51 protein-coding genes and 7 pseudogenes (1 of these 58 only partly in view) are annotated in these 56589 nt (G+C 70.7%); 20 read left to right on the top strand and 38 right to left on the bottom strand.

Going from position 1 to position 56589, the window contains the following annotated elements; translation table 11 throughout:
* Positions 1–164: 164 nt before the first annotated feature.
* The 5 genes and pseudogenes from IF30_RS45860 to IF30_RS0133705 form a co-directional block, all read right to left on the bottom strand.
* Positions 165–533 (bottom strand): annotated as a pseudogene (locus IF30_RS45860) (helix-turn-helix domain-containing protein); the annotation flags it as partial.
* Between the two features lie 442 nt (positions 534–975).
* On the bottom strand, positions 976–1644 hold the full coding sequence (locus IF30_RS44140; RefSeq protein ID WP_158835673.1) for a hypothetical protein: 669 nt from the start codon (positions 1642–1644) through the stop codon (positions 976–978).
* A 584-nt stretch (positions 1645–2228) separates the two neighbouring features.
* The gene (locus tag IF30_RS50870) at positions 2229–2321 is read right to left on the bottom strand and encodes a type IV toxin-antitoxin system AbiEi family antitoxin domain-containing protein (RefSeq protein ID WP_420791182.1); all 93 of its coding nucleotides are present in this window, start codon (positions 2319–2321) and stop codon (positions 2229–2231) included.
* Positions 2318–2689, bottom strand: a complete 372-nt coding sequence (locus tag IF30_RS48845) for a hypothetical protein (RefSeq protein ID WP_030245646.1) — start codon at positions 2687–2689, stop codon at positions 2318–2320. The genes IF30_RS50870 and IF30_RS48845 overlap by 4 nt, the downstream gene beginning before the upstream one ends.
* A gap of 358 nt (positions 2690–3047) precedes the next feature.
* Positions 3048–3512: a hypothetical protein gene (locus IF30_RS0133705; RefSeq protein WP_030245647.1), complete on the bottom strand. Its 465-nt coding sequence runs from the start codon at positions 3510–3512 to the stop codon at positions 3048–3050.
* A gap of 189 nt (positions 3513–3701) precedes the next feature.
* Here IF30_RS0133705 and IF30_RS0133710 point away from each other — a divergent pair, with 189 nt between their 5' ends.
* The gene (locus tag IF30_RS0133710; protein ID WP_030245648.1) at positions 3702–5510 is read left to right on the top strand and encodes an acyl-CoA dehydrogenase; all 1809 of its coding nucleotides are present in this window, start codon (positions 3702–3704) and stop codon (positions 5508–5510) included.
* A gap of 115 nt (positions 5511–5625) precedes the next feature.
* Here the strand turns inward: IF30_RS0133710 and IF30_RS49860 are convergent, their stop codons facing one another.
* The gene (locus IF30_RS49860) at positions 5626–5958 is read right to left on the bottom strand and encodes an RICIN domain-containing protein (protein WP_234322944.1); all 333 of its coding nucleotides are present in this window, start codon (positions 5956–5958) and stop codon (positions 5626–5628) included.
* Positions 5874–6443: pseudogene (locus IF30_RS42360) on the bottom strand (RICIN domain-containing protein); the annotation flags it as partial. The pseudogene IF30_RS42360 and the gene IF30_RS49860, both read right to left, overlap by 85 nt.
* Before the next feature lie 507 nt (positions 6444–6950).
* Between IF30_RS42360 and IF30_RS0133725 the strand changes: the two are divergent.
* Entirely contained in the window at positions 6951–7766 is an 816-nt protein-coding gene (locus tag IF30_RS0133725) for a hypothetical protein (RefSeq protein ID WP_158835676.1), read from the top strand.
* A 242-nt stretch (positions 7767–8008) separates the two neighbouring features.
* Here the strand turns inward: IF30_RS0133725 and IF30_RS0133730 are convergent, their stop codons facing one another.
* A complete protein-coding gene (locus IF30_RS0133730; protein WP_030245654.1) occupies positions 8009–8335 on the bottom strand; it encodes a hypothetical protein in 327 nt (108 codons plus the stop codon).
* 161 nt (positions 8336–8496) lie between these two features.
* Entirely contained in the window at positions 8497–9102 is a 606-nt protein-coding gene (locus IF30_RS0133735; protein ID WP_030245656.1) for a TetR/AcrR family transcriptional regulator, read from the bottom strand.
* Between the two features lie 49 nt (positions 9103–9151).
* Between IF30_RS0133735 and IF30_RS0133740 the strand changes: the two genes are divergently transcribed.
* The gene (locus IF30_RS0133740; protein ID WP_030245659.1) at positions 9152–10024 is read left to right on the top strand and encodes an alpha/beta fold hydrolase; all 873 of its coding nucleotides are present in this window, start codon (positions 9152–9154) and stop codon (positions 10022–10024) included.
* A gap of 66 nt (positions 10025–10090) precedes the next feature.
* On the opposite strand, the pseudogene IF30_RS49865 reads toward IF30_RS0133740, so the two are convergent.
* The 10 genes and pseudogenes from IF30_RS49865 to IF30_RS0133790 all read right to left on the bottom strand — a co-directional run.
* A pseudogene (locus IF30_RS49865) lies at positions 10091–10267 on the bottom strand (IS630 family transposase); the annotation flags it as partial.
* A gap of 306 nt (positions 10268–10573) precedes the next feature.
* Positions 10574–11440, bottom strand: coding sequence for a glycosyltransferase family 2 protein (locus IF30_RS0133750; protein WP_158835679.1), 867 nt, complete (start codon positions 11438–11440; stop codon positions 10574–10576).
* Between the two features lie 19 nt (positions 11441–11459).
* Positions 11460–12251 carry a hypothetical protein gene (locus tag IF30_RS0133755; protein WP_030245664.1) on the bottom strand — a complete coding sequence of 264 codons (792 nt, stop codon included), beginning with the start codon at positions 12249–12251 and terminating at the stop codon, positions 11460–11462.
* Positions 12248–13009, bottom strand: a complete 762-nt coding sequence (locus tag IF30_RS0133760) for a hypothetical protein (protein ID WP_030245667.1) — start codon at positions 13007–13009, stop codon at positions 12248–12250. Before IF30_RS0133760 ends, IF30_RS0133755 begins: the two co-directional genes overlap by 4 nt.
* Entirely contained in the window at positions 13006–13590 is a 585-nt protein-coding gene (locus IF30_RS0133765; protein WP_030245669.1) for a 2OG-Fe(II) oxygenase, read from the bottom strand. Before IF30_RS0133765 ends, IF30_RS0133760 begins: the two co-directional genes overlap by 4 nt.
* A 299-nt stretch (positions 13591–13889) precedes the next feature.
* Complete coding sequence (locus IF30_RS0133770) at positions 13890–14231, bottom strand: hypothetical protein (RefSeq protein ID WP_158835682.1); 342 nt, start codon at positions 14229–14231, stop codon at positions 13890–13892.
* A 204-nt stretch (positions 14232–14435) separates the two neighbouring features.
* Positions 14436–14753 (bottom strand): hypothetical protein, encoded by a 318-nt coding sequence (locus IF30_RS0133775; protein WP_030245673.1) that lies wholly within the window; start codon positions 14751–14753, stop codon positions 14436–14438.
* A 133-nt stretch (positions 14754–14886) separates the two neighbouring features.
* Complete coding sequence (locus IF30_RS0133780) at positions 14887–15750, bottom strand: class II glutamine amidotransferase (protein ID WP_030245675.1); 864 nt, start codon at positions 15748–15750, stop codon at positions 14887–14889.
* Between the two features lie 95 nt (positions 15751–15845).
* Positions 15846–17273, bottom strand: a complete 1428-nt coding sequence (locus IF30_RS0133785) for a glutamate decarboxylase (protein WP_030245678.1) — start codon at positions 17271–17273, stop codon at positions 15846–15848.
* Positions 17274–17408: 135 nt separating this feature from the next.
* Complete coding sequence (locus IF30_RS0133790; protein ID WP_030245680.1) at positions 17409–17990, bottom strand: hemerythrin domain-containing protein; 582 nt, start codon at positions 17988–17990, stop codon at positions 17409–17411.
* A 538-nt stretch (positions 17991–18528) separates the two neighbouring features.
* On the opposite strand from IF30_RS0133790, the gene IF30_RS44730 reads away from it, so the two are divergent.
* Both IF30_RS44730 and IF30_RS49870 read left to right on the top strand, forming a co-directional pair.
* Positions 18529–21009 carry a pectinesterase family protein gene (locus IF30_RS44730; protein ID WP_063752897.1) on the top strand — a complete coding sequence of 827 codons (2481 nt, stop codon included), beginning with the start codon at positions 18529–18531 and terminating at the stop codon, positions 21007–21009.
* A 203-nt stretch (positions 21010–21212) separates the two neighbouring features.
* A pseudogene (locus IF30_RS49870) lies at positions 21213–21320 on the top strand (transposase); the annotation flags it as partial.
* A gap of 58 nt (positions 21321–21378) precedes the next feature.
* Here the strand turns inward: IF30_RS49870 and IF30_RS0133805 are convergent.
* The 4 genes from IF30_RS0133805 to IF30_RS0133825 all read right to left on the bottom strand — a co-directional run bounded on the left by IF30_RS0133805 (position 21379) and on the right by IF30_RS0133825 (position 29363).
* On the bottom strand, positions 21379–23790 hold the full coding sequence (locus tag IF30_RS0133805) for a ricin-type beta-trefoil lectin domain protein (protein WP_051711771.1): 2412 nt from the start codon (positions 23788–23790) through the stop codon (positions 21379–21381).
* A gap of 131 nt (positions 23791–23921) precedes the next feature.
* Positions 23922–25451 (bottom strand): arabinofuranosidase catalytic domain-containing protein, encoded by a 1530-nt coding sequence (locus tag IF30_RS0133810; protein ID WP_051711773.1) that lies wholly within the window; start codon positions 25449–25451, stop codon positions 23922–23924.
* 681 nt (positions 25452–26132) lie between these two features.
* Positions 26133–28442, bottom strand: coding sequence for a chitobiase/beta-hexosaminidase C-terminal domain-containing protein (locus IF30_RS0133815; protein ID WP_267884581.1), 2310 nt, complete (start codon positions 28440–28442; stop codon positions 26133–26135).
* A gap of 498 nt (positions 28443–28940) precedes the next feature.
* The gene (locus IF30_RS0133825) at positions 28941–29363 is read right to left on the bottom strand and encodes a winged helix-turn-helix transcriptional regulator (protein WP_030245688.1); all 423 of its coding nucleotides are present in this window, start codon (positions 29361–29363) and stop codon (positions 28941–28943) included.
* 87 nt (positions 29364–29450) lie between these two features.
* On the opposite strand from IF30_RS0133825, the gene IF30_RS0133830 reads away from it, so the two are divergent.
* Positions 29451–30266: an NAD(P)H-binding protein gene (locus IF30_RS0133830; RefSeq protein ID WP_030245691.1), complete on the top strand. Its 816-nt coding sequence runs from the start codon at positions 29451–29453 to the stop codon at positions 30264–30266.
* A gap of 347 nt (positions 30267–30613) precedes the next feature.
* Here the strand turns inward: IF30_RS0133830 and IF30_RS49875 are convergent, their stop codons facing one another.
* The 3 genes from IF30_RS49875 to IF30_RS0133845 form a co-directional block, all read right to left on the bottom strand.
* On the bottom strand, positions 30614–30790 hold the full coding sequence (locus tag IF30_RS49875; protein WP_234322940.1) for a hypothetical protein: 177 nt from the start codon (positions 30788–30790) through the stop codon (positions 30614–30616).
* 71 nt (positions 30791–30861) lie between these two features.
* Positions 30862–31266: a cupin gene (locus IF30_RS0133840; RefSeq protein WP_030245694.1), complete on the bottom strand. Its 405-nt coding sequence runs from the start codon at positions 31264–31266 to the stop codon at positions 30862–30864.
* Positions 31263–32711 carry an MFS transporter gene (locus tag IF30_RS0133845; protein WP_030245696.1) on the bottom strand — a complete coding sequence of 483 codons (1449 nt, stop codon included), beginning with the start codon at positions 32709–32711 and terminating at the stop codon, positions 31263–31265. Before IF30_RS0133845 ends, IF30_RS0133840 begins: the two co-directional genes overlap by 4 nt.
* A gap of 56 nt (positions 32712–32767) precedes the next feature.
* Here IF30_RS0133845 and IF30_RS0133850 point away from each other — a divergent pair, with 56 nt between their 5' ends.
* Together IF30_RS0133850 and IF30_RS0133855 are read left to right on the top strand one after the other, a co-directional pair.
* Positions 32768–33436: a TetR/AcrR family transcriptional regulator gene (locus IF30_RS0133850; protein ID WP_030245697.1), complete on the top strand. Its 669-nt coding sequence runs from the start codon at positions 32768–32770 to the stop codon at positions 33434–33436.
* Positions 33437–34433: 997 nt separating this feature from the next.
* Positions 34434–34847 carry a peptidase inhibitor family I36 protein gene (locus IF30_RS0133855; RefSeq protein ID WP_107054582.1) on the top strand — a complete coding sequence of 138 codons (414 nt, stop codon included), beginning with the start codon at positions 34434–34436 and terminating at the stop codon, positions 34845–34847.
* A 202-nt stretch (positions 34848–35049) separates the two neighbouring features.
* On the opposite strand, the gene IF30_RS0133860 is transcribed toward IF30_RS0133855, so the two are convergent.
* Entirely contained in the window at positions 35050–35439 is a 390-nt protein-coding gene (locus IF30_RS0133860; RefSeq protein WP_234322941.1) for a peptidase inhibitor family I36 protein, read from the bottom strand.
* Positions 35440–35824: 385 nt separating this feature from the next.
* Positions 35825–36526 (bottom strand): MerR family transcriptional regulator, encoded by a 702-nt coding sequence (locus IF30_RS0133865; protein ID WP_051711775.1) that lies wholly within the window; start codon positions 36524–36526, stop codon positions 35825–35827.
* A gap of 96 nt (positions 36527–36622) precedes the next feature.
* Here IF30_RS0133865 and IF30_RS0133870 point away from each other — a divergent pair, with 96 nt between their 5' ends.
* Entirely contained in the window at positions 36623–37099 is a 477-nt protein-coding gene (locus IF30_RS0133870; RefSeq protein WP_030245705.1) for a DUF6194 family protein, read from the top strand.
* 45 nt (positions 37100–37144) lie between these two features.
* On the opposite strand, the pseudogene IF30_RS0133875 reads toward IF30_RS0133870, so the two are convergent.
* A pseudogene (locus IF30_RS0133875) lies at positions 37145–37408 on the bottom strand (Tn3 family transposase); the annotation flags it as partial.
* 194 nt (positions 37409–37602) lie between these two features.
* Between IF30_RS0133875 and IF30_RS0133880 the strand changes: the two are divergent.
* Complete coding sequence (locus IF30_RS0133880; RefSeq protein ID WP_030245709.1) at positions 37603–38232, top strand: RNA polymerase sigma factor; 630 nt, start codon at positions 37603–37605, stop codon at positions 38230–38232.
* Positions 38229–39290, top strand: coding sequence for a CU044_5270 family protein (locus IF30_RS48225; RefSeq protein ID WP_030245712.1), 1062 nt, complete (start codon positions 38229–38231; stop codon positions 39288–39290). The genes IF30_RS0133880 and IF30_RS48225 overlap by 4 nt, the downstream gene beginning before the upstream one ends.
* A gap of 868 nt (positions 39291–40158) precedes the next feature.
* On the opposite strand, the gene IF30_RS0133890 is transcribed toward IF30_RS48225, so the two are convergent.
* Positions 40159–41115, bottom strand: a complete 957-nt coding sequence (locus IF30_RS0133890; RefSeq protein ID WP_030245714.1) for an aldo/keto reductase — start codon at positions 41113–41115, stop codon at positions 40159–40161.
* Positions 41116–41211: 96 nt separating this feature from the next.
* On the opposite strand from IF30_RS0133890, the pseudogene IF30_RS49880 reads away from it, so the two are divergent.
* Positions 41212–41343: pseudogene (locus IF30_RS49880) on the top strand (IS5/IS1182 family transposase); the annotation flags it as partial.
* Positions 41344–41707: 364 nt separating this feature from the next.
* Here the strand turns inward: IF30_RS49880 and IF30_RS0133900 are convergent.
* Both IF30_RS0133900 and IF30_RS0133905 read right to left on the bottom strand, forming a co-directional pair.
* Complete coding sequence (locus tag IF30_RS0133900; protein WP_030245715.1) at positions 41708–42436, bottom strand: SDR family oxidoreductase; 729 nt, start codon at positions 42434–42436, stop codon at positions 41708–41710.
* A gap of 599 nt (positions 42437–43035) precedes the next feature.
* Positions 43036–43431: a hypothetical protein gene (locus IF30_RS0133905; RefSeq protein WP_030245716.1), complete on the bottom strand. Its 396-nt coding sequence runs from the start codon at positions 43429–43431 to the stop codon at positions 43036–43038.
* A 610-nt stretch (positions 43432–44041) separates the two neighbouring features.
* Between IF30_RS0133905 and IF30_RS0133910 the strand changes: the two genes are divergently transcribed.
* The 4 genes from IF30_RS0133910 to IF30_RS0133925 all read left to right on the top strand — a co-directional run bounded on the left by IF30_RS0133910 (position 44042) and on the right by IF30_RS0133925 (position 46419).
* Positions 44042–44932 (top strand): SDR family NAD(P)-dependent oxidoreductase, encoded by an 891-nt coding sequence (locus IF30_RS0133910; protein ID WP_030245717.1) that lies wholly within the window; start codon positions 44042–44044, stop codon positions 44930–44932.
* A 66-nt stretch (positions 44933–44998) separates the two neighbouring features.
* Positions 44999–45580: a TetR/AcrR family transcriptional regulator gene (locus IF30_RS0133915; protein ID WP_030245718.1), complete on the top strand. Its 582-nt coding sequence runs from the start codon at positions 44999–45001 to the stop codon at positions 45578–45580.
* Between the two features lie 61 nt (positions 45581–45641).
* The gene (locus tag IF30_RS47125) at positions 45642–45854 is read left to right on the top strand and encodes a hypothetical protein (RefSeq protein ID WP_158835688.1); all 213 of its coding nucleotides are present in this window, start codon (positions 45642–45644) and stop codon (positions 45852–45854) included.
* 259 nt (positions 45855–46113) lie between these two features.
* Positions 46114–46419, top strand: a complete 306-nt coding sequence (locus IF30_RS0133925) for a hypothetical protein (RefSeq protein WP_030245720.1) — start codon at positions 46114–46116, stop codon at positions 46417–46419.
* A 489-nt stretch (positions 46420–46908) separates the two neighbouring features.
* Here the strand turns inward: IF30_RS0133925 and IF30_RS44145 are convergent, their stop codons facing one another.
* From IF30_RS44145 to IF30_RS0133950, 5 genes are all read right to left on the bottom strand, one after another.
* Positions 46909–48192 carry a PQQ-binding-like beta-propeller repeat protein gene (locus tag IF30_RS44145; protein ID WP_158835691.1) on the bottom strand — a complete coding sequence of 428 codons (1284 nt, stop codon included), beginning with the start codon at positions 48190–48192 and terminating at the stop codon, positions 46909–46911.
* A gap of 374 nt (positions 48193–48566) precedes the next feature.
* A complete protein-coding gene (locus IF30_RS0133935) occupies positions 48567–49043 on the bottom strand; it encodes a flavin reductase family protein (RefSeq protein WP_030245723.1) in 477 nt (158 codons plus the stop codon).
* Positions 49044–49771: 728 nt separating this feature from the next.
* A complete protein-coding gene (locus IF30_RS0133940) occupies positions 49772–50350 on the bottom strand; it encodes an ester cyclase (RefSeq protein WP_199807975.1) in 579 nt (192 codons plus the stop codon).
* 54 nt (positions 50351–50404) lie between these two features.
* A complete protein-coding gene (locus IF30_RS0133945) occupies positions 50405–51877 on the bottom strand; it encodes an alpha/beta fold hydrolase (RefSeq protein ID WP_030245725.1) in 1473 nt (490 codons plus the stop codon).
* A 113-nt stretch (positions 51878–51990) separates the two neighbouring features.
* Positions 51991–53022 carry a medium chain dehydrogenase/reductase family protein gene (locus IF30_RS0133950; RefSeq protein WP_030245726.1) on the bottom strand — a complete coding sequence of 344 codons (1032 nt, stop codon included), beginning with the start codon at positions 53020–53022 and terminating at the stop codon, positions 51991–51993.
* A gap of 140 nt (positions 53023–53162) precedes the next feature.
* Here IF30_RS0133950 and IF30_RS0133955 point away from each other — a divergent pair, with 140 nt between their 5' ends.
* Positions 53163–53828, top strand: a complete 666-nt coding sequence (locus IF30_RS0133955; RefSeq protein ID WP_030245727.1) for a TetR/AcrR family transcriptional regulator — start codon at positions 53163–53165, stop codon at positions 53826–53828.
* Between the two features lie 543 nt (positions 53829–54371).
* Positions 54372–54728: pseudogene (locus IF30_RS48850) on the top strand (transposase); the annotation flags it as partial.
* Positions 54729–54795: 67 nt separating this feature from the next.
* Here IF30_RS48850 and IF30_RS0133965 read toward each other — a convergent pair.
* On the bottom strand, positions 54796–55650 hold the full coding sequence (locus IF30_RS0133965; RefSeq protein WP_030245729.1) for a patatin-like phospholipase family protein: 855 nt from the start codon (positions 55648–55650) through the stop codon (positions 54796–54798).
* An 82-nt stretch (positions 55651–55732) separates the two neighbouring features.
* Between IF30_RS0133965 and IF30_RS0133970 the strand changes: the two genes are divergently transcribed.
* Entirely contained in the window at positions 55733–56293 is a 561-nt protein-coding gene (locus IF30_RS0133970) for a TetR/AcrR family transcriptional regulator (RefSeq protein WP_030245731.1), read from the top strand.
* 98 nt (positions 56294–56391) lie between these two features.
* Positions 56392–56589 carry the 5' portion of a hypothetical protein gene (locus IF30_RS45895; RefSeq protein ID WP_078891917.1) on the top strand. The gene runs 12 nt beyond the window's last position, so only the first 198 of its 210 coding nucleotides appear in the window; the start codon lies at positions 56392–56394; its stop codon lies beyond the right edge, outside the window.

The following is a 56589-nucleotide window of genomic DNA, read 5'->3' on the forward strand; positions in this document are numbered from 1 at the left end:
AAACCGCGACAACACAGCCCACTCGGCATCCGAAAGCTCATGACGGCGCACCATGACCGACATGATCTCTCATCACTTGATCAGCTTTGAAGACGACCCTAGGCCGTGTCTCATAATTGATCTTGTGGCGGGTCGAGGAGAGATAACGGATGCTGCGTGGGCTCGTCCGCCAGAGTCCGAAGCCGCAGTCCCGGACGGTCGGGCACCGCAAAGCCGCGGGACGCGAGCAAGCCTCTTATCTCGGCAATCGCCCGGCTGACGGTGGAGCGGTCGACCCCGAGGAGCAGGCCGAGGACTGCGTGGGGAGGGTCGTGCCGCAGATGGCTCAGCGTGGCGGCAACGCGGTCGGCGAAGACAAGCTGGTGCCGGGCCCCTGCTCCGGCGGCGCGGCGACGAGCACCTCCACGGGCGGTGTGACGTCGGTCCTCGACCACGGCCTGCCAGGGAGAGGCGAGCTCGACGACCAGATCGGCCAGGTGCCACCGTGAGAGACCCGTCAGCACCCGATGCCCGAGCACCGCACGGCTCACCATGATCGTCACAGCGTCAGATCATGCCGCCTGCAGGCTGCCCGGTCACATCGCCACCGCAATCACGCACCAGGTCGTAACCCCCGCCTGTGCGGGGAGGACAGGTTGGTCGGCGGGTGGATGCGCAGCGCCTCCGGCTGACCCCTGCGGGTGTGGGGAGGACCCGTCCGGTGTAATGCGGCTCAGCATCCACTCGCGGACCAGCCCACCGACCCCCATGGGGCCGAGCGAGCGCGATACAGCGAGCTGAAGCCGACCGCCAGGGCTGATTCCTGCGAGTGAGAAGAGTACAGCGGGCCGCGGGAATTGAGCCCACCGTTCTACGGCCGACTCTCGCAGCTGCGGTGAGGAAGCGTGACTCCGGTCAGGAGTGCGGGAGGGGCGTGTGTCCGGCATGGGGAGTGGAGAACGGATCCCTCCGGTTCCTGATGATCCGACTTGCCGTTCAACACGGCAGCAGAACGCCGCGCTCGCGGATGACCAGTTCTTCGCCCTCGGTAAGGCTCGCGTACGTGATGACCTCATCCAACAAGCGGAACGCGCCGCCGACCTCTTGGCGGGCGGTGACAATTCGTTCGGCCATGTCAGGACGGACATCGAGTACCTGCGAGATCGTCTGAGCGTCGGCGCTGTTCAGATCCAGCAGGCCGCCGTCGTCGTAACCGGTGCCTCGGCCTGGTCGGCCGATACCCAGTTCCCGGGCCATGGCGGGATCATCCTGAACGATACGGCGCGCCTCGGCACGCAGAGTTCGGGCCTGTTGGACGGCGGCCAGAGCGCTGACGGGCTCCGGCGAGAAGGCCGTCACCGGTCGCTGAGTGGCAGTGCCGTAGATCAGGGACCGGTACGGAGAGAGGAGGATCGGGGCGATGATCATCCCGGCGAGCGCGGCGAAACCTGCAGCAGGAGGGAGGAGGAGGCCGCCTGCAAGGATGACGGTGAACACAATGGCCAGTCGGCGAGCCTTCGTCGCGTCCCGCGAATGACCCTGAGACAGACGCGTGGTGGCGTGCCAGAACGGTACGCAGGCGAGCAGGCCGATGCTCAATATCGGCGTAAGAACGTACCAGAGGCCGGGGCGACGTTGGGTGGCTCGGATGGGGTGCTGACTCACGGAGGCAGCGTATCGATGTCTGAGTATCAGATGCCGCCTGACGCAGAAACTGATCGACGAGGGCCTCACGAAGCGTCAGGTCGCGCGGATGCTGGGTCGTGACGCTTCGCCGGTGTCGCAGTTCTTCACGAGGGCAAGGGCGCGGCGTTCGTGAACGCGCTGCGCCAGATCGTGCGGGCGGTGTGCGGCGGTGAACGGGACCCCGAGGCGTTGTCCGGCATCGCGGCAGCGAGCGTGGAACGCCGGCGGACCCGGACCGGCCAGAAGGCGCGGGTGCGGGGGCAAGGACGTCGTCGGGGCGCCCGGCGAGAGCATGGTCGGCCGGGCCGGGAAGCTCGTCCTGCGTCAGCCCCACAGCAACGGCGAGCTCGCGCCGGCTCTCCCCCGGGGCGGCGGTAGGCTGCCGAGGCTCCGAGAAGGCGCAGGAGGCCGCCACCCGCGGGTGGCGGCCTTCCGGCGTCTCAGACAGGGACCGTGACGACCGCGGCGGACGCGGGGACGTCGCCGGTTCGAGATCCGGGCCAGAGGCCGGCTCCCCATGGTGCGGCAGGTCCGCGAACCGGCCGCCGGCTGGCCCCGGCGGGTCAGCCGTTCAGCTTCGCGTACAGGCCGCGGCCCGGGCGCTGTACTCGGCCGGCCTTGGCCAGGCGCTCCAGCATGGTGCGCACCGCGTTCATGTTTTCTTGGCCGGGGTCTTCTTGGCGGTGGCCTTCTTCGCCGTCTTCGCGGCCGTGTCCGTGCGCGTGGTGGCCTTCTCGGCCGGCTCCCCGCCCCGGTCCTGGGCCGCCCCGGGTTCGGCCGCGATCTGCCGCGGCAAGTCCCCGACGATGGCGTCCGCCTCTGCCCGGACGGTGCCCACCGGCATGAGGTCCTGCGAGACCACCAGTCCGGCCAGGGCCCGCAGGCTCTCGATGGCGGCGCGTACGGCGTTCTCGCGCGCCACGGCGGCGGTCAGCTCCTCCTCCAGGCGCCGCCGGCGGGCCTCGATGCCGGGAAGTTCCGCCTCCAACTGGGCGATGGTGTCACTGAAACGGCTTTCTGCCACGGTTCCTCGTCTCCTCCGCCCACGCGATCCTCCGCAGGGACTATGCGATCTTTACCCCACTCACGCGTCCGCCAACAAGAACAGCACCAGACAGCCCGCTCCGCCGTCACGACCACGGAAGGCGACGGTGACGATGGCGGTGGTGCAGCGCCCCAGCGAACCGTCCGAGCCGCGGCCAGCACCACGCCCGACCACGCCCAGCCGCCATGTCGTGGTGAACGACCTCAGCGCGAGGACTTTCTGACGGCCCGCACCGGCGGTCGGCCTGCGATGCGGTCGGCGCCGACGGGCCACCGTGAGCTGCACACCGCCTTGGCCACAGGCAAGCCGCCGGACCGTCCGCCGGCGCGGACGACGGTCAGCCGTGCCGGCGAAGGTGGAAGCCTACGTGCCGTGGCGATGCGCGAGACCGCCCTGGGGCTGCCGGGCCGGTGTGGGTCGGCTCGGCGGCGATGCTCTTGTGCCGATTGTTGCGTTCGGCGGCCTCGGGCGGCATGGTCCGGCACTCACCCGCTGATTCGGGAGACCGGGCACAGAGGAGGTCCTGCTCAAGGAGGGCGTCCGGCTCGGCGTGCACGCGCTTGACGGGCAGCTGCCCGCCGATCGCCTTGACGATGTCGGCTGCGCTCGTCGAGCCGTTGGCCTCGATCAGGCTGAGGGCGGTGAGGTGGAGGCCGACATCCCGGAGGACGAGCCTGTGGCCCTCAGGGTGAGCACTCGGGTCGCCCGGCATGAGGCAGGCCAGGGCCCCGGCATGAGGCAGGCCAGGGCAAGGGATCGACACGCTCCGCGCCGCCGGACACCGCGACATCGCCGCCGGCATCCGGCAGGCTTCCTACGAGCCCTCCACCCGCCCGCTCGACCTGCCGAGCATCATCCGACCAACGTGATCACCAGAGCACAGGGCTTTGCAACGGCCCTGAGCCAGGGAGCGCCCTTTCCATGATCCGCCGCCGCCAATCGTGTTGATCATCACGCTCGGCGAAGTGATCGATTCCGCTAGGTTACCGACGTGACTGGCTCTCAACTCCCCCACTTCCAGGGCATATCCGGCGACCTCACGCGCGTACTGTTCGGACCTCGTGCACAGCAAATCCACGAGCCCTGGAGGCGCCTGTTCGACGACCCCCGGTTCGCCTTCGAGGAGGGACTGACCCCTCAGGAACGGACAGCGCTCTCGTACAAGCGACTGCGGTTCATAAACGATGCCGTGCCGGATCCGATCGCCCTGGCCTCGGACATCGAGAAGCTCGCGGCCATGCACGAGTGGGCTGGAGTGGTGGATGCCGGGATGGCGACGCTCGCGAGCATCCATTGGAACCTGCACATCGGCAGCCTGGCCGACCACGACGAGGGGCGGGACCTGCACCCGTATGCCCGAATGGAACGCATCGGGACATTCCTGTGCACCGAGCTGGACCACGGTAACGACGCCGCCGCGCTGGAGACACGGGCCACATTCGATCCCGAGACGAGCGGATTCATCCTGGATACGCCCACCGCCGGTGCTTGCAAATGGATGCCGAACACCTCCAGTGCCGGTGGCGCCAAGAGCGCCCTCGTTGCTGCCCGCCTGATCGTCGGCGAAGTCGACCACGGAGTTTTCCTCTTCCACACGCCGCTCACCGATCAGGAAGGTCGGCCCTACCCGGGCGTGGAAGTCCGGCCCCTCCCTCAGACCGCCAGCGCACCCGTCGACCACTGCGCCACCTACTTCCACGGCATGCGCCTGCCCTTCGACGCCATGGTGCAGGGCGACCACGGGCGTCTGTCACGCGACGGCAGGTTCACCAGCGTGCTGGGCAATCCACGCAAGCGATTCCTGCGGTCGGTCGGACGCGTCAACGCAGGCAAACTCTGCATGAGCGCCTACAGCCTCGGCGTGACACGCCATGCCCTCGTCGTCGCTGTGCAGCACGCCAGCCGACGGCTCACCTCCGGCATGACGACAGACCGCAAGGTCTCCCTCATCGAGCACCGCAGCCACCACGCCCCGCTCCTTTCCGCGGTCGCCACCACATACGCGGCGACACTGCTGCACCGCGAAGTAGTACAGCGGTGGACTGACAGCACTGCGACTGAGCGCGCCGATGTGGAACGACTGGCCGCCATGGCCAAGGCCTGGATCACTTGGCGGGGTCGGGAGATCATGACGGAATGCCGTGAGCGTTGCGGAGCGCAAGGCCTGCTGCTGTCGAACGGAATTGCCTTCCAGCTGGCTGCGAACGAGGGGACGGTCACCGCCGAGGGAGACAATCTGGTAATTCTCATCAAGGCGGCTGGTGAGATGCTGATGGGCGGATTCACTCCCATGCCGCCTTCTGAGGTACCGGCGAGTGAGCGCTCACTTGATGATTCAGACTATCTACAGGAACTTCTTGCAGACATCGAACGTATCTGGCACAGCAGGGCTCGCACCCGACTCCGGAGCGGGCCGACAGGAAATCCATTGGCTCGGTGGAACGGAACCGTGACACCAGCCTTGCGGCTCGTTGAAGCACATACAGTTCGCCTTGCCGCGCAGTCTCTGCTAAACGCGGCAACGGGAGAGCCCGTCCCTGAAGTCCAGGCAGTTCTCGCGAACCTGCACCGTCTGTTCACCTTGCGGCAGATCAAGGACAACAGTGGGGACTTGCTCGCGGCCGGCCACATGACCTCGGATCACGTTCAGCAACTGCCAGACGTCGAGGAAGCGCTGATCGAGGCGCTCCTGCCGTATGCCCTGACCCTGACAGATGGCTTCGCAGCTCTTGAGGGCGTCCTGGCCGGGCATCCGATGCTTGGCGCTCCGGAGCCGGCGGCCGAACTGGTTCCGGCGTGATTCGGTAGTCGCTCGGGGCGCTGCTGTCCGGCGACAGCAGCGCCCCGACCCTCGCCGGGGATGGGCGCGGGCCGCGACGTCGAGCGGGCCGCAGCGTCACCCGTCGTCGGGATCGTCAGAGGGCGATGATCTGCCCTTGCTGCCGCGTCAGTGACGCGTACGGCTGTTGCTCGACATCGGCTCCGTCGGCGGTGCTGCCCTCGTCGACGGCGAGGCAGGGCCCGCTGTAGCGGTTGATGAGGAAGTAGGAGCCGTCACCGGTGGGGGTGACGGCCCAGTGCTGCTGGGGGGCGCTGGAGCCGACCAGATGCCGACGTCGCCGCCGTCGGCGCGGGAGAGACCCGCGACCTCCATGAGCTTGCCGCTGCCCACCCCCTTGATCTCGTGGTAGCAGTCGTCGGTCCTGGGGAAGGTCCACTTCTGGTTGGCCTTGTTGAGCCAGGGCCATTGAAGGACGTCGGTGTTGGTCGGTGTTGTTGGCGGTGGCCCGCCCTTCACGTCGGCGACCTTGCCGCTGTGCCGGGCGACCAGCCGGTAGACGGGGCCGTCGCCGGGCAGCGTGGTGGACACCAGGGCCGGCTCGTCCGTCCGGCCGCCGATCCTGACGCCGCCGATGGTGACGTAGCCGCCGGTGGCCGCGTTGACCCGGATCCGTACGAAGCCGACGTTCCGGGCCGGCCATCCGGCCGCCTTGGAGGCACGGCCGGAGGCCCAGTTCCCGGCGGTGACCTGGGTGAAGTTCGTAGCGTCGGTGCTGGTGGAGATGGGTGTGGTGTGCTGGTCGATGCGCCAGCGGTTCCCTTCGCGGATGTCGCGCGCGGTGGGGCGGGCCCGGAAGGCGATCCGGTAGGAGTTGTGCGGTGCGAGCAGGCGCAGCGAGGCGTTGACCGGCAGGGACTTGCCGTTGCCGGCCGCGCCGGAGATGCACGTCATCGCGCGGGCTTCGAGGGTGGCGGCGATGTTGTCACAGGCGGTGCGCAGCGCCTCGGTGGCGACGGTTCGGGCGTCGGCCAGGTTCGGGCAGTGATCGGCGCGCTCACAAGATGCCGTGGTTGGCGGCCCTGTCCGGGCTCGTGCTGGTGCTCACCGCGCTCCCTCCTCGACCAGCCGGGCCGCTACGCGCCGTGCCAGCCAGGACGGGCGCCATGCCACTTCGCTGTGGCGGGGGCCTGGTACGCATGGCGTCCTGCGGCACGCGCAACAGGCCGCCGCCGGCGCTGCGGCTGCCCGGGCGAAGGACACTGGTGCCCGGTGAAGCCGGTGCTGACCCGGCCTCACCCTGGCGCAGGCCGCCGACCGCCTCTGAGGAGTTCGCTCATCTCGTCGGTCTGCCGTGGTCGGATGGTGCCCGAAGACGTGAGGAGGCCGAGTGTGCGTTGGAGACGTGGCAAGAAGGCAGGCCGTCGCCGGAACGGGGACGGGGACGGGCCGTATGAGATCGTGTCCTCTTCGCAGGCGCTCTCGCATCCGCCCCGGATCCGCGAGGAGCGCTGGGGGGAGTGGTTGCGGCGTTCGCGGATCGGGACCGACCTGGCCGCGTGGTGGGACGGCGGTGACAGTGACGTACGCACGCGTATTGGCGAAATCCCATATCGGGAGCGCCTCGTCGACCTCCTGTCCCGGGCCTCGCCCCGGGACTGCGCCGCGATGGGCCTGGGCTGCAGCCGCCGTGTCGACCGGCCGTGCTGGGAGCCGCAGATCTGCGGCCAGGACCGCGTCGGTGTTTGTGCCGGCGGCACGGCCGGTGCTGGCGCGTCTCGTACGGGTCCGGTGCCGGGTGCCTGCGGGTCCTTCGTGGACTGCTGGAGCGATCTGGAACTGCGTGTGGAGTTCTCCGCCGACGACCGCCACCGGGCGGTGCACATGACGGACCGGGACCGCTGGGGCGAGGTCGGCGTGTGGGTGGACGGCGTTCGGCTGATGGTGGATGCCTGGCTGGATCGGTCCGGGTACTGGGTGGGCGATCGGTTCTATGTGCTGCGGGCGGCGGGCCCGGAAGACCATCCCGATCAGCAGATCGCCCTCGGTCTGCTCGGTTACAGGATTCTCTCGCTCGTGATCCATGACGCCCGGCGCGGGACGACACGCGTGTTCGTCCCGAATGCCTCGCAGAGCTGGACCGATCCGTTCGTGCGGCTGGACGGCGATCAGTTGCATCTGTACGCGGACGAAGCCGCCGTCACGGCTGACCGGCCCGACCGGTCGGTACCTGCCGAATCGCCACCTTCTCGCCCTGGGGGCCCATACTGGTGGTGAGCTCCATGACAACGCCGAACAGAACGTCGCGGCGCAGCGCGTTGTTGAAGTCGAACACCGTCTGACCGGGGTGAGGTTGATGGTGCGGGCGGGGGCGGTGATGAAGTGGACGGTGCCCGTGGCGCGGGCCGCGGTGATCCAGCCCTGGGGTGCCTGGGTCTGCCGGCTCGGGGAGGAACTAATCAACAGCATCCCCCGGGGCCGGGGGCCGTCGTTGCTGGATCCAAGGGATGTCAGCCGCCTCAGTCTCCAGCGATGTAGACGTAGGTGCCGGGCGCCTCACCGCACTTGCTCAGCAGCGCCTCCAGGAGTACCAACTGCGGGTTGCTCCTCCAATCCGGGATTGTTTGGACCTCCGCACGCGCGGTCGCACACTGGCCGGAGTCCAGCACGGTGTCCCCGTAGGGGTCGATGCGGGAAAGGACGGGGAAGTCCGCGGGGCGGAGTCCCCCGAAGATGTCCATCAGCACGTCGTCCTCGTCTCCGAAGGATTCGGTGACCGTCCTCTGAAGGGCCTCCCAGCTTGTCAGGTCAGGGAGTTCGGAATGCCGGAAGACATCCAGTCCCACGTTGAGCTCCAGCTTCCTGTCAGAACGGATACTCAGGTTGAACTCGCCTTGTCGGCGAGCTGCATCAGTGCAACGCGGCCATCGCGACCCCGATGGTTCGTTGGCCGTCCTGGCTCATGGATTCCGGCGTCATGCAGCGCCCGAGGCGGGTCCTCGCCGCCTCAAGGGGCTCGGAATAGCTCATCCAGGTGGCAGGTAAGGATTGTCAGCGCGACGTCGCCAGTGCGCTGGCCGCCCAACACGCTCGAGCCCAGGCCGTTGACCATGGCCAGCAGTCCGGCGGCGGTGATCTCGGGATCTTTGCCGGAGTCGATCTCCCCGGCTTGCTGGGCCGCGCGGAGCTGCTTAGCGAGGAAGCCCTCCAGCAGCTCTGGCTGACGCGTGCCGTGCTTCTCCAGCGTGCTGGGGTCGTTGAGCACCAGCGTGTAGTAGGCGGCGTAGGTTCTTGTGATCCGACGGCTTTCCGGATCGGTCGGCAGGATGCACGACAAGACCGCGGTCGCGATGCCGCGCGGCGTGGGTGGGGAGTCCGCCGCGCTGATCCACTTCTCCATGCGGGCCTGAAGTTGGGCGCCGAGCCTGGCCAGCGCGTCCAGTAGCAGCCCTTGCTTGGTCTCGAAGTAGTACTGCACCAGCCGCAGGGAAACGCCGGCTTCGGCAGCGACCGCCCGCATGCTGGCCGACTGAAGACCCTGGGTGTCGGCGATCCGCAGCAGCGCCTCGGCGATCTGCCGCCGGCGCTCCTCGTGGTCAACCTGTGCTCTCATGATCCCACCTCCCTGGTACACCCGTATCATGCCGTGATACAGATGTACCATGCGAATCAGCCAGTTCAAGAACGACCAGGCCAGAGACCGATTCCGCGCCGCCTACGAGCGGACCCTGGAGCAACTGTGGCCTGGACCGCGAACGACGCTGGACCTGCCGACCACGTTCGGAACCACCCGCGTCTACCGAACCGGCCCGTCGAACGGCGAGCCGATCGTGCTGCTGCCCGGCTCGGGCGGAAACGCCCTGATGTGGCACCGGTACATCGACGTGCTGAGCCGGCACCGTCCGGTCATCGCCGTCGACACGATCGGCGAGCCCGGCGCAAGCGTGCAGACCGCCCCCATCGGCGACGGCCGGGACGGTGCCGCCTGGCTGGACGAACTACTGGCCGCGCTGAAGACGCCCCCCGCTCATGTCGTCGGCTGTTCCTACGGCGGCTGGCTGGCGCTCCACCACCAGATCCACCACCCAGGCCGTACCGTCTCCCTCACCCTGCTGGATCCTGCAGGCTTCGCCGACTTCGGCCCCCGGTTCTACGCCTGGCTGATCGCCGGCGGACTCGCCTCAGCCGCTCCGCGCCCGCTCCGCCCCCGCCTGGCACGCCTAGTCGGCAACAGCGCCATCCTGGAGACCGAGCTGATGAGCCTGATGCGCGCGTCAATGGGGTTCCGCCGCGCACTCCCGGTGCCGCCGGTCTTCTCCGACGAAGAACTGCACCGTCTGCAAGTCCCCGCACTGTTCCTGCTCGGTGCGCGCAGTGCCATGCACAACTCGCGCGAGGTCGCAGACCGCCTCGGCAGGCTCGCGCCCTCGACCCGGGTGGAGATCGTGCCCGGCGCTGGCCATGCGCTGCCGACTGACCAGCCGGACCTGGTGATCGACCGCGTCCTCCACATCACGGGCAGTGGGGCCGGGTAGCCTCCTGGTTCCTCGTCGTTCAGCTGGAAGCCATGGTGATGTCGGCGCTGAGGCCAGGGCGGTAATCAGCCCGGTTCCGGTCAGGCAGCCGTCGCTGAGCTGGGGCCGGTACTGGATCTCTCGTAGGCCGCGTCGGACTGTCCGCACGAGGTGGTCAGGGTCGGTGAAGGCGACGTTGGACAGGAAACCGCGTCTCAGCAGTGACCAGATGCCCTCGACCGGGTTGAGCCCTACGCAACCTGGCGATCAACGCCCTCCGGACTGCCGGGCACCGCAACATCGCCGCCGGCCTCCCGCACGCCTCCTACGAGCCCTCCACCCGCCCGCTCGACCTCCTCGGCATCACCTGACCAGGCGCCCGCACGGACGACCCGGTGCCGCCGGGCGTCGCCTCCCCGGGGCAGCACCAACGGGCCCAGCTCCTCCGCCTCCCGGTCGCTGACGCACTGCGGGCACTCCAGCCGGTCGGGGCCGGCCTGCTCGGTCAGTTCCACCTTCGCGCCGATCGAGCCCCCGACACGTCCGGCACGCAGCGAGGTGGATGCGGCCTCAGGGGCCGAAGGCCCGGGGTGCCCACTGGTCGAGGTAGTCGGCGATCGGCCGCAGCTCAGTGGTGAAGAGCCGTTGCTGCGTCGCCACCCACGGCTCGGCAAGGACGGTGGCCATCGCGCTGGGGAAGGTGGAAAAGCGTGCGCAGGCCAGAACGGAAGCCCGCAGCTGCGGGCTGGGCAGGTGCAAAAGCCCGGTGCGCAGGATGTTCTGGAGCCACGGCTGCTGCTCCGGCCGGTACGGCGGAAGTGTCCGGAAGCGGTGAGTGACGACGGCCCCGGGGATGCCGAGCGAGGGACGCCCCGCGCGCCACCATCGCAGGGCCAGCTCCACGTCCTCCAGCCCGAATCCGCTGAAGGCCGCGAAGCCTCCCTCCGTGAGGAAGCGGTCGCGGACGACGGCCAGGCAGCCGCCCGGGAGGAGACCGACCTCGATGGGTTCGGGCCCGGCCACCGGGCGCCAGCGGTAGGTCAGCAGGGCGTCCACGAGTTCAGCCCCGCAGCCCACGAACCGGCTGTCGGAGGCGTCCCGCACCGCGGGTCCGACCAGCGCGTCCGGCACGCGGTCGAGCGCGGCCACGAGCGGTGTCAGCCACCGGTCGTCCACCACGCAGTGGGCGTCGAGGAAGACGAGGACCGGTTGGTCCGCGGCCCGCGCGCCGCGGTTGCGGGCCGCGGCCACGCCGACATGGTCCCCGCGCAGGGTCCGCACCCACGGCGGCCAGTCCCGCTCGCAGCCGCCGTCCGTGCTGCCGTCGTCGACGAGGACGAGCTGCCGCGGCCGCACGCACGCGCTCGCCACCGACCGGATGGTCTCGGCAACCCGGTCGCCCTCCTGGTAGGCGGAGACGACGACGGAAACGGGCACCGAGGAGCGCATGCCGGCGTCACCGCTCCGGTGGAGCGGCGGGTTGCGGAGCGGCGGGTTGCGGAGCGGCGGGTTGCGGAGCGGCGGCAGTGAGCTCCGGCGGCAGGTCGGCGGCCACCGAGGCGGGCGTGCGGGCCCGGCTCCAGAAGCTTCGGCACTCCGGCAGCAGACGGCCGTGCCGGGCGGTGTCCACCCAGGTGTACCGCTCCGGTTCCCGGGTCAGGGCGAAGCCGCGCAGCAGCGCGAACTCGCAGAACCCGCCGAATCCGGCGGCGTGCGCGTAGCTGCCGATCGACTGGCCGTGTGCGTCCCGGCAGTGGGCGCGGAGCCCGGCATACACATGTCGGGGGACGACCAGGGGCGGCGGCTCGGTCACGTCCGGCCGCACTGGTTCGCCGAAGAAGGCGGTCGGGCAGCGCCGCCAGCCGTCCGACTCCGGCCGTGCGCCGCCCGAGTCGAAGGCCATCCGTGGCCGACCGCCGTCGAACAGACGGCCCGTCAGCTCGCACGGTGCCGTGAAGACCTGGTCCGAGTCGAGGTGCAGGATCATGTCCGCGTCCGTGTAGTGGTCCGCGTTGAGCTTGGTGATCTGCTGGCCGAGGTAGTCGTCGGCGTAGTCGCGGCACGTGGACAGACGGACGCCCGTCGACTCGATCGCCGACGGCTCCATACGTTCCAGACTCGACTGCGGCACGACCACGACGACCTGGCGGTGGCCCGACGCGAACAGGGCGATGGACCGCAGCGCCAGGGCCAGCCAGTGCCGGTCCCGGTGGTACGACCGGATGAAGACGTCGATGACGGGGGTCACTCGACGGGCTCGTCTCCGATGTCGATCGCGGGTCCCGGAGTGCCCGTGATGCCGCCGGGCGGCGACGTCATCAGGAGTTCGTCGAACCCGGGGAACACCTCGGCCCACCGCGTGTCGCCGGCCCAGTGCGGCGCGATCCCCGCCGCGAGTGCGAGGTGGAACCCCGTGAGCCGGGAGATCCGGGCCCGGTCGAGGTTGAGGGCCAACGCATCGCCGAGACGGGCGGCGTCCAGGCCGAGTTCCTTCAGCACTGCGGGCGGGCTCGCCGAATACGCCGTGAACTCGGTCCCGTCGGTCAGGATCCGGGCCTGCCGGGGTACGAAGCCGACGTCGGCGAGCTCGCCGGAAACGATCGCCGACTGCTCATTGACGAACAGGGACACCCAGTCCATGCCCGCGCCCGCCAGGTCCTCGAAGAGGACCTTCGTCATCGCCGCCGCCAGGCCCACATTGGTGGTGTCCCGCACGGAGAGGAACGCCGGGGTGAGCAGCGACTGCCCGTTGTCGCTGACCACCGCCACCGCCATGCCGCGCAGGATCCTCGCACCGATGCCGGACGGCGGCCACGGACGCTCTTCGAAGGCCACGGCGGTCCTGGTGCGGGCTCTCGCCGCGAGCAGGACGAGGACCTCGTCGAGCAGGTGCCCGAGGCCGAGCCATCTGAGGAACCGGGCCAGCTCCGGCCGGTACTCGCCGAGGAGATCGGTGGTGATCCGCAGTTCCAGACGGTCGTTCAGCTCGTCGTGAAGGTTGTTCATCGCTTCCCCTCGCTGGTATTGCTGTCGTCCACGTCGTAGAGCCACGCCACCGCCGAATACCGCACACCGGTACGCACCGGGCGCACCTCGTGCAGCACATCGGAGCGGAAGGTGACGATGGAGCCGGCTTCCAACCGGATGTTCTCGGGCACCACGGTGCCATCGGGCCGCGGAACGTAGAGGACCAGCGCTCCACCATCGAAGGACGGGAGGCCGTCGTGCGGTGTGGCGTCGTTCAGCAGGCAGACGATCGACAGCCGTCGATGGCGGACGACGGCCGGATCCAGCGGGTCGTCGGAGCTGTCCCGGTGGGCGCGGAAGAGTCCGCGCTCGGCGTAGCTGCAGAACTTCGGGCCGTCCAGCGCGGCCCGTCGCCATCCCTCGTCCTCGATCGTCTTCCGTGCCACCTCCCGCATCGCGGTGACAACGGGCTTCGACCGCTCGGGCGCCAGCAGGTGCTCCGAGCAGCTGCGCATGCTCAGGTCGACCACGTCCTCGCTGCGGCGCAGCACCGGGCCGGTGATGGCGGCGGACCGGGCCATGGCCTCGACGGCGGCGCGGCAGTCCTGCGGTGACAGCACGTTGTGCCAGATTCTCGGCTGCGCCTCGTTACGCTCTGCACGGCTGGGAGTTCCGGTCCGCATCCTTCTCCCACTCTCGGTCGGTCGTGCGACGGCAACGAGAAACCCGCCCACAAGTTAACCAACAGCGCTGTCGCAGTTGCGGAAGGTGATCGCCCGGGAGGGTGCCGTGTCTCCGTCGCCGGCTCACGCATCCCCCTCCGGGACTCGCCGGCCCCCCGACTGCTACCGGAGGCGCGCGCCGTTCGGCCATGGCCCCCACCACACCGGAGGTCTTCCCATGATCAAGACGACCACCGTCACGCGCAGCGCGGCATCGAGACCTGGTCGATCGCGGTGACCGCGTACGAGCGGATCGCCGAAGTCGTCAACGCCACCCGGCCCACCAGCGGATCGCAGGACGGCCCGGACAACCGGCCCCGCGTCGTCCTGGACGACCGCAGCGCGAACCAGGCCAACTGACAGGCGAAGCCGGGCACGTAAGCTGACAGCAGGGCCCTCACGTCGACGAGCGTGAGGGCCTGCCGCGGGTTGCTGTCCAGCAGGTACAGGGCGCCGGCCGCGTTCCGCCGGCGGGGGCCGGCCTCGTTGTGCGCGGTCCCCGCCCAGCCCGGTCCGTGCCGGTGGCGCGGGCCGTCCACCGCCACCTCGACTTCGCCCAGACCGGCCCAGTGACTTCGACAGCAGTCGGCACGCCCTGCGTGGTGCGCAAGCCCCGCAGCCCCGCGCCTCTTCTCCTTCCTCTGACCGCCCCAGCGATCGGGTCTCGCCGGAGGCTTTCAATCGGCCGGCTGGCAGGGGATGCTGCGCCTGGCCCGGCCCCGCGCCAGACGTAGGCGGATCGGTCAGGGACCGAATGTGGACGAGCCGGCCCGGCGGGAGACGGGAAGCGGGGAACCCTCCACAGGCTGTCGTAGTGCTCTCGCCGGGGCGGCGACGTCCTCGATCTGTTCGTCCTGCTTCACCTCGACGCGCGCGGCCTGCCAGCTGGAGAAGTGGCCGACGAAGTTCGCCCACACCGACATGAGGGCGATCCACAGGATGGAGGTCTTGAGCCCGGTGCACACGGTGACGGGGATGAGGACGAACCATACGAGGGTGCACCAGCCGTGGAAGGCCCGGAGGAAGGCTGGGCGGCCGAACAACGCCGAGAATCTGCCCACGAGTCGGGTCCTTTCGAAGGGCCGGGGAATGCCGTCCGGCTTGACGGCGTGCCCGCACCACAGCAGCTCGGTCCGCCGCTGACGCGACGTACCCGGCCGTGGCGGGCGCATCCGTGCGGGGGTTGCCCGCGGTTCAGCTCTGGGAGGCGACGGCCGCTGGTCGCAGGTCGGCCAGGGACAGGCGGTGGTCGGGCTCGTCGGTCAGGATGACGCGGTGCGTGGTGGTGTGGCCGGGTCCGACATGGAGGAGTTCGCCGGGCTCCATCAGCCGCCAGTGGGGGTTGTCGTCCATGCGTTCGCTGGCGACCACGGTCGCCCGGGTGCGGGCGAGGTCGCCGGAGTGGACGCGCAGGCGGCCCGCGGTGCCGGTGTGGTCCAGGTGCCGGGTTCCGTGGTGGCCGCCGGGCCGTCGCTGGAGGACGTACAGCTCGTGGGTGTCCGGGTAACGCAGGGCCCAGAGCTGGTCGGCGGTGGTGAGGACGATGTTCATCGCGTAGACGGGCAGGTGCCGGGCCACCCAGCGGGCTGCGGCCTCGATGCCGGCGCCGACGTCCCCGCCGCGTGCGGCGGTCTCGCGGGTGATCAGCGCGAAGAAGCGTTCGGAGTCGGTGTCGCCCTTGACCAGCGCGCGGTCAGGCCCGAGGTGGGCATCGAGCAGGTCCAGGCCCTCGATCACCCCGTTGTGGGCGAACAGTCGGCCGTCCTGCTCGAACGGGTGGGTGTTGGCGTTGGTCAGATCGCCGGTCGAGGCGAAGCGGATGTGGGCCAGGAAGGTCGTCGACTCGACCACCGCGGCGTCCTGGGCGAACGCGCGGTCCTGGAACGCGGCGATCGGCGCCTTGTGGACCTGCGGGGTCCCGTCGGCGGTGAAGTACCCCAGGCCGGTGCCGTCGGGCTCCCGTCGGCTCTGCTCGCTCAGGTTGTCGGGTGCCTCCAGCAGCCAGAACGTCGCCCGGCTGCGCTGGGGTCCACTGCTCATGCCGAACAAGCGACACATGGGGTCCTGCCTCTCTGGGACGCTTGGGGTGACGTCGGTCAGCCGGCGGATGGTGCGCCACGGGCCGCAGCGGCCTCGCGGCGTGGACGGCGGTGTCAGTCCCGTCCCGGGCGCCGGGGGTTCTTGGTCTCGGCGCCGTGCGCGAAGCCGCCCGCGTCCTCGGCGCTGCGCCGCGGGCCGTCCTGGCGCTCCAGGCGGTCGAGTACACGCTTGAGATCGGTCAGCAGCAGGTCGGCGAGGTCGTGGCTGAATCCGTTGCGTGCGACGATCCGCAGGACGGCCAGGTCGGTCCGGTTCTTCGGGAAGGTGTAGGCGGGTACCAGCCAGCCACGCTCGCGCAGTGCGGCGGAGACGTCGAAGACGCTGAACGCGTCGATCCCTTCACGGACCCGGAAGGCGAAGACGGGGGTCTCGCTGCCGTCGGTGATCAGCTCGAACGGGCCGAGCTTGGCGATCTCGGCAGACAGACGGGTGGCGACATCGCGGCAGGTCTGCTGGACGCGCCGGTAGCCGTCGAAGCCAAGGCGCAGGAAGTTGTAGTACTGGGCGACGACCTGGGCGCCGGGGCGGGAGAAGTTGAGCGCGAAGGTCGGCATGTCGCCGCCCAGGTAGTTCACGTGGAAGACCAGGTCGTCGGGCAGCGCCTGCTCGTCGCGCCACAGCGCCCAGCCGACGCCGGGCATCACCAGGCCGAACTTGTGGCCGGAGGTGTTGATGGAGGCGACGCGCGGCAGCCGGAAGTCCCAGACGAGTTCCGGGTCCAGGAACGGGGCGATCATCGCGCCGGAGGCGCCGTCCACGTGGATCGGGATGTCCAGACCCGTGCGCTCCTGCAGGGCGTCCAGCGCGGCGGCGAGTTCGGCCACCGGTTCGTAGCTGCCGTCGAAGGTCGAGCCGAGCACCGCGACGACGCCGATGGTGTTCTCGTCGCACAGTTCGACCGCCGCCTCGGGGGAAAGGTGGTAGCGATCGCCCTCCATCGGGACGTAGCGGGCTTCGACGTCGAAGTAGTCCGCGAACTTCTCCCAGCAGATCTGGACGTTGATGCCCATGACCAGGTTCGGCTTCGCCGCCTTCGCGTCCGCACCGCGGCGGTGCTGCCAGCGGCGCTTGAGTGCCAGGCCGCCGAGCATCGCCGCCTCGCTGGAGCCGGTGGTCGAGCAGCCGACCGCCCGGTGGGCGTCGGGGGCGTTCCACAGCCGGGCGAGCATGTGCACGCACCGCGTCTCCAGCTCGGCCGTCTGCGGGTACTCGTCCTTGTCGATCATGTTCTTCTCGGCGCACTCGGCCATCAGCCGCAGCGCCTGCGGTTCGGCCCAGGTCGACACGAACGTCGCCAGGTTCAACCGGGCGTTGCCGTCCAGCATGAGCTCGTCGTGCACCAGCTGGTAGGCGGTTTCCGGCTCCATCTCGCCCTTCGGCAGGGCGTGACGGGGCACCTTGACGGGCTCCCGGCTGAACACGGGGTTGAGTTCCAGGTCGCGGCTGGGTCGATCGTGTTGCTGGCCTCGCTTGAGCGGCATACTCGGGGTCCCTTCGTCGACTCGTCGGGGGGGCGATCGCTGTGCGGGCACGGGTGGTACGGCGGCCGTCGCGGTCACCGGTGCGGGCCCACCACGCGGGCACCGCCGGCGGGCTCGGGTGCGGTCAGGGTGTGGCTACCCCTCGGCCTCCAGCGCGTCGGCCAGTTCCTGCTTGGCCATCCGCGAGCGTCCGGGGATGTCGGCCTCCTGGGCCTGGCGGTACAGCTCGTCCTTGGTCGGCTCGTCATCCCCGTGGCGCTCCGCCGCCTGCCGTTCGGCGACGGCGAGCGCCTCCTCGCGCCGCTCCTGGAACTTCACGCCGAGTTCCCGCAGCCGCTCCTCGTCCATCGCCTGCCGCAGCGCGGGCAGGATCTCGGACTCCTCCGTCTCGACGTGGTGCCTGACCGCCTCGACGAGTTCGGCGACCAGGGTGTCGAAATGCTTCGACTGCGGGTCGGTGGCCTGCAGACGCCTGATCAGGTGCTCGGCCTGCGCGTGCTCGTCCTCGCTGTGAGCCATCTGGTCCTTCTCCCCGGGCGCGTCCGTCGCGACGACCGGGTACACCCGCTCTTCCTCGGCGCGTGAGTGGGCGATCAACAGGGCCCCGACACGATCGAGCACGGCGACCCGGTCCCCACCTCCCGCCTGCAGATGCTGGAACAGCTTCTCCACCTCGCGGTGGTCCGCGGTGATCAGCTCGACGACATCCTTCGTCATTCCGTCTCCCAACGATCCGGTGGCGGCCAGGAGCACCGCCTACCCCGAAAACGTGCCGGCACGCCGCCGTCACTCTCCGAGCCCGCCGCCGCCCGCGCGGGATCCCGGTCGCGCAACACGGGAGCCGCCTCATGAGCTGCTGGAGGTGGTAGCTGCGGAAGCGCAGAAGGAGAGGGAAGTGCCCGCTCCTGCTGTTGAGGAGCAGCAAGCCGTCGGGTGCGCAACGAGTGGGCCGGAGTCGAGCAGAGCCGAGCACCGGCCAGAACCGGGACCGCGCCGGGCAGTCATGTCCTCGCTGGGCAGGACAACCACGCCTCGGGCGGCCGCGACGCCGGCTGGGACAGCTATCAAGCAGTGGCTTCCGGGCCGGGCGGCCAGGTGGAGGTCAACGGGGACTTCTACCCGACGCACTGATCCTGCAGGCGGACAGGCGAAAGTTCTTCCAGAGACCGGGCAACCTTTCCGCGGGAACGGACCACTAAAGGCCAAGAGGGCACTGCCCCGAGCAGCGCCGCCCCTATCGGAGGAGACCGACCCCTTGTCAGATCAGAACCGCCGCAGGCACCACCGCCGTCGCTGGAGGCACCGCCGCGCGCTCACCATCGCCGGGGCCCTGGCGGTCGTCGGCACCGCCGTCCCGTTGGTCGCCAACGCGGCCCTGGACCACACCGGCAAGACGCTCACCGTGGCCACCGACGGCAGCGGCCGCTATCGGACGGTGCAGGCCGCGGTCGACGCCGCCTTGCCCAGGGACGTCATCAGCATCGCCAAGGGCACATACCACGAGGTGGTTTCGGTGCCCTCGAGCAAGACCGGGCTGACCCTCAAGGGCGCCACCGGCAACCCGGAGGACGTCGTCATCACCTACGGCAACGCAGCCGGGAGCACGAGGGCCGGCGGCACCAAGCTCGGCACCATGGGCAGCGCCACCGCCACCTTCGCCGCCGCCAGGATGACCGTGGAGGACCTCACTGTCGTCAACACCTTCGACAAGGCAGCGAATCCGAACGTCACCGACACCCAGGCTGTCGCCGTGAACGCCGAGGGCGACCGCCAGGTGTTCCGCAACGATCGCATCATCGGCCACCAGGACACCCTGCTCACCTGGTCTCCCCAGGCCATGGCCCAGACCCGGCAGTACTTCACCGACGACTTCATCGAAGGCGACGTCGACTTCATCTTCGGCAACGCCACCGCCGTTCTCGACCACGCCACGATCCAGGCCGTCGACGACGGTGCGCCCGCCGACGGCCTGAACGGCTTCCTCACTGCGGCCAACACCGAGACCTCGCACAAGTACGGGCTGCTCATCACCGACAGCACCGTCCGCAGCATCGCCAAGGACGGTACGTACTACCTCGGCCGCCCCTGGCATCCCTACGGCTCCTCGGTCGCCCAGGTGGTGGTCCGCAACACCCAGCTTCCCGCCGCGCTCAAGACAGCGCCCTGGACGGACATGTCCGGCTTCGCCTGGCAGTCGGCTCGATTCGCCTCCTACCACAACACCCGGGCGGGCGTCGCCATCACGGACGGGCCCCAGCTGACGGACACCCAGGCGGCCGACTACACCGCGCGGACGTACCTGGCGGGCACCGACGGCTGGGACCCGGTCCGCACCAGGCCGTCCGGCACTCCTACGCCTGGCAGCACTACGCCCGGCAGCACCGCGACCGGCGACACCCGTCACGTCACCGAACCCGCCGTGCCGACCGCCGTCTGCGCGACTGTCACCTCCGGCCTCGCGATGACCGGCCGGACCACCGACCAGACCAGCGAAGCCACGCCGCCGGACACGGCACGGGTCCAGAAGGCCCTGGACGGCTGCACCCGGAGCGGATCCGCCCCGGTCGCCGTCCGACTCAAGGCCGCCGACGCCACCCGAACAGCCTTCCTCACCGGCCCACTGACGGTCCATCAGGGGGAGGTCCTGCTGCTCGACGACAACGTCACCCTCTACGGCTCCCGCAACCCCGCCGACTACCAGGTCAACGGCAAGCCCACCTGCGGCACTCTCGCCTCGAGCAGCGGCGGTTGCAAGCCGCTGATCTCCGTGGCCGGGGCGAACGCGGGCATCGAGGCGGTGCGGGCCGGCGACGGCAGCCAGGGTCGGATAGACGGCCGGGGCGACCAGACGATCCTCGGCACCAACACCACCTGGTGGCAGCTGGCCACCGAGGCGCAGAAGGCCAACCAGAACCAGAACAACCCCCGCCTGATGCAGATCGACAACTCCGACAACTTCACGCTGTACCACATCGACCTGCTGAGCTCCGCCAACTTCCACGTGGTCTACAACGGCGGCAACGGCTTCACCGCGTGGGGCGTGCGGATCAAGACCCCGGCGACGGCCCGCAACACCGACGGCATCGACCCGGCGGGCGCCACCAACGTCACCATCACCGACTCGTACCTCATGGACGGCGACGACGGCATCGCGATCAAGGGCGGCAGCAAGGCCAGCAGCAACATCACCGTGTCGGGCAACCACTTCTACGGCACCCACGGCATCTCCATCGGCAGCGAGACCACCAGCGGCGTCAGCAACGTCCTGTTCCGCGACAACACCCTCACCGGCACCGACAGCCTGGGCAACACCAGCGGCAGCAGCACCGGCATCCGGATCAAGAGCTCCCCGGCCAACGGCGGCAAGGTCACCGACGTCAGCTACCTCGACACCTGCCTGGACGCGGTCCGCGCCCCGCTCGTCTTCGACACCCACTACTCTGCGGGCAGCGGCTCCGGCGTCCCCGTCTTCACCGACATCGTCGTCGACGGCGTCACAGCGACGCACTCGCCCAGCAGCGCGAAGTCCACCTTCGTCGGCCTGGACGCGGCCCACCCGCTGGGTCTGACCCTGCGCAACGCCAACCTGGACGTCACCACCAACACCGCCGCCTACGCCACTGTCAAGGCCGCCAACACCGACCTGCGCTTCTCCGGCACCGACGTGAACGTCACCACGGCCGCCAGCTCGGGCTCGGCGCCCAGCTGCACCTTCCCCCCCTACCCGGCCCTCTGAGGTCCGGTAGGGCCAGCAGGCACCGGCCAATCACGGGACGACCCACCCGCATCACCCGCTTCGAGGACCTGCTCGCCCTCGAGCCGCTCCTCGCCACCCTGCCGGAGCGCGACCGAACGATCGTCTCCCTGCGTTTCGGGGAGGAACAGACCGGCCTTCCCCTCGTAGCGTGGAGGCCGTGACTGGCCGAGAAGTTGGGAGTCATGGCGGAGAAGAGGCGGAAGTTCGACGCGGAGTTCCGTGAGGGGGCCGTGCGGATCGTGGCCGAGACCGGGAGGCCGACGGCGGAGGTCGCGCGAGAGCTCGGGATCCACCTTGTGCCCCGGTGCCTGGAGGCACCGGGGCACCCGGGAGCACCCGGGAGTAGCTTCAGGACAGCGACCACCGCTGGTTGGGCTGCCCGTTGCACGCCCACAGCTGGACCGGCGCGCCGTTGGCGGTGGAAGCGCCGGACACGTCCAGGCACAGCCCGGACCCGACGCCGGTGACGGTGCCGTCGGCGTTGAAGGCCCACTGCTGGTTGCTCTGGCCGTTGCACGTCCAGACCGCGGCCTTGGTGCCGTTGGTGGTGCCCTTGCCGTAGGCGTCCAGGCAGAGCCTGCTCGTACCGCTGTAGACCGTCAGCTCGCCGGCGGACGTCCGGGTGAAGAGCTGGTTGGCCGCACCGCTGCAGTCCCAGATCTGGGTCTGGGTGCCGGGGGAGGTCGACGCGTTCGGCACGTCCAGGCATCTGCCCGCCCCCACCGCGTGCACCGCCCCGCTGACGTCACTGCCGCTGCCGCCCGTCACGCCCGACTGGGCGATCACCTGCTGCGCACCGGACGGCCAGTTGACTCCGCTGACCTGGACGTTTCCGGTGAGGACGTTGTTGTGCGGGGCCCCGGTGGCGACCTGGGTGGCGCCCCCGTTGTACCAGTTGCCGGAGAAGGTGCTGTCGTTGGTGTTGTTGCCGCCGCTGGCGTTGGTGAAGGCCCACACGCCCGAGTCCTGGACCACGTTGCTGCTGAGGGTCTCGCTGCGGGAGCCCTCGTCCAGGTAGAGCCCGACGGTGTTCCTGTTGTCGTAGACGTAGTTGTGGTCGATGCTCGTGCCCGGGTTGGCGGACAGGGTGTAGATGCTGCCGCCGTCGTGGAACACCTGCTTGGTGCCGTGCACCTTGTTGTAGCTGACGACGGTGTTCTTCAGGGTCGTCGGCGTGCTGTAGACGGGCTGGTAGTCGTAGAGGCCGCGGTCGCGGTAGTCCTGGCTGCCGCCGGCGTCGTTGGCCCCCCAGCCCCATCCGACGTCGATGCCGTCGTAGGCGAGGTCGGAGACCTCGTTGCGGGTGATGACGGCGTGGGTGACGTAGGTCGAGAGGATCCCGGCCATGTCCTTGTAGTCCTTGGCGACGTCACTGATCCGGTTGTTGCTGATGGTGATGTTCTGGTTGGTCATCGCGGCGTCGGACGGGTGGTGGGCGTCGGGCCGCACGCCGCCGACCACGATGCCCGCCCCGGAGTCGTCGGTGAACGTGTTGCCGGAGACCGTGACGTCCGAAGCGCCCAGGCCGACGCCGGAGGCATGGGCGTCGGCGTCGTTGCCGATGCCCAGGCCGACCTGGCCCAGGTGGGCGAAGGAGTTCCCGGAGAAGGTGACGGAGGAGGCCGCCGAGACCTGCACCGCCGCCGGCACCTGGTTCCAGCTGTTGCGGGCGGCCTCGAACAGCCGGCATCCCGACTGGCAGGAGGTCATGAAGTCCGGGGGCTGGGTGAAGGTGCTCGCCAGGAACGCCCCGCTCTGCTGGTCGGCGTAGCCGACGTTGGTGCTGGGCTGCAGCCAGGTGGTGTGGTTGAACGCGATGCCCTGGAAGGTGAGGTCGTGCGCGGGGCTGGTGTGGCTGCTGCCGCCGATCTGCAGCAGGGACGTCAACCGCGGCAGCTCGATGTCGTGGGCCGAGGCCTGCCAGCCCGCGGGGGCCTTGTAGTACAGCCGGCCCGCCTGCGGGTCCAGGAACCACTGTCCGGCGGACTTCAGGAACGCGTACGAGTTCTCCAACTGCAGCGACCCGCCGGCGAAGGGCTTGGCCAGGGTGTCGTAGCCCCAGTTGTTGTTGTTCCACGCGGGCTGCTGCATGGTGACGGTCGTCCCGCTGATGGACTGCACCGGCGCGAAGCGGTCGGTGAAGGAGTTCCGGCTCTCCAACTCGATCCGGTTCTGCTGGGGCAGCGAGGCCAGGTAGTCCAGCGCCGGATTGACGATCGTCATCCCGCCGGCGGTGATGCTCACGTCGCCGCGGGAGATCGGGATCGCCGCCCGCGGCGCCAGCGTCCCGTCGACGTACAGCTGCCGCGAGTCGGTGCCCGCCGGCACCGGCGCCGCGTAGATGTTGTTCGCGGAGTCCTTCAGGCTCCAGCCCGTCACCTGCTGCCCGCCCGACAGCACCGGGCTCGCGCCGGGGGCCGCCTGCCAGATCACCCGGTGCCCGTTGCCGCCCGAGTCCGCGGCGCCGAGCGTCAGCGGAGCGGTCAACCGGTAGGTCCCGCCGGCCAGTTGCACCACGATGTCGCCGGTCATACCAGCGTTGACGGCCTCCACGGAGGCCTTCGCCTGGGTCAGGGAGCAGGGCGCCGCGGCCGAGCACGCGCTCCCGCTGCCGGTCGGCGCGACGTACAGGGTGGTCGTCGTCGCCGCGGGCGCGGCCACGGCGGGCGCGGCCACGACGGCGCCGGCGGCCAGGGCCGCGACGGTGAGGGCCGCTCTCGTACGGCCGGGCGCCGCAAGGGCGCGTCGGGTGGGCTTCATCGGTTCGCTGTCTCCTCGCGTGGGTGGGAGCCGGGGACGGCAGGTGCGGGATGGTGCGGGCCGGGCCGTGGTGGGACGGCCCGGCCCGGCCCGGCCCGGGGTGCGGACGGGAACGGGCGCCGCCGGTCAGCTCAGCTGCGCGTCCACTTCTGGTTGCCGGCACCGGTGCACTGCCACAACTGGATCAGGGTGCCGTTGGCGGTGCCGTAGGCGCTGACGTCCAGGCACAGGCCGGACTGCACGCTCGTGACGGTGCCGTCGGCGTTGAGGTTCCACTGCTGGTTGGACTGGCCGTTGCAGTCCCAGACGATCGCCTTGGTGCCGTTCGCCGTGCCCCTGGCCTCGGCGTCCAGGCACTTGCCGCCGTAGACCCGCAACTCCTTGGCGCCGGTGGGCGTCCACTGCTGGTTCGTGCCGCCGCTGCAGTCCCACAGCTGCGTCTGGGTGCCGTTGGCCTGGCTGGAGTTCGGGACGTCCAGGCACCGGTTGGCGCTGGTGCTGCGCAGCGGACCGGCCGTGCCGCCGGTGCCCGAACCGCCGTAGCCGGCGGCGGTGATGCTCGCCTGCACCCCGTTCTCGGCGGCGTCCGAGGGGAAGCCCGCGGTGATGGCGCCCTCGAAGAACTCGCCCTGGCCGGAGACGCTGTTGTCGCCCCCGGTCCCGAGCAGCAGGGAACTGTCGGTCTTCATCGGCGAGTAGCCGTTGGGCAGGGGGCCGGAGTAGGGGGTGGTGAGCCCGCCGCTCGCCGCGTTCCCGTACTTCAGCGTGAAGTTGCTGGTGCCGTTGTTCTTCTCCATGGCGCTGACGAACGGGTAGTGCACACCCTGGTTGCCCGGGTCCTTGTTGGAGCCGGTGTTGGTGTGGAACATCCCGTTCTCCAGGTCGGCCTCGACCCAGGGGCCGGTGCCGGTGCACCCCTTGAACCAGCAGGCGTTGCCCCAGTAGATGGCGTTCATCGTGGCGTCGCCGGTGTCGGTGTGGCTGTTCTCGCCGCTGCCGTAGTCGAAGCAGCACCACTGGTTGGTGAACTCGGACGAGGTCACCATGTAGATGCCCTCGGGCTGGGAGCCGGTGGGAGCCCCGACGGCGTGGTCGATGCGGTAGCCCACGCCCTGCGTGACCTTGACGCCGAAGACCTGGTGCCCGCCCGCCGTCACGGGCAGCGCCGAGGCGTCCGCGCCGACGTCGGCGCCGTTGGCGCCCGGCCCCTTCCAGTAGCCGCCCCACGAGACGGCCAGGTCGTTGTGGTGGCTGCTCTGGTCGTAGATCTTGGTGATGGTGCACGAGGTCCCGGCACAGAAGGACGTCTGGGCCGACGCGTCGGCGTAGCCGCCCGCGGAGAGCAGACCCACGTCGCGGTACGCGTGGTCGGAACCGCGCTGGACCTGGTACAGCGGGCCGTTGTAGCCCGCGAACAGCGCCCGGGTGGTCGCATGGGCCGCGATGCAGGGCGCACCGCCGGCCGCGTAGACGTCGCAGGGCAGTGCTGCCGCCGCCGCGGCGACGGGACGGGCCGCGGCGGGGTCCGCCCCCGCGGCGGGACCGCTCGCGGCGGCCGGACCGCCGAGCACGGCCATCGCCACCGCGAGGACCAGCAGCAACACGGCGCCCGGCCCCGCCGGGCGTAAGAGACCGGACCGGGTGGTTGTGCGATGGTGCATCGGAGCCTCCTACGGACGAGGACACGAGGGCGGGGCACGCGGGGACGCGGGCACGCGAGGACACGGGGACGCGGGCACGCGGGCACGCGGGGACGGAACGGCGACTGCGGACCACCGGCGGGACGTGCTGCGCCCCGCCGTCGCTCCGCGATGGGTACGACGCATTCCCGGTGCGATGGATCAGGCTCATGGGCGGGGCGGCGGCCGGGAAGAACACCCGGCGGCAGTGCGCGCGGGCGGCGACCGGCCGCGCCGGGCCCGGTCCCGGGTTCGGATTCGAATCCGGACCCGGCAGGACGGAGCGGTCGTTCTACCAGCCCGGGGCCGTTCCTGGGTTCGCCGGGCGGCCCCGGGAGGGGAGATGAGGCAGCTCATTCATGTGAGCGCTCACAATCGAGGGGGACGATCACCGGCGTGCACCGCCTGCCCCAGGGGCCCGCGGTGAGCCGAAATGAGACTGACACAGGTGTCGGCCGTATTACAAGGCATGTGCAGCACAAGCCTTTTCCCGAACGCACGGCCGGACGGCAGGCGCTGTCCGGCCCCCAGGAGGCGGGCTGATCCGGCCCCCAGGGAGGCGGGCTGATCCAGCCGCGGAGCCCGCGGTGCGGCGGACGACGCAGCGCGCCGGCCGGTCCCGGGATCGTGGACCGGCCGGCGCGTCGGGCGCTGGGCGCCGGGTCAGGGGAAGGCGACCACGTTGCTGGGCACGGTGCTGCCCGTGGGCGTGCTCGCCCCCGTGTCGTTGATGACGTGGGTGATCGTGCCCTTGCCCCCGAGGGAGACGGTGAACGTGTCGTGGAACCGCACACCCGGGGCGGCCGGCACCTCGAACGCGTGGTAACTGCTCACCGACGGGTCGACGTTGAAGTAGCAGTAGCTGCCCAGGCCCCACGCCTCGTGCGAGGTGACGTTGTCGCCCACCTTGTACGCGGCGTAGCCGTTGACCCCAGCCGGGCCCATCCAGGCGCCCTGGTTCGGCACGTCGTACGGCATCTCGTTCTGGAAGAAGATCGTCCTGCCGTTCTGGCCGTTCCAGGTGACGTCGTACTTCTGGTAGTGCTCGACGAACAGGCCCGTCGCCTCGACGCTGTCGCCGTTGACGACCAGTCCGTTGTCGGCCGTGTTGACGCCCCAGCCGACCGTGCCCGCGTTGCCGTGGTCGGCGCGCCAGGCCCAGATGTCGTCGATGATCACGTCGCTGCTGTCGACGACCAGGCTCGCGGTCGCCCTGCCCGCGATCTCGCCGCCGATCCGGAAGAACACGTCCTGGACGGTCGTCGGGTCGGCCGCGTGACGCGCGCCCGCCCCCGGCGCCCCGACCGTCAGCAGCGCGGCCGAGTTGGTGGTGCCCGCATCGAACAGCAGGCCCTTGAGCCGGACACCGTCGACGTCCGCCACCCGCATCGCGTCGACCCCGTTGTCCGGCACGAACGTCGGGTAGCCGATGCCCAGGACCACCGTGTCGGCCCTGGTCACGTCGAGCGTCCGGTCCAGGTGGTACACGCCCGGGGTGACGAACAGGTCGCAGCCCTGGGCCAGCGCCGCGTTGATGGTCGAGGCGGTGTCGCCGGCCTTGACGACGTAGAACCGGTCCATCGCCAGCGAACTGCCCGCGGTGCTGCCGCCCGCCCAGCTGGGGCCCGAGGCGTCGGTGCGCAGCGCGGGCAGGAACACCCGGTAGCGGCCGGCGCCGTCGACGTAGAGGTAGGGCACGTCACGCGAGACGGGGGTGGTGCCCAGCGTGGTCTCCGGGGGGTTCGGGAAGGTGTTCGCCGGCGCGCCGCCGGTGCCGGAGAAGACCATGTTCCACACGCCGCCGCTCCAACTGCCCAGGCTGCTGTCCCGGGTGTACCACTGCTGCTGCGAGGAGGAGGACGCCTGGCCCGTCACCTTGCTGTCGGCGAGGTAGCCGCCGCTCGCCCACCCGTAGCCGGCCGGGTACAGCTGAAGGTCACCCCGAACGTCGACGCGCCGCAGCGGCGCCGCCTGCGCCACCGCCCAGCGGTTGCCGCCGGCCGGGTTGATGGCCAGGTTCTCCGCCGAGCGCCAGAAGTTCTGCGTCGCGTTGCCCGCGTCCGAGGCGTTGAACGCGTCGACCGTGACATGGCCGTTGATGGTCACGTCGTCCGGGTTGAGCCCCAGGCCCGCGACCGAGGTGTAGAACCCGACGTTGTCCTCCACGTTGTACACGCCGGGCTTGAACAGGTCGGCCACCCGGTCCTCGGAGAACTGCGCGGTGTTGGTGTCCTTCATCCGGGCGAACTGGGCGTCGAGCTGCGCCTGGATGGCGGCGCTGGACATGCCCGGGTCGAAGACGTGCACGGAGGGGCCGAAGTCCGGGGTGTCGGACTGGGTCGGACACCCACCCGTCGAGCCGCCGATGGTGAAGGCGGCCGCCGCCGTCGCCGAGTCGGTCAGGCCGGAGGCGAACGCGACGGCCCGTACGGTCGTCGTGGCGGCGACGGTGATCGGCCCGGTGTAGCGGGCCGACGAGGCCGTCGGGACGGAGCCGTCGACGGTGTAGCGGATCGTCGAGCCCGCCGTCGCGTCCGTGATGGTGACCGACTGCGCACTCGGGAACGAGCCGCCGGCCGGATTGAACACCGGTGTGGCGACCCGGCCCGGGCCGCCGCCACCGCCCTGCGCGTAGCTGAAGTGGGGGGTGTCGTACTGCGGGCCGTTCTTCTCGTAGGTGAACCAGTACTCGACCACCGTGCCGGTGGAGAGCGAGCCGACGGTCCGGGTCCAGGTGCCCGCCTCGTTCGTCATCCGGAAGTTCTGCTGGCCGGCGCCGTTGACCAGGTAGTGGACGTCGACGTAGAGCGCCGGCGTCGTCGGTGTGAACGCGATCCGCACCTGGGAGGCGCCGAGCGCGGTGGCGCTCTGGGTGTAGTCGCCGGACGCCGCGGCCCCGGACGCGGACGCGGACGCGGACGTGAGGCCGAACAGCCCGGCGAACGCCAGGGCGAGAACGGCGAACAGCGCCACGGCCCGTGACGGCCTGCGCCCCGGACCCGAGCGAGGAAGGACTGAGCGATGCATGCGGTGGATTCCTCTCGTCCGCGTTCGCGCGAATGAACACCGGATCGGCCCTGCGGAAGCGCCGGCATCACTTCAGGGCATGACCCTGGGCCACCGCGGGGCAGACGCCTTCGAACCGGCCCACAAGGGCCGTCGCCCAACGGCCGATCGAGTGTGGGCATGTCAGAAGGGGAGTGTCCTGCCGGCCCGAACCACCGTCAAGAGCCGGCACAGAGGACGTGGGCGGGTACCGAAAGCCGCCCCGTCCAGCAGGCGCCGGTCTCCCCGCCGTAGAAGGGCCCGGGGACGTTGAGCCACAGCCGGTCTTCCCAACGGCCCCGAAAGGCACCACGGTCGTCGCCGAGGACGGCCACCGGGTCGAAGTAGAGCGTCACCCGAGAGACCAAGCGTCATCCGCAGAGACCAGGTGTCGCGGGTCAGGAGAGGTCGATGACGTCTCGCTGATCAGCGGATCCCGTTGGCGGGGTGCTCGCTGTCGTAGGCCTCACGGGAGCGGGCGATGTGGGCCCGGTGTTCGAGTGACCAGTCGGCGAGCGCCTTGACGAGGTGGGTCAGGCTCGCTCCCGTCTGGGTGAGCCGGTAGTCGACCTGGGCCGGCACGGTCGGATACACGGTCCGAAGGACCAGGCCGTCTCGCTCCAGCCGGCGCACCGTAAGGGTCAGCATGCGCTGGGAGATCCCATGGATGGCGCGCTGAAGTTGCCGGAAGCGCCGCGGGCCGTTGGCGAGCTCGACGATGACGAGGACCGACCACTTGTCACCGACCCGGTCGAGGACGTCGCGGATCCCGCAGTCGGGGTGATCCTGCTGTCCGCAGGGTTCGAGTTCGGCGGCACCAGCGGTTACCCCGGTGTGCGTCACTGACACGAAACTGCCTCCTTGTGGGTCGACCTGGACCGGTTGAAGATCTCACCGTAGTTACTGAAGAGAACCACGGCAGGAGACGGAACCACAATGATCATGGTGACCGGCGCGAACGGACAGCTCGCCTCTCTCACGCTCCAGGAGTTGGCTGAGCGCCACGTGCCAGCCCTGGGCGGCACTCGATCGCCCGCAGCAGGGCAGCGGCGACTTGATTTCGACGACCCCACGAGCCTCGACCTCACCGGCGTTTCCACGCTGGTCCTCGTCTCGGCGGGGTACGCCGAGGACGACCAGGTCATCACCCGACACCAGGCAGCCCTGGACGCTGCGGTGCGCGACGGCGTGAGCCACGTGGTGTACACCAGCCTGACCGGCGACGGTGATCACCTCGGCTTCGCCCTCGCTCATCGGGCCACCGAGCAACTGATCAAGGCCAGTGGACTTGGGTGGACGGTCCTGCGCAACGGGCTCTACGCCGAACTCTTCGGGGCGCTCCTGACCTGGACCGCTGACGGCGTGGAGTCGGCGTTCGGCGACGGCGCACTCGCCGCTGTGGCACGGGCGGACCTGGCCGCGGCCGCAGCCGTCGTGGCCGGCAACCCGACCGCGCACACCGGCAAGACCTACGACCTCGTCGGCGAACCGATCACCGCCGTCGGCATCGCCGAATCCCTCGGAGTCGCGCACCGGACCATCGGGCTCGGGGAGTACCGGGCCCAACTCCTCGCTGACGACACGCTACTGCCGTTCCAGCCGCCGATGCTCGCCTCGATCGCGACCAGCGTCCGCCACGGGTTCCTCAGCACCACCGGCCCCGACCTCGCCCGACTACTCGACCGACCGCTCACCGACCCGCTCGTCGTCGCCACGGACACCGCGGCCGCGATGCGCCCCGACGCCGGCTGACACCGATGGTTCACCGCAATGCGCCACTGTCCATCGAAGGCCGCCGTCGCCTGATCGAACGCTGCCGCACCCGGCCGATCGCGCACGTCGCCGCCGAGACGGGTATCTTCCGGGCGGGGCCGGGCTGGGCGTCTCGCGTGCGGGCCGGGGGCAATGGCCACCACGGTGGTGGCGTTCGGGTTGCCGGGGCCCCACCACCGGTCGGTGTTCTGGGAGCTCACGGCGGTGGGCAGCCCGGCGGTGCTCCGGGCCGCCGTGCTCGCCGTTCAGTGCCCGCGTCATCTCGAACCTGGCCCAGCCGTGGTGCGCCTGCCACCAGAGGTCGGGCAGCACGAGCAGCGAGGCGATCACCGCACCCGCGAGCAGTCGGCCACGGTCCGGCGGGCCGGGCCGAGCAGCACCGCGGCCAGCAGGACCGCTGCGAAGGTCGCCGCGAGCTGGTTGAACTCCGCGCCGAGGCCGACCAGCACCCCTGCGGCGAGCCACCACCGGGTGTCGCCGGTGCGGCCGATCCGCACGACCACGAACGCGACCGCCGTCCCCCGGACAGTCGCCGCAGGGGCCCGGCGACCGGGTCGGCCGGGCCCCACCGTAGTCAGCGGGTGTCGGTGCGCTTTTCGAGGCGGGTGCCGTGGCGAAGGGTGATCGACATCAGGTCGCTGGGGGCGTCCAGCTCCAGGCGGTGCCAGCGGCCGCGGGGGACGATCACGGCGGTGCCGGCCTGCAACTGCACCATGTCCTCGGCTCCTCCGGCCCCGGCGGGACGGAAGTAGAGGCGGACGCCGCCGGTCAGGCAGCACACCGCCTCCTCGGCCTCCGGGTGCATCTCCCAGTGATCAGCGTGAACGTCGGCGTCGGTCTCCACGTGGAACGTCGCGATCTGCCAGGCGCCGGAGTCACTGCCCGTCATCCGCCGTTCGGCGACTCGGACGTCGCCGTCGGAGTGGATGTGCAGCGCTGAGGCGAACAGGTCGATGGATGAGATGGGTGTCGTCGTCATGACGGCGTTCCTTCCAGTCGGTTCTCTGCGGGGGCGGCGGGTCGCGGGACGGGTGTTCCGGTGCGGCGGCGGGGCAGCACGCCGATCGCCACGGCCGCCGCGAGAAGGAAGAGGGCGGCGGCGACGGCCAGGCCCAGGGCGTAGCCGTCGTCGAGCGCGGCGGGGTCGGTGGCTGTGCCGGTGCGGTGTGCGGCGAGGGTGGCCAGGGCGGCCAGGCCGATGCAGCCGCCGAGTTGGCGGGAGCTGTTCATGAGGCCGGAGGCCATGCCGGCCTCGCGGAGGACGATGCCGGTGGTCGCGGCGGCGGCGACCGGGGCCAGGACCAGTCCGGTGCCGACGCTGGTGATGACGGACGGGCCGAGCACGTCGGTGAGGAAGCCGCCGTCAGGGCTGATGAAGGCGAACCAAGCTAGGCCGGCAGCGGCCAGCAGGGCGCCGGGCACCAGGGACATGCGGGGGGTGCGGGTGGCGGTGACGCGGGTCGCGACGATGGTGCCCGCTACCAGGCCCGCCGAGAAGGGCAGGAACGCGGCGCCGGTAGCCGCGGCACTCATGCCCAGGACCTGCTGCAGGTGCAGGGACACGAAGTAGAACGCCGCGAACTGCCCGGCTGCAGCCAGGAACACCAGCACGTTGGCGCCGGCGATCCAGCGGCTGCGCAGCAGGCCGAGGCGCAACAGCGGTGCGGGGGTCCTCGTTTCGGCGAAGGCGAAGGCGACCAACAGCGTGGCCGCGGTGGCGAGGGTCGCCACCGTGGCCGGGGATCCCCACCCGAGGGTGTCGGTGCGTACGACACCGAACACGAGCAGCCCGACTCCGCCGGTCGCCAGGACGGCGCCGAGCACGTCCAGCCTCTCGCGCCGAACGGGCTGTGGTCCGGCGGGCACGCCCGCGCAAGCCAGCGCGAGAGCCGCCGCCACGACAGGCAGGTTGACCAGCATCACCCAGCGCCAGCCCGCGTACTCGGTCAGCAGTCCACCCGCCAGCACGCCAAGCGCTCCCCCTGCGGCGTTCACGGCGCTCCACACCCCGAGCGCGCGGACACGCCGGGGGCCCTCGGCGAAGGTGGTGGTGAGCATCGCCAGCGCGGCCGGGGCAGCCGCGGCGGCGCCCAAGCCCTGCCCGGCGCGGGCGGTGATCAGTTGCCAGGAGGTCTGGGCCAGCCCGCCTGCCAGCGAGCACAGCCCGAAGACGGCCAGGCCCAGCAGGAAGAGCCGACGCCGGCCGTACAGGTCGCAAGCGCGGCCGCCCAGCAGCAGGAATCCGCCGAAGGTGAGCGCGTAGACGTGCACGACCCACGACAGGTCGAGCGGCGCGAATCCCAGCGCGGTGCGGATCGCGGGTAGTGCGACGTTGACCACCGACATGTCCAGGGCGAAGACGAACTGGGCGGCGGCAGCAGCCGCCAGCACTGCTCCGGGACGCCCTCGTAAGTTTTTATACATGTAAGGAAAGTAGCTTCAGGGATCGCCGCTGTCGAGGCCTGGGGGAAGATGAGGGCATGCCGCAACCGTCCGCACCGCGCAAAGCCCTCGGCCGACCTCCACGCATCTCCCGCGAGGAGGTCGTCGAGACGGCTCGCCGGATCGTGGACACGGAAGGCGTGGACCGGCTGACCATGCGGCGGCTGGCCACAGAGATCGGCAGTACGCCGATGGCGCTCTACCACCACGTCCGCAACAAGGACGAACTGCTCGTCCTGCTGCTGGACGACTACGCCGCGCGGACGCTGCACCGGCCAGAACTGCCCGCCCAGCCTCGCGAGCGGATCGTCGTCACCGCCGCCGCGATCCACCAGGCGCTCGCCGCCTGCCCCTGGATCGTGGAGGTGCTGACCGCCGACGACCTGATGTCCACATCCGCCCTGTGGTTCGTCGAGCAGATCGTCGACGGCCTCGTCGAGTGCGGCCTGCCTCCCGAGCGGGCCGTACACGCGTACCGCGCGATCTGGTACTACACCGCCGGAGAGATCGTGGTCCGGACGACAGCGGCCCGGCGGCACACGGACGATGACCGTCCCACCTACCGGGCGCGAGTCTTCGCCGATCTCGACCCGAGCGAGCTACCCCGCTTGGCCCAGGTCGCGGACCAATGGGCGCCGCTGACCGCCGAGGACACCTACCTGGACGGGCTCCGTGCGCTGGTGGACGGCCTCCTGACTCCCCGCTGACCTGCTCATTCCACTGACGGGAGGGGGTTGTTCCGATGCGCTGTCCCCCTTCCTCCCCCGCTGGTTCGGCCTCGTCCTCAGCTCGGGCAGCGAGTTACTCGGCCCGGTCGCGTCGGGGGTAGGCGAGCTCCATCCCGACGATCCCAGGACTGCCGACCATGCCCGGGCCTGGGCCGCGCGGACCGGACTCTACGCATCCGCACAGCTTGCCGAACGCGCCTACAGCCGACCGTGCGACCAGTCCGCCACCTGGGCCTACCCCGCCGCGAAAGCACCCACCGGTCCGGGTGGTCGAGCAGCAGGCCGCTCGGTGCGGGCCACGAGTTCCCTGACGCTCTCGTGATCTGCCGGAATTGCTGTGAAAGCGTCGGCCTCGTGGTGCCCGCACGGCTGCTCGGTGCCGGTGGTGCGGGCAGTCATGAGACACGCTCGGATGTGCATTGCAGGGCCACCCACTGACCATCCCATCTGCAAACGCACGGTCGACTGGAAACTGGACCCCAAGCAACTCGACGGGTTCAAAGACGGCGGCAAGTACTTCTCGGGCGACTATCCACGCAAGGAAGCCGGGTCCCTGATCTACGAAGTCAGGCGAAGCTGGTTGAGCAACCCGCCTGGCAACGGGTTGGAGCCGGGGCCGGGTTCGGGTCTTGGTGATCGGCTCCGTAGACCCGACCCCGAAGAAGTGGCTCGTCATCCACGCCGCCCAGGCCTCCAGCCCCACCGACAACGCACACGCATGCCGAACAGCTGGTGCCCGCGACGATGGGCGGTGTCGTGTTCGGGAACGGCCCCGTCGTGCTCTCGCGGCCCGTCGTCGTCGTGGCCGCGGACCATCCTGCACCACTGACCGCGCCAGCACTCGGCGCTGGCGGGAAATGCGAACAGGCGGCGGGGAGCGATGTGAGTATGTGACTCTGGTCGGGGTTCAGGTGACACCGGTCCGAAGGACCAGCCACCCCGACCATCAGGCACAGCTGGCCAAGAGGGGGACGGAATGCGCATAAGGATGGGGCGACACGCGGCGGCCAAGGCCGCGGCGGTCGCGGCGTTGACTGCCGGCGCGATGGGCCTGGCGACGGGAAACGCCTTTGCCGCCGGGCCGGGCGGGGCGGAGGCGTGCCCGAGTGGCAACGTCTGCCTGTACTACAACTCGCCCGGGTACAACTGGGGTTCGTGGGAGGACTGGTCGCCCAACCAGATCGTCTACCTGGGTGGCGCCACGTTCAGCCACTGGGGGAACGGTTCCGGTTATGGCCAGGTCGTCCTGGGCAACGCCGCCTCCATCGTGAACAACACCGGTCACACCGTGTGGGTCACGGACGACAACAACCACAAGTACGACTATCTCAACGGCTATGCGGGCAGTCTCAACTCGACGGCAAACCACGATGTGTGGCTGCAGTCCTGAGGCTCCGTAGATATGGGCTGCAGGACCCGCCCCCTGCACCAGCCGGTGCAGGGGGCCTTCGCGATACTTGCCGCTCGTCGGCCGCACATCGCCGGCGACTCACCGAAGGTGGCCACACCTCTCGGTCCACCACGGCGGGTGACCAACCGGGGATCCGGGCCCGCGCGGGCCCACAACCCAGGAATACTGCCGGTCTAACGCCTCAGTCGCCGGACGCAGTGCCGCAGCTCGGGCCGCCCGGACCGTCGAACTGCACCGAGCTGAAGAAGTTCTGGTAGTCCGGGAAGAAGTTCCCCCTGCCAGTCGGCCCGCTGGAGGTGACCGCCGTGCAGCCGGTGTAGTTCGCGTCGGACCACAGGTGGACGGTCGAAGCGGTCCGGTTCCAATCCGACTTCGCCCGGTCGTTCATTCCGAGCGCCGCGAGGTCCGGCGTGCTCCCCGTCAGCCTGATCATGTCGCCGGTGCCGTCCAGGCCCGAGAACATGCAGTAGTAGCCGGCCGGGCATCGGTCATACCCGCTGGCCGCATGGGCCGTGGTGACCGGCAGCGTCATGGCAGCCCCGGCGACCACTGGAACCAGCAGCGCACGCAACGTTTCCCTCATCAACCTGGTGCTCCAAAGCATCGCCGACTCACGCGCGGAAAAGTGATCGACATCATCAACGAACCCCTCGTGCAGCCGTAACGGCAGCAGAGCACGGTCAGCTGATAGGCCAAGCCATCACGGATCACCCGGTCACCGCGGTCCAAGGCGGCTTGGGCGAAGCTGCGGCCGAGGCCGAGCGTGCCGCATCAGCGCCCCAAGTGGCCGCCCGATCAAGCCGAACGGCTGCCCCTCGCGCCAGCGTCTCCAGATCTCGTCCTGCTGAGCCGGCGAAACCCGTAGGCACGCACCTGTGCCTCCACGATCACATGATCATCCGGCGGCGGTGCGTTGATCACTTGAGGGTGCCATCGTTTGACGACAGGGCTTCGGATCAGTCCGTTCGCCCCCGCAGGGAGAGCACGGCGTGGAGTGCCGAGGCGCTGTCGAGAAGGGCTGCGGATCGCGTGGTGATACCGGCGTCCCTGGCGGCCAGCACCGATTCGACGTCCCGCGATCGGCGGGCGTTCCAGAGCTGCGGCATGAGGGCCCGGAGCGGTGTGATGCGGTATCCGGCCTTGCGCAACTGGTGCACGATCCGTGCGTCGCGCACCTGGGCCGGTGTGTAGCGACGCGTTCCGCGCACGGGGTCGCGGTCAGGGACGACGAGACCCTCCGCATGCCAGTGCCGCAACGTCGAGGGGCGTACACCGAGGGCGGCGGCGAGTTCGGAGATGCTCATCGCGTCCGAGGCGCGTACGTCGTCGATCGACTCGCGGGAGATCGCGCGGGCGGCGTCCTTGGCCTGCCTCAGTTCGGCGCGCTCCCGGTCGAGTCGGGCGTGCGCCGCGTCGAGAAGGGCCAGGGCCTGCGAGACGGGGCACCGGTGGAAGGCCCGGACGATCTTCTTGGCCTCGATCGGCCCCACCGCCGCGGCGAGGTTCCGGTAGGCCAGGGCGGACTGCAGATGCACCTCGCCGTAGGTCCGGTATCCCGTGGCCGTGCGCGCCGCCGCCGGGAGCACGCCGTCGCGTTCGAGGTTGCGGACCTGTTGTACGGAGTATCCGACGCTGCGTGCGACATCAGCAGTCCGCATACCCGCTGATTTGAGACTTGGCATGCGGAAACCCTATGCCAGAGGCGATCCAGGACCAGAAGTCTCCACAAGCACTTCAATGGAACGCTGGAGCACATGACGAGTGAAGAGATCATCAGCTTCGTGGATGCCCTCGACGGCGTCCTGACCCTCAAGCCCGCACCCGGCGACGGCACGCCGGAGATCAGCTGGGGCGACACGTTCTTCTACTACGCCCCCGACGGCGTCACGCCGACCGCGTCCCAGCCCTTCGCGACCATCGTGACCAAGGACTACCCCGGTGACGAGTCGTCCCGCCTGGACCGGCCGGGCGCCTTCCGTGTGAACATCGCCGCCGGCAAGGACGCGTTCATCCGGTGGACCGGGCACGCGCCGCGCGAACCGGCCTCCGCCGAGGTCGACCCCGGCGCCGCCGACATCGTGATCGCGCACCCCGTGTACGGCAGCCTGGGCTGGCTGGCCGTGGTGAACCCGGGCGAGCGCACGCAGGCCGCAACACGTGAGCTGCTGCGAGACGCCCACCACCTTGCACGATCACGCCACGAGCGACGCACCGAACCGACAGCATGGTGAAGGAGCTACGGTCCGCAGCGGGAGCGGATCGAGAGCCCCTGGCACTCACTCCTGTCCGTAGTCGTCCTCGTCCAGCGCAGACGCATCCGGGTCGCGCAGCGGCCGCAGGTCGCCGGCGGCCGGAGTCGAGGCGGCCCGAGTCGAGCCGGCCCGAGTCGAGGCGGTGAAGCTGTAGCGGCCGAGCAGATTCAGGTTGCGGTGCTCGAGCGGGGACAGCCGGGCGATGTCCTCGCCCGGTATCTCGTGGCCCTCGGCCTCCAACTGGGCGATGGCGGCGTCGATGTACTTGGTCGTCCAGAGCACGATGGCGCCGCCTGCCCGGTGGTGGTCGACATGCTGTCGTTCACGACATCGGTAACCGCCGCCGTCGAGGCAGGGACCCAGGTCGGGCGACCTCCACCGGTCCGTCCGCCGGGCCTGACGGCTCGCCGAGTGCACGCGTGCGCCACCAGGCGTGACGCGGATCACAGGGAACTCCGTGGGGCCAGCGGACAGGGAAGGGCATGGAACTGTCACAACGGGCGCGACTGCGCGCCGGGGAACAGAGCGCGCTCGGCGAACTCTTCGACGCGCACGCCCAGGCGGTGTACGGCTACGCGCTGCGCACCCTGGGCGACTGGTCGGCGGCCGAGGACGTGGTGTCGCTGACCTTCCTGGAAGCCTGGCGGCTGCGCGGCAAGCTCCACGAGGGCGACGACGACCTGCGCCCCTGGGTGTTCGGGATCGCCACCAACGTGCTGCGCAACACCGCGCGGGCGGCCCGCCGGCACCGGGCGGCGATGGCGCGCCTGGGCGAGCGGGAGGCCGTGGCGGACTTCGCCGACGAACTGGTCTCCCGGATCGACGACGGCGCCCAACTGGCCGCAGTGCGCCGCGCGCTGCCCGGCCTGCGCCGTTGTGAGCGCGAGGTGTTCCGGCTCTGTGTCTGGGTGGGGCTGGACTACGCGTCGGCGGCCGAGGCGCTCGGCGTCCCGGTCGGCACCGTGCGCTCGCGCCTGTCCCGGGCCCGGGCCCGGTTGCGTGCGCTCGTCGAACACGAACTGACGGAACGCCGGGAACCCGTTCTCACCAACGGACAGGTACGGGGTGGCGGTCTCGATGCCGCCCGGTCGCTGCAGGAGGAGATCCGATGAACAACATGCCCGAGATGCTCTCCGCCGGCCGCCAACGATTCCTGAAGGAGCATCTGATGAGTGAGATCGCCGCAGAGGCGAAGGCGCCGCGGCCGCGGCGCAGGCTGGTGTGGCTGGTCGCCTCCCCGCTGGCGGTCGGCGCGCTGGCGGCCGTCACCCTGGTCGTCCCGGGCCGGGACCACGGGGGTTCCGCCCCGGCCGCCCCGGCCCCGGCGGCACCGGCCACGTCGGCCTCGCCGGCCCCCACGGCGTCGGCCACGGCCACACCCCTGCCGCCCCGGCCCGAGCCGACCGACCCCGCGGGCCTGCTCAGCCGGGCCGCGAAGGCCGCCGCGAGCCGTCCGGATCCCAGGGCCGCGAACACCCGGTTCGTCTACCGGCGGGAGATCCAGGACGGCGCCCGCGAGGCCAGGCACGAGCGGAAGTCGTGGTTCCCAGCCGACGGCAGGTCCGAGGGCCTGATCCTGGACCCGACGATGGGCGACGGACGGAATCCGTGGCCCGCCCCGCTGTCGGACCGTCCCGGAGCCCCGCGGACGGCGGGCTTCGACGCCCTGACCTACGAGTTCGTCGCCGGCCTGCCCACCGATCCGCAGCAGCTCCTGCAGCAACTGCTGTCCGCCGACCGCTCCAAGCGGGTGGCGGGAGTGCCGTTGACACAGAAGCTGAGCAACCAGTTCGCCTTCGCGGACGTCCAGACGATCTTCCAGAACATCTCGGCGCCGCCGGCCGTCGCGGGCGCGCTCATGGAGGCGGCCGCGAGGATCCCGGGCACGTCGGTGGTCGCCGACGAGGCGGACGCGGCCGGACGCCACGGAGTCGCGGTGGTCGGCACCAACGGCACCATGCGCGTGTCCCTGATCTTCGACAAGGACACCGGCGCCTTCCTCGGCGTGCGCGAGGTACTGCTCTCCGACCTCTCCCCCGCCGGCCCCGACGGCCTCCCGCCCGCGGGCAACCCGTCCCCGGGCGCCGGCAACGGCAAGGGCTACGACTATGCCACGGCCGTCCTCGCCTCCGCCGTCGTCGACCACACCGAGGCCGAACCGGGGAGCTGACCTCCACAGCACGGGCGGACGCCCCACGAGGGGAGGGCGCCCGCCCGTTCCCTGGTCGGGCCTGTGGAACCGATCGCGTCCCGGTCACGGGAGCGGGCGCTCACACGGCACGTCGTGGTCCGGCGGCTGCTCGCGGTGGACGAGGCCGGGACGCTGTCACCGGTACGCGTGCGGATCGCCGCCGAGTCGGCCGCGGTGTCGGCGCGCAAGGTGGGAAACCGGTTGGCCGTCGCCCAGCGAGCGGGCCGTCCGGAAGACGTCCACATCGACGGCGGCGCCGTCACGATCACATGCGGCAGCCAGGCCCGATGGGCGGCACTCCCAAGCCCACCGGATCGCCTATCTGCTTGATCACGGCCTTACTGCTGACGATCTCGATCCCGAGACCAAGATCCGTCACAAGTGCCCCGGGGGAAGCAACCCGGCATGCTGCAACCCTGCACACCTCGAGCCTGGGACGCAGCGAGAGAACATCGCAGACAGGATGGCAGAGGGCAAATACGCCCGCGGTGATGCCCACTTCAGCACCAAGGTCCCGGACGCCGTGATACGGGCGCTCCGAGAGGACTACTGGCCCACGCCCAGGAAGGCGCGGCCAAAACTCCGGGCTCTCGCTGAACGGCACGGCGTCGAGGACCGGGGGACTGTGCGGCGGTGGCTGCATGGCAAGAGCCGCCGCGAGGCAGGTGGCCCGATGGGCGAGATCGCAACAACCGCAGACGTGCCTGACGCCCTCTTCTGACGAGCACCTTCGGCCACCCGCGGCGCCCCTGGTCGAGCGGCACGTCGGGGCACCACCGGCTCTTCCGGGAGCCGGAACCTGGGCCACCAACGTGCCTTGCAGAGCGCCCCCCGTTCACCGGGCTCCTCAGGCCAGGGCGGGTCCCGCGTTGAGGACCGCATCGATCTCGGCCAGTTCCTCGGGAGTTGGCACCCACTGCCCGGCGGCGGCGTTGGCGCGCACCTGCTCGGGGGTGCTCGCCCCGGCGATGACCGAGCCGCAGCCAGGCTGTGCGGCGAGCGCACCCACCCCGATTTCGAGAATGCTTCGCCCGTGCTCGTCGCCCCAGGCCGCGAGGCGTTCGACCGCGTCGAGGCCGGCCTCGGTCACTCGCTCGGGCCTCGACGCCAGGCGCGAGTTCGCGGGCACGCCCGTGGCCCGACGCACCTTCCCCGTCAGCATGCCGTTGGCGAGCGGGTAGAACGGCAGCACCCCCAGGCCATAGTGCAGTGCCGCAGGCACCACCTCACGCTCCGCACCGCGCTCGAGCAGCGACCATTCGTTCTGGGCCGACACGAACGGAACGGCTCCGATCTCCCTCGCGACGTGCGCGGCCTCGGCGATCTGCCACCCGGCGAAGTTGGAGTGGCCGATGTAGCGCACCTTGCCTTCGCGTACGAGCTCGCTGAGCGCGGCCAGCGTCTCGGCCACCGGCGTGTGCGGGTCAGGGCTGTGCAGTTGGTAGAGGTCGATGTGGTCGGTCTGCAGACGTCGCAGCGACTCCTCCACCGCGCGCCGGATGTAGGCCCGGCCGCCCTTCGATCCCGCCGCGGGACCGTACCCCATGTCCGCTGACTGATAGCCGAACTTGGTCGCCAGCACGATCTCGTCCCGTCGCCCCTTCAACGCCTGGCCGAGCAGTGTCTCGGAGCCGCCCCCGCCACCGTACGTATCGGCGGTATCAAAGAGCGTCACCCCCGCGTCGAGGGCCGCGCCGACCACCACGCGTGTCTGCGCTGCGTCGAGACGTCCACCGAAGTTGTTGCAGCCGAGTCCCACCACGGAGACGAGAAGTCCGCTCTTGCCGAGCGTTCGATATTCCATGGGGCCACTCTAAGCAACAAGATCACTTACTGATCGTTCCAAAATGAGTTGAACTGCGCTCCCGTGCTCATCGGTCTTGGTCGGCAGGCGGCCCGAGTGCGTGTTGGTCTTGTTCCGGATGGCGTGTGGGAGCGGGTCGCACCGCTACCGCCGCCTGCTCCCGAGCGACGCCACCGCTACCCCGGGCGGCTGCGGTCCCCGGACCGGCCGTCCCTGTCCGGCATCATCTAGGTGCTGCGGACCGACATGTCGGTCCCTCGCCCGTCGCCCGCCCCCAACCCGGCCTCGGGCCGTGATCAGACCGCTTCCAGAGCGTCGGCCCGCTCTACCAAGCCAGCTGCGATGTCGTCCCAGTCCGGGCCGTGCATCCACAGGTTCTCGGCAGCCAGGTCAGCCTCTCAACGAAGAGGAACTCCTGGTGGTCGCGATCGCACTCCGGCGTGGGACCGTACTCGTCGCCGTAGAGGCATCGCGCATACTCCGTCAGGGTGCTGTGCATGATCTGGAGCCTACGACGCCCGATCCGCCGGACAGAACCTAGACCTCGGTCCACCCGCACGCTCGCCCGCCCTGTTCGGTTCGGGTGGGTTTTCTACAACTGCTCGAAGTGGAAAGAGCGAATGAAGCAGTCCCGCGGCTGGTTGCTCGCGAACAGGACGCAGTCGAGGACGGATTGCGCGGTCAACGGGTCACTTGCGGTCCGCGAAGCGTGGTCCCAGGCGGAGTCGAGCGGGTCGCCGTCCGTGAAGTCCGGTGGGTAGAGCGAGATGACGCGGACACCCTCGGGGCGCAGCCGGTGGGAGAGGACGTCGGCGAAGCCGGCCTGGGCGGCTTTGGCAGCGTAGAACGCGGGGTGTGCCTGGGAACGGTGCCCCCGGGGTTCCGCGGCCGAGGAGACCAGGTTGACGACGTCCGCTCCGGCGGAAGCGCGCAACAGCGGCAGGAGGTGCTTGACCGTCAGCAGCGTGCCGGTGGCTCCGGAGGCGATGGTGTCGGTGATCGCGTCGTCGTCGGCGTCCCAGAGATTGGGACCCTCCAGGTAGCGGGCACCGTTGTTGATCAGCACATCCACCCGGCCGGTGCGGGCGGCTATTCCACCAGTGAAGGCCCGGATGGAAGCCGGATCGGCCAGATCGCAGGCGAACGCGTCAGCCTGCGCGCCGCTGTCGACCACTACCTCATCAGCCACCTTCTGAGCCGCTGCCAGAGAACGCGCGGACAAGAACACGCGCGCACCCAACCGGCCAGCCCCAAGGGCCAACGCTCGCCCGAACCCGCGCCCGGCCCCGGTCACTGCCACCGTGCGTCCTGCGAGATCCACGGGAACACCTCCCCCTGTTTAGCGTGATGATCACCGTGGCCCTATCCAGCGCCGGCCAATGCGCTGCATGTTCACGTAGAGGCCCGGCCCAGACCCGGCCCTGCACCGGTCGACCGGGAGATTTGTCCGGCCGTTTCTGGTGTGGCGGCGGCGGGTCTTCCGGTGGTGTCGTGCGGGTGGGCGTTGCGCCTCGGTGGCCGCCGTCCTGCTGGGGGCCGCGGGGTGCGCGCCACGGGCAATGGTGTGTGGCGCGCACCCGGGGCTGATCCTTCCAGAGCGGTATGGGCGCCGGTCCACCACCCTGGCGCCCTCCTGAGTCGCTTGGGTCGCTGGGGGCCGGGCCGCCTGCTGCCGCGCCCGGGCGGCCGAACTCGGTGTGGTGCCGGCCAAGGTGGGTAGTTCTGGAATTAGGGAACGGGCCCACGTCGCCTGCTGCGCCCTGGCCGCTGTCCGTGTCGCGCTGGTCGGGGCCGGGGGTGGCCGGGGTGGGCGCCTCTGCTGTCCGCTGGCTCGGCTCGGGCTGGGTGGTGGTGTCAGCGTCCGTCGAGGGAGATCACGGTCCGGTCGATGGATGTGGGGTGCCGTTGGAGGCTCCGGTCCTACAGGTAGGCGTCCCAGCGGATTCGCGCGGTCGGTGGCAGGACCAGAGGCACGGCGTGCGAACTCGCGCTGCGGTCCGGCAGGAAGAGTCCCACGAATACGTGGCCGTAGGAGGCGGCCTCGGCGTACCCCGATGGGGGCTCTGCGGAGGTGCCGTAGGGCGTCAGTTCGGCGACGGGCAGCCAGGTGGCGCCAGCGTCCTGCACCTGGAGGCTCACGGTCAGCCTCGGGCCGTCGTGATTCAGCTCTCTGGGCGGGTCGCCGACGACGGTGGAGAGAAAGACTGTCCCCACCTCGGTCAGGTCGATGGGATCCGAGTAGCCGGTGCCGTAGAGCGTGACACCCTCCGGGTTGTGGCGGTTGTTGGCCCAGATCAGTCGTGCGGGCTGGGGCACGGTCCCTCCAAGCGTGACAGGGCCGCGCGGTCGCGCCACCCCCGACACCATGCTCGGCGGGCCGCCCGGCCAGGGAAGGACACCGCCACGGCCGGATGCTGCCACAGTGTCCGGTCCGGTCCGGGGCAGGTCCGGCCGGGGGCGCCGCCCGACTCCGTCTGGTCAAACTTCGCTGAAACTCGTCAAACTCCGTTGAGACGGACACTCGGGTCGCTGTGTCCTGGCCGCCGGTGCGCGGTCCTGGTCGGCCGTCCGGGCCGTCCCCCTGCGCCCCGGTGGCCGGCCCGGGAGGCCTCGGCGGCCTCCCCCGGCCTTCAAATGCAGGTTTCCAGTCGGAGTGCCTGTTTCTGAACTGAAGGCGCCGATCAGTCGGGTCGACCGTCGGCGGACCGTCCGCTTCGCAGCCGCTCCCTGGTGCCGAGCCGGCCGTACGAGCTGCCGTTGCGGCCCCGCGCGCCCCGGGGTGCCGGTCTTGCGATGGCTGCGGCTTCATGGGCGCCTGGGATCGCATGGCAGGCCGCCGCTCACCAAAGCGGATGGGTCATCCACATGTGTGCTACCGTCTCGATAAGCGGATTATCTATCCGTATGCTGCTGGAGTGGAGGGCACATGACGAAGACAGCCGTAGTCACGGCTGGAACGGCGGGCATCGGGTTGGAAACGGCCCTGGGGCTGGCTGCCAGAGGGTTCTCGGTCACGGTGGTCGGGCGCGATGTCGACCGGGGCGCCCAGGCGGTGGAGCGGATCAACGCGATGAACCCGGCCAGCCCCGGCCGGTTCCTGCCCGCCGACCTCGCCTCGCTCCACGACGTGCGTGCGCTCGCCGACCAACTCGCCCGCGACCACGCCGCGACGGGAGAACCGCTGACCGTCCTTGTCAACAATGTCGGGGCGATGTTCCCCGACCGGCGCGACCTGGCCGGCGTCGAGGCGTCGTTCGTCGTCAACCACCTCTCGCCGTACCTGCTGACCGAACTGCTGCTGCCCACGCTGACCGCCGGCGCACCGAGCAGGATCGTAAACGTGACCTCCGGTGCGGTCGGGGTCGCCAAGCGGGTGTTCGACGCCGTCGAGCCGCCCGGCGGCTACTACGGCTTCCACTGGTACGGCCGCGCCAAGCTTGCCAACCTCGCCTACACCCTCGACCTGGCCGCCCGATTGGACGGCACCGGCGTGTCGGTCTTCGCCGCCGACCCCGGAGGCGCAGCGACAGACATGACCAACGGCACCCTGGACGACCCGAAGATCGTCTCGCCCGCCCTGCGGCTGCTGTGGCCACTGGTGCGCCGCAAGTTCGAACACTCGACCTCTGGCCCGGCATCCGTGGCGGCCAGGCCCTCGATCGTCGCCGCCACCGACGACGCGCTGACCGGTCGGACCGGCCTGGTCATCGGCGCCCAGGCGAGCCCGGTGGCACCGTTGCGCTCGGCGACAGACCCGCGCATCGCCCAGGCCGTGCGCCTGCTCAGCGAACGGCACGCACCGCTCGCGGCCACCTGACCCGGAGCGCACTGCGGTCGCGGGCGGCGGACCCATCCGGATGGGCCATCCGATTAACCTATCCCCATGACGACGACCCCCCGACGCAAGGACGCGGCCCGCAACTGGGACCGGATCGTTGCCGTCGCCCGCGACCTGGTCGACCAGGGCACGCCGTTGCAGCTCAACGACGTCGCCCGGCGCGCCGAACTCGGAGTCGGCACCGTCTACCGCCACTTCGCCACCCCCGAGGCGCTGTTGGAGACCATCGCCACCCCGTGCCTGGAAAACCTGGCCGCCCACGGCCGGCAGGCGCTGGCCGACACCGACCCCTGGCGCGCACTGGAGGGCTTCCTGACGCGAACCGTCGAAGCGCAGGTCACCGACGCTTCCTTGGCCCCGGTCACCGCCGCACCCACCGATGCCCTCCCGCGCACCACGGAACTCAAGACCGCGCTGTGGTCGACCGGCGACACGCTCCTCGCCAGCGCCCGCGAAGCCGGGGCAGTGCGCCCCGACCTGGCATCGGCCGACCTGGTCCCGCTCATGTGCGGCATCGCCCACGCCGTCAACGTCCACGGCGGCACCCCCGCCGAAAGGATCGACACCGCGCATCGCTACCTGTCGGCCCTACTCGGGGGCCTGCGAGCCGCACCACCTCACGCGTGACACGCCTCCCACTTCACCGCCCGTCGACGCGCGGAGCTAGTCCAGGCGGGGCAGGGTGATCGTGGACTGGCTGACGACGACCGATCACAAGAAGATCGGGAGTCTCAGCGGCTGGAGGAAGTTCCGGGTAACCGTCACCGTTGAGGCCGCCGCCGTCGGCATCGTCCCCAGCGCCTCCCCGGCCCGCCAAGCCGCCTCCCTCGCCAGCCCGACGCCCGCGGCCGGCTCCGGCCAGTCGGCATCAGCCTTCCCCTGGCCGGGCGCAGCGCTCTGAACGCGCCTCGCTGCTGCGCCTGGCGAGCGGTGACCTGGCCGAGCGGTCCGGCACCGTGAGCGGCCTGCCTGGCAGCCCGCCCGTCGCCCACCTGCCGTGCATCCCGGGGTCGAGACCGACGAGCGAGCCGAATCCGCCCGCTACCGTCACCGGCCGAAGGTCAGGCGCGTCTGGGCCGGCCTTGCCCCGCACCAGGTGTTCATACCCTAAGTACTCCAGCCGTAGATCGTGATCTTGTCGGTCCTTCATGATGGTGCTCATGACTGGTGAGCCCTTGTACGTGTCCCTCGCTGAGCTGCGCAGGTCGTTCGACGTGCTGATGCGCCATGTGGAAGCCGCCGAGGCGGGCGATGCTGTCGCCCTGGACAAGGACTACTTCTGGTCTATCCCCTCGGACGAGCTGTACGACGTCACCAGGGAGCCGGACGACCTGACGATCGGCCAGCTCTCGGAGTCCTGGCAGCATCTGCGGGATCTGCTTGCCGATCAGGATCGTGCCCTGGGATACCACCTGGTGTGGCTCGCCGACGTCCTGAGGGCGATAGGCCAGAACTTTCCGGCGTAGTCGCCTCCAGCCGCAGGTCGTGATCCTCATGGTTGTCGAGCTGACGGTGCCGTGGCGGGTGGTGGCCACGACTTGGAAGACGACGGCCTGCTCCACTCCTGGCGCCGCCCCTGCTGTAGCCGTAACCGGCATCCGCGGTCACCCAACGCAGACGACGCCAGGGCCACGCTGTCTGCACGCCGTCCTGAAGCCCCGCGCAGTCCCAGGCAGTCCCTGGTTCCGGGGTGCAGCGCCGACTCCATGCCACACCTGAGGGATCCGGCGACGGGGTCGGCCAGGCGCACCAGGCGACGGGGTGTCCCCAGCGACCCGAGCGACCCAGCAGGGCCGCCAGGACGGCGGACAGGCAGGGGCTCAGCGAACCGGCGCTCAGACCGCCCCGGCAGGATCAACCCCGGTGCCCGCCACACGCCGCCGACCGGCGCAGCGGGGGCCAGAACGGCGGCGGACGGCCAGGCCCAGCGGAGGCCACAACGGCGAGGTGAGGGGTCAGACGACTGTGCAGTCCAGGATTCGGCCGTCGGACGTGCCGATCAGCAGATGTCCCGGTTCGGTCGCGGTGAGCGCGGTCGGAACGGCCGGGATGCCGGCGGCGGTCACTTGGTGGCGCCAGCGGAGGGTGCCGTCGTAGAGGTCGAGGGCCAGAAGCTCGCCGTTGCGGTAGGTCACGAAGGCGGTGTCCGCTGCGGTGTCGAGGTCGGTTGCGACGTGGTCGGTCCAGAAGATCCAGCGGGGCGCGCCGTCGGCGGCCGCGCGGCGAACGACGAAGGAGCCGCCGGGCTGCAGGCCCCGGCCGTCGTAGACGGTGCCGACGTACACCAAGTCGCCGTCGCTGGTCTCCGCGCCCGGGCCGGGGAAGTGAGTCTGCCCGGGCTCCCAGGAGAGCGGGAAGAGGAGTTGGGTACCCGGCCCCTTGGAGGAGCGTGCCGCGAGCCAGTCCTGGTTGGGCCTCCGGCGGGCTCGTGCGGCCTGGCGGACGTAGTCCCGGCTGCCGCGCCGGATCCGCAGGCGGTCCTGCCGCTCGACGTACGCGGTCGTCCGGTACCGAATCAGCAGACCGTCCTCACGGTCGCCGGGCACAGGCCGATCTGGCGCGTCCTCCTCCTTGTGGAGGGTGGCCAGCAGGCCGCCGTCAGGCAGTTCCTCGATCGCGCGGACCTGATGCCGGGGCTCCCAGTCCGGGCTCAGCGCCGAGAGCGCCGACCGGGCCTCGTCGCGTCCGTCGGGCCGCGGGGCGGGCACGCGGGGGCCCGCCAGGTCTGAGGGGGTGAGCGAGTGGGGGGTGACGGTGTGCCAGTCGGGCCGCCGCACGACGGCGACGTGGCCCTCGACGTGAGCCGTCCGCTCGTCCTTGTAGTCGTCGTACGGCGCCATCAGCACTTGCAGGGCCTGCCCGTCCAGCCACGTCAGCCCGAGGACCTGGCGGCCGAGGTCGCCCTCGATAAGGGAGCGCGCGGCTCCCGTCTCCCAGTCCAGCAGGAGCAGCTCGCCCTCGAAGAAGTAGCCGCCGTCGTACTCCCCCGTCCCGACCGCGAGCAGCGGCTCCGTCGGATGGAAGGCCAGGGCCTGCACCGGGAACCGGGTCCGGAGCACGGCCAGGCAGCCGAGGTCCCCCGTGTCGTACACCGCCACCGTCGCATTTTGGGCGAACCCGGGCTCACCCGCCACGGCGAGCAAGCCACACTCCTCGTCGGACACGGCCAGGGCAGGCTCACCAGCCTCGGCGAACGGGCGCTCACCGAGGACACGCAGAACACGGAGCGGAGAAGTCATACCCAAGATCCTCCCAGCCGCTACTGGCGAGCCTCCGAGCAGGCCGTGGCCGAGACCGCGCGGCATCGGCACACACCGCCGGCGGTGCTGTCGCACCGGCCAGTCGCGCCCGGACCGCACAGGGGATCCCGGGCATCCGCCCACGTCACAGGGCGTGACAGCACCCCACGCGACAAGGGGACGCGACAGCCCCGGACCGCGGCCCCGGCCCCGGCCCCGCGGGGACGGCCACGGGAGGCCGCCGAGGCCTCGCCCCAGCCGGGGAGCCGGATTGTGAAGCGGCTCGGGCCCGGCGCGGACTGAGTCGACACCGTCCCGCCATCGCCTGGAGCCGATCATTCGTGCCGGCGCGGGGCACCCCCGGTGGCCTCCCATCATGCGGGGTGGCCGGCGTCGATGTCCGCCACCTTCCGGTAGGACAGCACGGGCACGGCCGAGGACGGGACCTGGACGTGGATCGGGTCCAGAAGGAAGCCGGTGTGGTCGCCCCATTCGGCCCGGTCGAGCACCCGGCCGACGAACCAGGCCGGCGCCCGGTCGAGGATCGGTACGTCGTTCGGTCCGCGATGCCAGCGGACGCGGGCGAACTTGTCGCTGGTGTCGCCGGTCAGGCCGCCGAACACCTCGGCCAGCTCGTGGTCCGGAGGCAGGAGGTGCACTCCTAGCTCCTGCGCCGCGGAGGCCGCCGCGTAGGTGTGGTTCGCCTTCGAGAGCCACACAGTGAAGCGCGCGGGGTCGATCGAGCACTGCCCGGCGAATCCGACCAGGCAGCCGGCCGGACGCGGCCCGTTCACCGTCACCACGTACACGGGGTAGTCCAGCAGGGCCGCGAAGGCGTCGAAACCGCTCATAAGTCCTACCTCCACCGAACGTGCGCCCCACGGCGCGCTCGTCATGGTGCCGCCGGTCAGCCGCGCGGCGGGGTGGCCAGGGCGGGGCCACGTCCCGGCTCAGCCCGGGTGGCGGCGGGCCCGGGGCCGCGCTGCGCGCCGTCCGGGCGGGTGTGCCTCGTCTCCGGGCTCGGGAGCCTGTCGTCCGGCGGATGCGGCCGGTGCCTGGCCGGTCCCGACGGAGAAGGGGGACCGGTCCATCGAAGGCGGGCTTTCCCCCTGCGGTTGGTCCGCCGCGGCGTCGGGGTGGGAGGGCTGGGACAGTCGGCCCAGCACCGGACGGATGGGTTGATCACTCATGCTGGGAGTCTGTCACTGTCACCGTTGTCCAAACCGTGGATGCGGATACCGTGCCGCTCGAAAAGGGGCCGGACCGGCTTGACCGCCAGACCTGATCCCACGCACCGTCCCCGAGATCCGCAGATTGATCACCGGACTCGCCCGGCCGGTTCCGCCGTAGCATCGCCCACGTCCTGCACTGGTCCCGCTGGCGCCGACGAGGCCGGCACCAGGCCCGGCCCAGTCACCACAAGAGCCGAGGCCACGGCCCGAGGGCTGACCCGCCGTCACCGTAAGCACCGTTGCGGCGGTCGCGCGGGCGCGCGGGCGCGTGGCGCGCGCGAAGGCCCCGCCGCCCCCACCGAGGTCGGTTGGGGGCGGCAGGGTCGGGCGGGGCCGCGGGAACGGCCCTACAGGACCTGGAGCTGGGTGAGGAGTTGGAAGGTGTCCGAGTTGAGCCAGTACTCGGCGAACTTGCCGTTCTCCATGCGCAGGGTGTCGGTGCCGGTGAACGTGATGGTCGTGCCGGGCTCGGCCTTGGCGCCGGGGAAGCCGCCGGTGTAGGTGCCGGTGGCGGTCCAGCGCAGCGAGGCGTGGTGTCCGGAGACGAGGGAGTCGAGCTGCGGGGTGAAGCGCAGGTCGGGGAAGGCGGCCCGGGTCTGCGCGATCCAGGCGACCAGGCCGTCGGCGCCGCGGATGGCGCTGCCGTCGCCGCCGTCCAGCATGGCGGCGTGCACGGTGAAGTCGGGCGAGATGATCCTCGGGGCCTGGGTGTAGTCGCCGTTCCACAGCCGTAGCCAGGCGTCGAGCATGGCCTTCGGGTTCTTCGCCGCCTGGTGGTCGTGCGCCGAGGCGGCGGAGGCGGAGGTCGCCGCGGAGGCGGACGGTACGGCGGAGGAGGCGGCGGCGGCCGTGGTGGCGCCGAGGGCCAGGGCGGCCGCGGCGGCGGGGGCGAGCAGGCGGCCGCGGCGGCGGGCGGTGGTGGTCATGGTGGTTCCTCGCGTATCGGTGGGAAGAGCAGGCTGTCGGACTGGAGACGAGCGTCAGTCGGTGCAGGTGGTGCCGGGCGCGGGCAGGGCGCGGGTGGTGAGGTAGCGGTTGGTGGCGTCGCGCACGCACTGGGAGAGCAGGAACATGCTGTAGTCGTCGCCTTCGCGGCTGAGGACGACGCTGCCGGGCAGCTGGGCGGCCATGGCGGGGCCCGCGCTGTGCGGGGCAAGTGCCTGGTGGGTGGACTGCACGACGAGTGCGGGCGGCGCGCCGTGCACGGGCGCGCCGGCCCTGACGGGGTGGGCGGGCAGGGGCCAGCCGAGGCAGCCGGTGAGCGCGGTCCAGGAGCGGACGGCGCCGCCCAGGTGCGGGGAGATCCGCGTCAGCTCTTCGTGCAGCCTGGTGAGCTGGTCGAAGGTGGTCACCGGGCCGGCGTTGTCCAGGCAGGCGGGGACCTGCACCTGGACGGCGTCGAGGGTGTCGTCGGGCTCGTAGGCGAAGTCGCCCGCGTCGCCGGCCTGTGCCTTGACCACGGCCTGGGCGAGGGCGGGCCAGGTGACGCCCGAGAGCGTGAGGTGGTCCTGGGTGGCGGTGCGGATGTCCTCGCCGGTCAGGGGGCGGCCACCGCCGGCGACCGGGACCGGGCTGCGGTCCGCGCGGGCGACGAGCGCGTCGTACTCGGCCGCGACGTCCTTGCCGTGCAGGGCGCAGTCCGTGGAGGCTGCGCACCAGGCGGTGAAGCGGTTGAAGGCGTCCTCGGCGGTGGCCGCTTCGCGGCGGATGCGCTCGGTGGGCGAGGTCGTGTCGTCCAGTGCCGTGTCGAGGACCATGGTGCGCAGCCGGCCCGGGTACAGGTCGGCGTAGGTGCGTCCGAGCAGGGTGCTGTAGTGGATGCCGTACCAGTTGAGCTGTTTCTCGCCGAGGCCGGTGCGTACGGCTTCGAAGTCGCGTGCGGTGCTGGTCAGGTCGGTGTGGGCGACGAGGGGGCCGTTGGCGCGCAGGCAGTCCTGGGCGAAGGCCCGGTTGTGGGCGACGAGTGCGTCGAACTGCGCGTGGTCCTGCGGGACGTGGGTGATGCCGGCGGGCTTTTGGAGTGTGGAGCAGCGAATCGGCGTGCTGCGGCCCACGCCGCGCGGGTCGACGGCGACCAGGTCGAAGTTGCGGCTCATGGCGCCGGCGAACGAGGGGAAGCCGATGCGCATCGCCAGGCGCAGCTGTTCGATCGACGAGCCGCCGGCTCCGTCGTTGAGCAGGAGGGTGCCCTGGCGGTGGGTTGGGTCCTCGGCGGGGCGGCGGACCAGTGCGAGGGTGAGGCGGTCGGCACGGGGGTGGGCGTGGTCGACGGGGACCTGCAGCGTGCCGCACTGCATGCCCGCGAACTCCGCGTCCGTGCAGGCCGTCCAGCTGATCCGGGCTGACGGGGGCTGCGCGGGAGCGGCGACGGCAGGGGTCGCGAGCGCGGCGGTGGCTGCGAGGGCGGCGGTGAGGACACGCCGGAAGTGCGTGTGCGGGCTGGTCCGGAGCATGACGGGCTCTCTCCTCGGCTGTTTCGGGAAGCAGGGGCGTTGAGGGCGAGGGATGCCGGCGGGGCGGCAGGCGGGTCCGCGGGCCGCCGGCGGGTCCGCGGGCCGTCGGCGGGTCAGGCGCGCAGGACGACCTTTCCGGCGACGGTGCCGGACTCGGCCAGGCGCATGGCCTCGGCGGCCCGGGTGAGGGGGAGTTCGGCGGCGATCTGCGCGGTGACCTCGCCGCTGCGCAGCGCCTCGAACACCGCGGTGAGGTCGGTGCGCAGCCGGGCCCGGAAGCGGCTGCGGTTCAGTGCCCGGCCGGCCCAGACGTTGTAGAAGTGGGCGTGGCGGCCGTTGGGCAGGGCGTTCCACAGCCATACGCGGCCGAGCAGTTTGAGGACGGGCCACTGCTTGGAGCCGTCGTCGTCGCGGGTGGAGGCGCTGCCGTAGGAGACGAGGGTGCCGCCGGGTGCGAGCAGGTGCCAGGAGTCGGTCAGGCTGCGGCCGCCGACGTGGTCGAAGACGGCGTCCACGCCTGCCGGGGCGAGTTCCCGGACGCGGGCGGCGACGTCCTCGGTGCGGTAGTCGACCGGGATCACTGCCCGCTCGCGCAGGGCCGCGTGGTGGCGTGCGGATGCGGTGCCGATCACCTTCGCGCCGGCGGCCTGGGCGAGTTGGACCAGGACCGAGCCGACACCGCCGTTGGCGCCGTGCACGAGGACGGTCTGCCCGGCCCGGACGCGTGCCTTGCGGTGCAGCATCTGCCATGCGGTGATGCCGTTGACCACCACCGTCTCGGCCTGTGCGGGCCCGATGCCGTCGGGCACCGGGACCAGGTCGGCGGCGTCGGCGAGCACGTGGCTGGCCCAGCCGCCGACCTTCAGCAGTGCCGCGACCCGCGTGCCGACCAGGCCCGGGTCGACTCCGTCACCGACCGCGGCGACTGTTCCGACCAGGTCGTAGCCCGGGACGAAGGGGAAGGGCGGCTGGTCGTAGTAGCGGCCGCGGCGCATCTGCTGTTCGGCGAAGGAGACTCCGGTCGCCTCCATGCGGACGACGGCCTGCCCCGGGCCGGCGGCCGGAACGGACCCGTACCGCACCTCGAGGCCCTCCGGCTCGACCTTGCCCGGCAGCACGACCTCGATCAGTTCCCCGGCGTTCACGACGACCTCCTCGACTGCCCACCCACACCGTTAGTGGGTGGCGCTTCTGTTAGAAGTTATAACGCCACCGCTGAGTGACAGTCAAGAGCGGCCGTAATACCCTCTAACAAGCAAGTGACCTCCCCGAAAGGAACGAACACATGGCCACGGCGGGCAAGGACACCCCCCGCGAGCGCTACCGCGCGCAACTACGTGCGGAGGTCAAGGAACGCGCCTGGGAGCAGATCGCCGCCGCCGGCGCCGCGGGACTGTCCCTGAACGCCATCGCCAAGCAGATGGGCCTCAGCGGCCCCGCCCTCTACCGGTACTTCGCCAGCCGGGACGACCTGATCACCGAACTGATCCGCGACGCCTACCGCAGCCTCGCCGACACGATCCGCACCGCCGCCGCATCCGGCGCCGACCTCGCCGGCCTCGGCCACGCCCTGCGCGACTGGGCGCTGGCCGACCCCCAGCGCTACTTCCTCGTCTACGGCACGCCCGTCCCCGGCTACCACGCCCCCGACGACACCACCGCCATCGCCGCCGAGATCATGAGCGCCCTCCTCGACGCCGCGCAGTCCCCCGCTATCCCCGCCCAGGAGAACGCCGACCACCAGCCCGACGCCCACCTGGAAGCCCACCTCGCCGAACACCGCCACTGGGCGGGCGACCACCCCGCCCCTCCCGCAGCCCTACGCCGCGCCCTGCGCTTCTGGACCCGCCTGCACGGCGTTCTCTCCCTCGAACTCGCCGGCCACTTCACCGGTATGGGCTTGGACCCCGCCCAGCTCTACGACAACGAACTGCACCACCTCACCCCGTAGCTCACCAGCCGGACGGCCGGAGTCGCCCTCGGGCTAGGCAGAACAGGGCTGCCACCCGGCTTCCCGCAGGCGCCGACGACCCGCTTCGGCGTCGGACGACGATGCCCCAGTCCGGTCTCAGGTCGGCGGCAGGGAGCGCCGCCGGTGATGGCCCGGTTCGGGTGTCTCGGGCCCGGCGGGCGCCGACAGCCGGGCAGCGGCCGGGAAAAGGACCGTCCCGCCGACGGAGCCCCGTGATCTTCCGGCGGCCCCGGCAGGTGTCGGGGCACGCAGCCGGGCCGGTGGCGGTGAGACGGGCGAGCGGGACGCGGAGCCGGTGTGGCCGGTCAGAACTCGGCGAGCGTCCCCGCTGTTGAAGGACAGCTGTTCGAGGCGTGGAGGGTCCATCGTGGGCAGCCGGACTGTGACGGTGAAGCATGAACACGGTCTGATCTGCAGGGCAGGCGCAGCAGGTCCAGCCCAGATTCACCGACATCGCGTCGCAGCTGCCCGCACCCAGCCGGACGACCACCGCCTCCGGCTCCTCGCCGTCGACGATCCGGTCCGCCGCGTAGGCCAAGGCGACACAGGCACTCTCGTGGGCCAGCCGCAGAAGGAGAGGCCAGCCCGTGGGCGAGGGGCAGGGGGTCTTCAAGCGGCCAGCAGCGACCTGGCCGACCTCATCTACGTGCTGCGGACCGGTGTCGCGTGGCGTGGTGTCCCCGCGCAGCTTGCGGGCTGCTCCGGGTCACGGCATGGCGCCGGCTGCGGGACTGGACCGAGGCCGGTGTCTGGCCCCGCCTTTACACCTTCACACCTTCACACCTTCACACCGCACTGCTGACCGAACTGCGCCGCGCGGACCTGCTGGACCTGCTGGACCTGGACGACTGCGCCGTGGACGGCGCGCACGCCCGGGCAGACGGCCTACTGGCGGTTGGTCGACAGCCTGGAGGGCGGGGCAGCGGGCCTCAGAAGATCGCGGCGATCAGTCCGCATCGGATCCGGTCCTCCACGCGAGGCGGAGCTGCTCGGCAGCAGCAGCGGCTTGGCCAAGCCCCGCCTGGTAAGCCGGCTGCCACGCTGTCCGGTCGTTCAGGTTCGGGCCGATAGCGCGTATCGATGTCGGATCGGGCTCGATGGTCACCACGGTGGTCGCCCCGGCGACCGCCAGCTCCCGGTGGAGCAGTTCGCGGGGAAACAGGTGCGCCTGCGGGTCCACCACGACGAGCGTGCGGGCTCCGGCAGCAAGGCCGGCGTTGGTCGCCGACCGCAGCGAACCGTCCATGTAGCGGCGGCCGTTGATGGTAATCGGTGGGTAGATCCCCGGGAAGGCCGTGCTTGCCGCCACGGCGGAGGGCAGCGGTGCACCACCGGCACGGTCGAAGACCTTCGGCTCGCCGGTCTCGGCGTCCATCGCGGTGATGAGAAGCCGCCGGTCCGGCCATCGATCTGCGCCGACCAATGCGCCCATCCGGTCGACATGCGCCTGTTCGGGACCGGTCTCGGCGACGACTGCGATCCGGCCCGCCCGGCGCCATGCCTCGGCCGGATTCGAGGCGGCACCACCGAGCACGGCGAACACCTCCTCCAGCCGGCGCCCGTCCACCTGGGGCGGGGTGCCGCCGGATCCGGCCGGGCGCACAGGCGTGGCGAGCCGGCAGGGGTTCTGACCGGAGGCCAGCACCGCACCGATGATCGCGCCGGTCGATGTTCCGACGATCAGGTCGGCCTCGCCAAGGTCCATTCCGGCCTGACGCAGCCCGCAGGCCATTCCGGCCATCCAGGCCGCACCAACGGGGCCTCCGGCACCGAGCGCGAGTGCCCGCTCAAGTGTGGCCACGACTGCCTCCTCCCGTTATTGAAACAGTCGCACCATATACTGGCGCTGAGTCAGATCGCAGCAGAGACAAGGACAGAGCTCCGTGGGACGACCTCCGGACCCCGCCCGGCGGGAGCGCACCCTGGCGCGGGCGACCGACTACGTGTTGGGCCACGGCCTGGTCGGGTTGAGCCTGCGGCCGCTGGCCGCGGCCCTCGGCACCAGCCCGCGGATGCTGCTCTACGACTTCGGCAGCAAGCAGGAGTTGGTCGCCGCCGTCCTCGCCGAGGCTCGCCGCCGCGGGGCGGCCCGGCTGGCCGAGAACCTCCCTCCGCAGGCAACCTCCCCGGAAGGACACCTGCGCGGCATCTGGGCCTGGTTCAGCGAGCCCGAGCGCGCCGGGTACGTCCGGCTGATGTTCGAGGTGCACGCCGACGGCCTGGTCCACCCCGAGAACTACCCGAACCAGGCCGAGGCGATCACGGGCTGGTTCAACGCTCTCAACACCACGTTCCGCGACATCGCCACCGGCCCTGACGACACCGTCGCGCCCACCCTGGTCATGGCCGTCATCCGGGGCCTCCTGTTCGACCTCACGACCACCGGCGACCGCCGTCGCACCGACCACGCCCTGGACCGCTTCTGCGAACTTCTTTGGCATTGAAGGGTGACAGGCTGGATCCGCTTGCTCACCGAATGCGCCGGTCTGCCCGTGTCCTTGGCGATCTCGGGCGCCACCGTCGACAGCCAGGCCTGATCCCGTTGGCCGAGACCATCCCGCCGATCCGCTCGCGCCGAGGCCCCAGGCGCCCCGGACCCGGCAAACTGCACGGCGACAAGGCCGACGACCACCGCTCCATCCGCTCCTACCTGCAACGACGGCAGATCACGGCACGCCTCGGCCGCCGAGGCGCCGAGTCCTCCGACCGCCTCGTCCGGCACCGCCGGGTGATCGAAGGG

The organism is Streptomyces sp. NRRL S-350 (genome assembly GCF_000719705.1).
GTDB lineage: Bacteria > Actinomycetota > Actinomycetes > Streptomycetales > Streptomycetaceae > Kitasatospora.

Excerpts from the sequence above, each read along its gene's own strand:
- IF30_RS49860 (WP_234322944.1), bottom strand. The coding sequence starts at position 5,958 with ATGGCCCTGGCTCAACAAGGCCAACCAGAAGTGGACCTTCCCCAGGAC.
- IF30_RS48225 (WP_030245712.1), top strand. The coding sequence starts at position 38,229 with ATGAACAACATGCCCGAGATGCTCTCCGCCGGCCGCCAACGATTCCTG.
- IF30_RS0133780 (WP_030245675.1), bottom strand. The coding sequence starts at position 15,750 with ATGTGTCGCTTGTTCGGCATGAGCAGTGGACCCCAGCGCAGCCGGGCG.
- IF30_RS50870 (WP_420791182.1), bottom strand. The coding sequence starts at position 2,321 with ATGAACGCGGTGCGCACCATGCTGGAGCGCCTGGCCAAGGCCGGCCGA.
- IF30_RS0133810 (WP_051711773.1), bottom strand. The coding sequence starts at position 25,451 with ATGCACCATCGCACAACCACCCGGTCCGGTCTCTTACGCCCGGCGGGG.
- IF30_RS0133785 (WP_030245678.1), bottom strand. The coding sequence starts at position 17,273 with ATGCCGCTCAAGCGAGGCCAGCAACACGATCGACCCAGCCGCGACCTG.
- IF30_RS0133910 (WP_030245717.1), top strand. The coding sequence starts at position 44,042 with ATGACGAAGACAGCCGTAGTCACGGCTGGAACGGCGGGCATCGGGTTG.
- IF30_RS0133890 (WP_030245714.1), bottom strand. The coding sequence starts at position 41,115 with ATGGAATATCGAACGCTCGGCAAGAGCGGACTTCTCGTCTCCGTGGTG.
- IF30_RS0133705 (WP_030245647.1), bottom strand. The coding sequence starts at position 3,512 with ATGCCGGCGGCGATGTCGCGGTGTCCGGCGGCGCGGAGCGTGTCGATC.
- IF30_RS0133790 (WP_030245680.1), bottom strand. The coding sequence starts at position 17,990 with ATGACGAAGGATGTCGTCGAGCTGATCACCGCGGACCACCGCGAGGTG.
- IF30_RS0133865 (WP_051711775.1), bottom strand. The coding sequence starts at position 36,526 with ATGCGGACTGCTGATGTCGCACGCAGCGTCGGATACTCCGTACAACAG.
- IF30_RS0133925 (WP_030245720.1), top strand. The coding sequence starts at position 46,114 with ATGACTGGTGAGCCCTTGTACGTGTCCCTCGCTGAGCTGCGCAGGTCG.
- IF30_RS0133945 (WP_030245725.1), bottom strand. The coding sequence starts at position 51,877 with ATGCTCCGGACCAGCCCGCACACGCACTTCCGGCGTGTCCTCACCGCC.
- IF30_RS0133840 (WP_030245694.1), bottom strand. The coding sequence starts at position 31,266 with ATGACGACGACACCCATCTCATCCATCGACCTGTTCGCCTCAGCGCTG.
- IF30_RS0133735 (WP_030245656.1), bottom strand. The coding sequence starts at position 9,102 with ATGAGAGCACAGGTTGACCACGAGGAGCGCCGGCGGCAGATCGCCGAG.
- IF30_RS0133845 (WP_030245696.1), bottom strand. The coding sequence starts at position 32,711 with ATGTATAAAAACTTACGAGGGCGTCCCGGAGCAGTGCTGGCGGCTGCT.
- IF30_RS0133915 (WP_030245718.1), top strand. The coding sequence starts at position 44,999 with ATGACGACGACCCCCCGACGCAAGGACGCGGCCCGCAACTGGGACCGG.
- IF30_RS0133830 (WP_030245691.1), top strand. The coding sequence starts at position 29,451 with ATGATCATGGTGACCGGCGCGAACGGACAGCTCGCCTCTCTCACGCTC.
- IF30_RS0133935 (WP_030245723.1), bottom strand. The coding sequence starts at position 49,043 with ATGAGCGGTTTCGACGCCTTCGCGGCCCTGCTGGACTACCCCGTGTAC.
- IF30_RS44145 (WP_158835691.1), bottom strand. The coding sequence starts at position 48,192 with ATGACTTCTCCGCTCCGTGTTCTGCGTGTCCTCGGTGAGCGCCCGTTC.
- IF30_RS0133760 (WP_030245667.1), bottom strand. The coding sequence starts at position 13,009 with ATGAACAACCTTCACGACGAGCTGAACGACCGTCTGGAACTGCGGATC.
- IF30_RS0133955 (WP_030245727.1), top strand. The coding sequence starts at position 53,163 with ATGGCCACGGCGGGCAAGGACACCCCCCGCGAGCGCTACCGCGCGCAA.
- IF30_RS0133740 (WP_030245659.1), top strand. The coding sequence starts at position 9,152 with ATGCGAATCAGCCAGTTCAAGAACGACCAGGCCAGAGACCGATTCCGC.
- IF30_RS0133940 (WP_199807975.1), bottom strand. The coding sequence starts at position 50,350 with ATGACCACCACCGCCCGCCGCCGCGGCCGCCTGCTCGCCCCCGCCGCC.
- IF30_RS0133855 (WP_107054582.1), top strand. The coding sequence starts at position 34,434 with ATGCGCATAAGGATGGGGCGACACGCGGCGGCCAAGGCCGCGGCGGTC.
- IF30_RS0133870 (WP_030245705.1), top strand. The coding sequence starts at position 36,623 with ATGACGAGTGAAGAGATCATCAGCTTCGTGGATGCCCTCGACGGCGTC.
- IF30_RS0133850 (WP_030245697.1), top strand. The coding sequence starts at position 32,768 with ATGCCGCAACCGTCCGCACCGCGCAAAGCCCTCGGCCGACCTCCACGC.
- IF30_RS0133805 (WP_051711771.1), bottom strand. The coding sequence starts at position 23,790 with ATGAAGCCCACCCGACGCGCCCTTGCGGCGCCCGGCCGTACGAGAGCG.
- IF30_RS0133880 (WP_030245709.1), top strand. The coding sequence starts at position 37,603 with ATGGAACTGTCACAACGGGCGCGACTGCGCGCCGGGGAACAGAGCGCG.